The 57,671-nt window shown below is 62.1% G+C and carries 50 protein-coding genes, 2 tRNA genes and 1 rRNA gene (1 of these 53 running past the window's edge); 27 read left to right on the top strand and 26 right to left on the bottom strand.

The genetic code is table 11. The annotated features are described in order from the left end of the window. Both C483_RS00745 and C483_RS00740 read right to left on the bottom strand, forming a co-directional pair. A protein-coding gene (locus C483_RS00745) for a hypothetical protein (RefSeq protein ID WP_049912354.1) crosses the window boundary here: on the bottom strand, positions 1 to 220 show its beginning. It extends 632 nt beyond the left edge of the window; 220 of the gene's 852 nt are visible here — the first part of the coding sequence; its start codon is at positions 218 to 220; the stop codon falls past the left edge of the window. Positions 221 to 354: 134 nt separating this feature from the next. Beyond that, the gene (locus C483_RS00740; RefSeq protein ID WP_006651429.1) at positions 355 to 1,491 is read right to left on the bottom strand and encodes a histone deacetylase; all 1,137 of its coding nucleotides are present in this window, start codon (positions 1,489 to 1,491) and stop codon (positions 355 to 357) included. Positions 1,492 to 1,668: 177 nt separating this feature from the next. Between C483_RS00740 and C483_RS00735 the strand changes: the two genes are divergently transcribed. After that, on the top strand, positions 1,669 to 2,922 hold the full coding sequence (locus C483_RS00735) for an ArgE/DapE family deacylase (protein ID WP_006651428.1): 1,254 nt from the start codon (positions 1,669 to 1,671) through the stop codon (positions 2,920 to 2,922). A 150-nt stretch (positions 2,923 to 3,072) separates the two neighbouring features. After that, positions 3,073 to 3,777, top strand: a complete 705-nt coding sequence (locus C483_RS00730) for a phosphatase PAP2 family protein (RefSeq protein ID WP_006651427.1) — start codon at positions 3,073 to 3,075, stop codon at positions 3,775 to 3,777. A gap of 20 nt (positions 3,778 to 3,797) precedes the next feature. Here C483_RS00730 and C483_RS00725 read toward each other — a convergent pair whose 3' ends face one another. Beyond that, the gene (locus C483_RS00725; protein ID WP_006651426.1) at positions 3,798 to 4,649 is read right to left on the bottom strand and encodes a hypothetical protein; all 852 of its coding nucleotides are present in this window, start codon (positions 4,647 to 4,649) and stop codon (positions 3,798 to 3,800) included. 116 nt (positions 4,650 to 4,765) lie between these two features. Between C483_RS00725 and C483_RS00720 the strand changes: the two genes are divergently transcribed. Together C483_RS00720 and C483_RS00715 are read left to right on the top strand one after the other, a co-directional pair. Next, positions 4,766 to 5,611, top strand: coding sequence for an AAA family ATPase (locus C483_RS00720; RefSeq protein WP_006651425.1), 846 nt, complete (start codon positions 4,766 to 4,768; stop codon positions 5,609 to 5,611). Positions 5,612 to 5,795: 184 nt separating this feature from the next. Further along, positions 5,796 to 7,046, top strand: coding sequence for a DUF418 domain-containing protein (locus tag C483_RS00715; protein ID WP_006651424.1), 1,251 nt, complete (start codon positions 5,796 to 5,798; stop codon positions 7,044 to 7,046). Positions 7,047 to 7,072: 26 nt separating this feature from the next. Here the strand turns inward: C483_RS00715 and C483_RS00710 are convergent, their stop codons facing one another. The 4 genes from C483_RS00710 to C483_RS00695 all read right to left on the bottom strand — a co-directional run bounded on the left by C483_RS00710 (position 7,073) and on the right by C483_RS00695 (position 11,644). Continuing rightward, positions 7,073 to 7,924: an ABC transporter permease subunit gene (locus C483_RS00710; protein ID WP_006651423.1), complete on the bottom strand. Its 852-nt coding sequence runs from the start codon at positions 7,922 to 7,924 to the stop codon at positions 7,073 to 7,075. Next, entirely contained in the window at positions 7,921 to 8,850 is a 930-nt protein-coding gene (locus tag C483_RS00705; protein WP_006651422.1) for an ABC transporter ATP-binding protein, read from the bottom strand. The genes C483_RS00710 and C483_RS00705 overlap by 4 nt, the downstream gene beginning before the upstream one ends. A gap of 258 nt (positions 8,851 to 9,108) precedes the next feature. Then, complete coding sequence (locus tag C483_RS00700) at positions 9,109 to 10,317, bottom strand: S8 family peptidase (protein WP_006651421.1); 1,209 nt, start codon at positions 10,315 to 10,317, stop codon at positions 9,109 to 9,111. A 169-nt stretch (positions 10,318 to 10,486) separates the two neighbouring features. Beyond that, the gene (locus C483_RS00695; protein WP_006651420.1) at positions 10,487 to 11,644 is read right to left on the bottom strand and encodes a CBS domain-containing protein; all 1,158 of its coding nucleotides are present in this window, start codon (positions 11,642 to 11,644) and stop codon (positions 10,487 to 10,489) included. A gap of 104 nt (positions 11,645 to 11,748) precedes the next feature. On the opposite strand from C483_RS00695, the gene C483_RS00690 reads away from it, so the two are divergent. From C483_RS00690 to C483_RS00680, 3 genes are all read left to right on the top strand, one after another. Further along, positions 11,749 to 12,075, top strand: coding sequence for a lycopene cyclase domain-containing protein (locus C483_RS00690; protein ID WP_006651419.1), 327 nt, complete (start codon positions 11,749 to 11,751; stop codon positions 12,073 to 12,075). A gap of 109 nt (positions 12,076 to 12,184) precedes the next feature. Further along, entirely contained in the window at positions 12,185 to 13,060 is an 876-nt protein-coding gene (locus C483_RS00685) for a CAP domain-containing protein (RefSeq protein WP_006651418.1), read from the top strand. Between the two features lie 47 nt (positions 13,061 to 13,107). Further along, positions 13,108 to 14,040 (top strand): hypothetical protein, encoded by a 933-nt coding sequence (locus C483_RS00680; RefSeq protein ID WP_006651417.1) that lies wholly within the window; start codon positions 13,108 to 13,110, stop codon positions 14,038 to 14,040. A gap of 33 nt (positions 14,041 to 14,073) precedes the next feature. On the opposite strand, the gene C483_RS00675 is transcribed toward C483_RS00680, so the two are convergent. Beyond that, positions 14,074 to 14,982 (bottom strand): AEC family transporter, encoded by a 909-nt coding sequence (locus C483_RS00675; RefSeq protein WP_006651416.1) that lies wholly within the window; start codon positions 14,980 to 14,982, stop codon positions 14,074 to 14,076. Between the two features lie 172 nt (positions 14,983 to 15,154). On the opposite strand from C483_RS00675, the gene C483_RS00670 reads away from it, so the two are divergent. Further along, entirely contained in the window at positions 15,155 to 15,589 is a 435-nt protein-coding gene (locus C483_RS00670; protein ID WP_006651415.1) for a universal stress protein, read from the top strand. A gap of 66 nt (positions 15,590 to 15,655) precedes the next feature. Here C483_RS00670 and C483_RS00665 read toward each other — a convergent pair whose 3' ends face one another. Together C483_RS00665 and C483_RS00660 are read right to left on the bottom strand one after the other, a co-directional pair. Next, positions 15,656 to 17,407 carry a BCCT family transporter gene (locus C483_RS00665; protein WP_006651414.1) on the bottom strand — a complete coding sequence of 584 codons (1,752 nt, stop codon included), beginning with the start codon at positions 17,405 to 17,407 and terminating at the stop codon, positions 15,656 to 15,658. A gap of 608 nt (positions 17,408 to 18,015) precedes the next feature. Beyond that, positions 18,016 to 18,090, bottom strand: a tRNA-Val gene (locus C483_RS00660). Positions 18,091 to 18,269: 179 nt separating this feature from the next. Between C483_RS00660 and trpD the strand changes: the two genes are divergently transcribed. From trpD to trpG, 4 genes are read left to right on the top strand one after another with little or no spacing between them, the layout of a single operon-like run. After that, positions 18,270 to 19,310: an anthranilate phosphoribosyltransferase gene (gene trpD, locus C483_RS00655; protein ID WP_006651413.1), complete on the top strand. Its 1,041-nt coding sequence runs from the start codon at positions 18,270 to 18,272 to the stop codon at positions 19,308 to 19,310. Then, positions 19,307 to 19,975, top strand: a complete 669-nt coding sequence (locus C483_RS00650) for a phosphoribosylanthranilate isomerase (protein ID WP_006651412.1) — start codon at positions 19,307 to 19,309, stop codon at positions 19,973 to 19,975. Before trpD ends, C483_RS00650 begins: the two co-directional genes overlap by 4 nt. Positions 19,976 to 19,983: 8 nt before the next feature. After that, positions 19,984 to 21,834, top strand: coding sequence for an anthranilate synthase component I (gene trpE, locus C483_RS00645; protein WP_006651411.1), 1,851 nt, complete (start codon positions 19,984 to 19,986; stop codon positions 21,832 to 21,834). Next, complete coding sequence (trpG, locus tag C483_RS00640; RefSeq protein ID WP_006651410.1) at positions 21,831 to 22,484, top strand: anthranilate synthase component II; 654 nt, start codon at positions 21,831 to 21,833, stop codon at positions 22,482 to 22,484. Before trpE ends, trpG begins: the two co-directional genes overlap by 4 nt. 137 nt (positions 22,485 to 22,621) lie before the next feature. Here trpG and C483_RS20305 read toward each other — a convergent pair whose 3' ends face one another. Beyond that, entirely contained in the window at positions 22,622 to 22,789 is a 168-nt protein-coding gene (locus tag C483_RS20305) for a hypothetical protein (RefSeq protein ID WP_004267052.1), read from the bottom strand. A 447-nt stretch (positions 22,790 to 23,236) separates the two neighbouring features. On the opposite strand from C483_RS20305, the gene C483_RS00635 reads away from it, so the two are divergent. Further along, positions 23,237 to 26,371, top strand: coding sequence for an adenosylcobalamin-dependent ribonucleoside-diphosphate reductase (locus C483_RS00635; protein WP_006651409.1), 3,135 nt, complete (start codon positions 23,237 to 23,239; stop codon positions 26,369 to 26,371). Positions 26,372 to 26,552: 181 nt separating this feature from the next. Here C483_RS00635 and C483_RS00630 read toward each other — a convergent pair whose 3' ends face one another. Continuing rightward, complete coding sequence (locus tag C483_RS00630; RefSeq protein WP_006651408.1) at positions 26,553 to 27,467, bottom strand: formyltransferase family protein; 915 nt, start codon at positions 27,465 to 27,467, stop codon at positions 26,553 to 26,555. Between the two features lie 251 nt (positions 27,468 to 27,718). On the opposite strand from C483_RS00630, the gene C483_RS21115 reads away from it, so the two are divergent. Continuing rightward, entirely contained in the window at positions 27,719 to 27,868 is a 150-nt protein-coding gene (locus tag C483_RS21115) for an HVO_2523 family zinc finger protein (protein ID WP_006651407.1), read from the top strand. A 176-nt stretch (positions 27,869 to 28,044) separates the two neighbouring features. Here the strand turns inward: C483_RS21115 and C483_RS00625 are convergent, their stop codons facing one another. Then, positions 28,045 to 28,758, bottom strand: coding sequence for a TVP38/TMEM64 family protein (locus tag C483_RS00625; RefSeq protein WP_006651406.1), 714 nt, complete (start codon positions 28,756 to 28,758; stop codon positions 28,045 to 28,047). 259 nt (positions 28,759 to 29,017) lie between these two features. Here C483_RS00625 and C483_RS00620 point away from each other — a divergent pair, with 259 nt between their 5' ends. Beyond that, the gene (locus tag C483_RS00620) at positions 29,018 to 29,515 is read left to right on the top strand and encodes a DUF5830 family protein (RefSeq protein ID WP_241431455.1); all 498 of its coding nucleotides are present in this window, start codon (positions 29,018 to 29,020) and stop codon (positions 29,513 to 29,515) included. 11 nt (positions 29,516 to 29,526) lie between these two features. Then, positions 29,527 to 30,822: a DUF6498-containing protein gene (locus C483_RS00615; RefSeq protein WP_006651404.1), complete on the top strand. Its 1,296-nt coding sequence runs from the start codon at positions 29,527 to 29,529 to the stop codon at positions 30,820 to 30,822. 99 nt (positions 30,823 to 30,921) lie between these two features. Here the strand turns inward: C483_RS00615 and C483_RS00610 are convergent, their stop codons facing one another. Then, positions 30,922 to 32,199, bottom strand: coding sequence for a DUF7115 domain-containing protein (locus tag C483_RS00610; protein WP_006651403.1), 1,278 nt, complete (start codon positions 32,197 to 32,199; stop codon positions 30,922 to 30,924). Between the two features lie 102 nt (positions 32,200 to 32,301). Between C483_RS00610 and C483_RS00605 the strand changes: the two genes are divergently transcribed. Together C483_RS00605 and C483_RS00600 are read left to right on the top strand one after the other, a co-directional pair. Then, positions 32,302 to 32,455, top strand: a tRNA-Met gene (locus C483_RS00605). Positions 32,456 to 32,666: 211 nt separating this feature from the next. Beyond that, the gene (locus C483_RS00600; protein WP_006651402.1) at positions 32,667 to 33,212 is read left to right on the top strand and encodes a HalOD1 output domain-containing protein; all 546 of its coding nucleotides are present in this window, start codon (positions 32,667 to 32,669) and stop codon (positions 33,210 to 33,212) included. Between the two features lie 219 nt (positions 33,213 to 33,431). On the opposite strand, the gene C483_RS00595 is transcribed toward C483_RS00600, so the two are convergent. The 5 genes from C483_RS00595 to C483_RS00575 form a co-directional block, all read right to left on the bottom strand. After that, positions 33,432 to 33,734 (bottom strand): HalOD1 output domain-containing protein, encoded by a 303-nt coding sequence (locus C483_RS00595; RefSeq protein WP_006651401.1) that lies wholly within the window; start codon positions 33,732 to 33,734, stop codon positions 33,432 to 33,434. Between the two features lie 107 nt (positions 33,735 to 33,841). Further along, positions 33,842 to 37,513 carry a GAF domain-containing protein gene (locus C483_RS00590; RefSeq protein WP_006651400.1) on the bottom strand — a complete coding sequence of 1,224 codons (3,672 nt, stop codon included), beginning with the start codon at positions 37,511 to 37,513 and terminating at the stop codon, positions 33,842 to 33,844. A gap of 91 nt (positions 37,514 to 37,604) precedes the next feature. Then, a complete protein-coding gene (locus C483_RS00585) occupies positions 37,605 to 39,290 on the bottom strand; it encodes a gamma-glutamyltransferase family protein (RefSeq protein WP_394295573.1) in 1,686 nt (561 codons plus the stop codon). Positions 39,291 to 39,395: 105 nt separating this feature from the next. Continuing rightward, positions 39,396 to 40,475 (bottom strand): DNA-methyltransferase, encoded by a 1,080-nt coding sequence (locus C483_RS00580; RefSeq protein WP_006651398.1) that lies wholly within the window; start codon positions 40,473 to 40,475, stop codon positions 39,396 to 39,398. A 180-nt stretch (positions 40,476 to 40,655) separates the two neighbouring features. Then, positions 40,656 to 41,336: a hypothetical protein gene (locus tag C483_RS00575; RefSeq protein ID WP_006651397.1), complete on the bottom strand. Its 681-nt coding sequence runs from the start codon at positions 41,334 to 41,336 to the stop codon at positions 40,656 to 40,658. Between the two features lie 320 nt (positions 41,337 to 41,656). Here C483_RS00575 and C483_RS00570 point away from each other — a divergent pair, with 320 nt between their 5' ends. Further along, complete coding sequence (locus C483_RS00570; protein WP_049912349.1) at positions 41,657 to 42,307, top strand: hypothetical protein; 651 nt, start codon at positions 41,657 to 41,659, stop codon at positions 42,305 to 42,307. A gap of 13 nt (positions 42,308 to 42,320) precedes the next feature. On the opposite strand, the gene C483_RS00565 is transcribed toward C483_RS00570, so the two are convergent. Together C483_RS00565 and C483_RS00560 are read right to left on the bottom strand one after the other, a co-directional pair. Continuing rightward, positions 42,321 to 45,071: a hypothetical protein gene (locus tag C483_RS00565; protein WP_006651395.1), complete on the bottom strand. Its 2,751-nt coding sequence runs from the start codon at positions 45,069 to 45,071 to the stop codon at positions 42,321 to 42,323. Between the two features lie 141 nt (positions 45,072 to 45,212). After that, on the bottom strand, positions 45,213 to 46,154 hold the full coding sequence (locus C483_RS00560) for an A/G-specific adenine glycosylase (RefSeq protein ID WP_006651394.1): 942 nt from the start codon (positions 46,152 to 46,154) through the stop codon (positions 45,213 to 45,215). Positions 46,155 to 47,202: 1,048 nt separating this feature from the next. Here C483_RS00560 and C483_RS00555 point away from each other — a divergent pair. The 3 genes from C483_RS00555 (at position 47,203) to C483_RS00545 (ending at position 49,193) form a co-directional block, all read left to right on the top strand. Beyond that, positions 47,203 to 48,054 carry a triphosphoribosyl-dephospho-CoA synthase gene (locus C483_RS00555; protein WP_006651393.1) on the top strand — a complete coding sequence of 284 codons (852 nt, stop codon included), beginning with the start codon at positions 47,203 to 47,205 and terminating at the stop codon, positions 48,052 to 48,054. Further along, complete coding sequence (locus C483_RS00550) at positions 48,051 to 48,830, top strand: DUF447 domain-containing protein (protein ID WP_006651392.1); 780 nt, start codon at positions 48,051 to 48,053, stop codon at positions 48,828 to 48,830. Before C483_RS00555 ends, C483_RS00550 begins: the two co-directional genes overlap by 4 nt. 171 nt (positions 48,831 to 49,001) lie before the next feature. Beyond that, on the top strand, positions 49,002 to 49,193 hold the full coding sequence (locus C483_RS00545; protein WP_004267024.1) for a 30S ribosomal protein S17e: 192 nt from the start codon (positions 49,002 to 49,004) through the stop codon (positions 49,191 to 49,193). A 140-nt stretch (positions 49,194 to 49,333) separates the two neighbouring features. On the opposite strand, the gene C483_RS00540 is transcribed toward C483_RS00545, so the two are convergent. Beyond that, entirely contained in the window at positions 49,334 to 49,609 is a 276-nt protein-coding gene (locus C483_RS00540) for a hypothetical protein (protein WP_049912352.1), read from the bottom strand. A 252-nt stretch (positions 49,610 to 49,861) separates the two neighbouring features. On the opposite strand from C483_RS00540, the gene asd reads away from it, so the two are divergent. Both asd and C483_RS00530 read left to right on the top strand, forming a co-directional pair. After that, entirely contained in the window at positions 49,862 to 50,896 is a 1,035-nt protein-coding gene (asd, locus tag C483_RS00535; RefSeq protein WP_006651390.1) for an aspartate-semialdehyde dehydrogenase, read from the top strand. 102 nt (positions 50,897 to 50,998) lie between these two features. After that, the gene (locus C483_RS00530; RefSeq protein WP_006651389.1) at positions 50,999 to 51,457 is read left to right on the top strand and encodes a DUF7344 domain-containing protein; all 459 of its coding nucleotides are present in this window, start codon (positions 50,999 to 51,001) and stop codon (positions 51,455 to 51,457) included. A 132-nt stretch (positions 51,458 to 51,589) separates the two neighbouring features. On the opposite strand, the gene C483_RS00525 is transcribed toward C483_RS00530, so the two are convergent. Both C483_RS00525 and C483_RS00520 read right to left on the bottom strand, forming a co-directional pair. Further along, positions 51,590 to 52,024, bottom strand: coding sequence for a universal stress protein (locus C483_RS00525; RefSeq protein WP_049912351.1), 435 nt, complete (start codon positions 52,022 to 52,024; stop codon positions 51,590 to 51,592). 223 nt (positions 52,025 to 52,247) lie between these two features. Beyond that, on the bottom strand, positions 52,248 to 53,279 hold the full coding sequence (locus tag C483_RS00520; RefSeq protein ID WP_006651387.1) for a D-2-hydroxyacid dehydrogenase: 1,032 nt from the start codon (positions 53,277 to 53,279) through the stop codon (positions 52,248 to 52,250). Between the two features lie 162 nt (positions 53,280 to 53,441). Between C483_RS00520 and C483_RS00515 the strand changes: the two genes are divergently transcribed. From C483_RS00515 to C483_RS00505, 3 genes are all read left to right on the top strand, one after another. Beyond that, positions 53,442 to 54,833 carry an NAD(P)/FAD-dependent oxidoreductase gene (locus C483_RS00515; RefSeq protein ID WP_006651386.1) on the top strand — a complete coding sequence of 464 codons (1,392 nt, stop codon included), beginning with the start codon at positions 53,442 to 53,444 and terminating at the stop codon, positions 54,831 to 54,833. 176 nt (positions 54,834 to 55,009) lie between these two features. Then, positions 55,010 to 55,216, top strand: a complete 207-nt coding sequence (locus tag C483_RS19760) for a manganese catalase family protein (protein WP_006651385.1) — start codon at positions 55,010 to 55,012, stop codon at positions 55,214 to 55,216. A gap of 364 nt (positions 55,217 to 55,580) precedes the next feature. Next, positions 55,581 to 56,705 carry an NAD(P)/FAD-dependent oxidoreductase gene (locus C483_RS00505; RefSeq protein WP_006651384.1) on the top strand — a complete coding sequence of 375 codons (1,125 nt, stop codon included), beginning with the start codon at positions 55,581 to 55,583 and terminating at the stop codon, positions 56,703 to 56,705. A gap of 51 nt (positions 56,706 to 56,756) precedes the next feature. Here C483_RS00505 and C483_RS21305 read toward each other — a convergent pair whose 3' ends face one another. Together C483_RS21305 and rrf are read right to left on the bottom strand one after the other, a co-directional pair. Then, entirely contained in the window at positions 56,757 to 57,092 is a 336-nt protein-coding gene (locus tag C483_RS21305; protein WP_449289178.1) for a DUF7344 domain-containing protein, read from the bottom strand. A gap of 280 nt (positions 57,093 to 57,372) precedes the next feature. Beyond that, positions 57,373 to 57,494 (bottom strand): 5S ribosomal RNA (gene rrf / locus C483_RS00500). Positions 57,495 to 57,671: the final 177 nt, after the last annotated feature.

Below are 57,671 nucleotides of genomic sequence, written 5' to 3'. Positions count from 1 at the left end.
CCCAGCGCGAGCTGTGCATGGCCGTTAGTTCGGACTGGAGTACGGGAGTTACGTAGTGAACGTCCGGGAACAGCCCCCAGAGCCCGCCGAGGACGACTAGCCAGAGGTGGCGACGTGTAAGGTAGCCACGAAGCGCAAGCGGTCCCGCTGCGAGGAGGACGAGCGTCGCGCCGGCGAGAAAGTGAGTCAGTGCGGGTGCCATGTCACGCGATACCTTCATCGCTGTCTCCATCCGGACAGCATAGACGACCGCCGAATGGACAGTCCAGAATCAGCCGAACGTACCGCCGCCGGCACGATAAACGGCAGGGACGCCTGTCACGCTCGCAGAACCGTTGTCACAGCCGCCGCGCCTCAGACGGACCAGTACTTCCCGTGTGCCTCACGGATCTTCTCGAGTGCATCGACGAGCGGCCCCGTGTCCTCGTCGAGCCACGCGTAGGGATCACCCTCACCGTACTCGGGCAGGTCATGTGTCTCGCCGGTCGCGCCCTCGAGTACCCCCAGCGTCGCAAACGCCAGGTGGCTGATCTGGTAGCCGCCCTCCTGCAGAATGAGATACTGGCCGTCAGTCACCGTCGAGGCGAGTTCCGCGGCGCGCGAGCCGAGCATCCGGAAGCCATCACGCGAGACGAGGTTTCGGCCGAGGGGATCGGATGGGCCGGGGTCTTGCCCGGCGCTGTAGATGAGCAGGTCTGGATCGTACTCGGTGACGATGGGATCGACGAGGCGGTCGAACACGCGCTCGTAGCCCTCGTCGCCGGTGCCCGGCGGAACCGGTGCGTTGACCGTGTATCCCTCGCCGTCGCCGACGCCGACCTCCTCGAGGCCGCCGGTCTGGGGATGATACGTCGGGTCCCAGGCGCCGTGGTCGTTGTGAATGCTCAGAAAGAGCACGTCGTCGCGGTCCTCGAAGATTTCCTGCGTACCGTTGCCGTGGTGGACGTCCCAGTCGACGATCGCGACCCGGTCGACAGCCGAGTCGGTGTCGAGTGCGTGCTGGGCTGCAATTGCAGCGTGGTTCAGGAAACAAAAGCCGTCGGCGCGGTCGCTCTGGGCGTGGTGGCCGCTGGGTCTGGCGAGCGCGTACGGGACCGACTGGGAGTCCTCAGCAAGCGCGTCGTCCGTTGCGGCGAGGGCTGCACCGGCGGCATGCTGTGCTGCTTCGAACGTGGCATCATTCATGGCGGTGGTGGTGCCGTCGATATACCCGCCGCCGTCATCGGCGAACGCCTTGAGCCAGGAGACGTACTCCGGATCGTGGACGCGCTCGATCGCATCCTCCGGTGCAGGGTCCGCGGTCGTGAACACTCCATCCCCAAACGTGGAGGCGATGATCTTCCTGATGTTCTTGGCCCGTTCAGGCTGGTCCGGATGCGGTTCATCGGACGCGAGAAACGGCATCGACGGGAGTTTGAAGGCACCATCCGGTGGGGCGTGATCGAACGTTCGCGGGTGCCAGTAGACTGACAGCGACGTATCGTTGCTCATAGAGAGTATAGTACGAGTGAGAATAGCAACCACTATCACGATACCGATCAGTCCCAGAACGGTTTGGAAATCCGACTCCTGTTCGGCTCTCCGGGCAATTAGTGAATGAAAGTCCAGAGTGATAGGCAGGTTATAAGAGGGTTAATAACTACCCACACATAGAATGGCAAACAAACTATGGTATGCCAATTCAAATCATTCACCGAAAAACTCCTGTCATTCCGTACAGAGTCCGGGAACGAGCAATCAGCACAGCAGTGGATTCGTGGCCAGCTAGATGCATGTGGGTTTGAAACCTATGAGTGGACGGCAGATCCAGACCTCCTTGCGAGCCATCCATCGTTTCCATCAGATCCAGCCACACTAGACACCGCGAAACGGCCATCCGTCGCTGGCGTCGTCGAGTTTGGGGATCCCGAGGAGGGAGAGACGATCGTTCTCAACGGCCACGTAGATGTCGTCCCCGCCGAGAACGACCAGTGGGACACTGACCCGTTCACACCAACGTGGGACGGCGAGAATCTGATTGCGCGTGGCGCTGCAGACATGAAATCTGGCCTGAGTGCCTGTCTCTTCGCTGCAAAGGAACTTGTTGAGCGGAACACAGCCGAAGAGGAACTGAATGGGCGTCTTGTCGTCGAAAGTGTCGTTGGCGAAGAGGAGGGTGGGATTGGTGCAGCAATGGCCGCACTATCGAACCCCTATCCATTTGAGCGAGATGCAGCAATCGTCGCTGAACCAACAGAGCTAGAACTGGTCACAGCAGTCGAGGGCTCGGTGATGCTTCGCCTGGAACTCGAGGGGAAATCTGCCCATGCGGCGACACGGTGGCGGGGGGAATCAGTACTGCCGCACTTCGAGCGGATTCGAACAGCGCTCCGAGAACTGGAGACAGAACGGTCACTCACCGTCACACACCCGCTCTACGAGCAGTTTGAGACACCGTGGCCGATCTCAGTTGGAACCGTCCAGGCCGGGTCGTGGGCGTCCTCAGTGCCGTCAACACTCACCGCTGAGATCCGAGTCGGTGTTGCACCCGGTGAAACAGTCTCGGAGGTGGAATCGATCGTACGTGATCGAATCGACACTGTGGTTGACGGTGACGACTGGCTTGAAGCACATCCGCCATCGCTCGAACGGTTTTCAGTCCAGTTTGAACCGGCGTCTGTTTCCCACGATGAGCCCATCGTCCAACACTTGCAAGCGGGGATGGAACAGAACGAGCTCGCAGATACCACACCGAAAGGCGCAACGTACGGAGCGGATTCAAGACACTATCAGGCCGCAGGGATACCAACTGTTCTCTTTGGGCCCGCCTCAATTGACAATGCACACTTCCCGAACGAGTACGTTCACTGGGATGCTGTCGAACAGAGCAAGGATGTCCTTGTCGACACGCTTGCGGCTCTCTTCGGGGGAGAACACGCCTAACAATACGACGCAACCAGCCACGAACCAGCCACGAATCAGACCAACAGTTCGAAGAATTAACGTCACGGCGCTCGTATCGACTCGCACGACGATGGTCCAGCGCTACCAGCGAGACGAGATGCAGGCAGTTCGAGTACCCATCCGCCACCCATGAGTCGGAACCTTGGCGTCACCGAACTCGTCCGAAACACCCTCCCGGAGTGGACGGTTCCGATCTTCGAGGTGACGGCACTGTTCGGTGACGAGTTCCTCGTCGTCGGCGTGCTCGGCCTGTTCGCGATTGCGGGAGCTTACCAGGCCGCCAGTACCAGCGACACTCACAGACTGGTCCCGGATCGAACCGCGTTCGTCCTGGCGGTTGTGCTCGGCGGCCTTGCACTCACGCTAGTGCTGAAGACCGCGTTTGGTTCCCCGCGCCCGCCGGAGTCGCTTCAGGCGGTCCCTCGCGAGAGCGATGGGTTTCCGAGCGGACACACGATGGCCGCGACAGTTCTCTGGGGCGCACTCGCGACCTGGAGTCTCTGGTCGACGGCCCGGCGACGAACAATCGTCGCAGCCAGCATCATCGGGCTCGTCGCGTTCTCGCGGCTCGCGCTCGGCGTTCACTTCCTCGTCGACGTACTGGCCTCGGTCGCGTTCGGACTCGGCTATCTCTACCTCGCCGCTCGGCTTACAAATGAACAGCCTGCGCCCATGTTCGCCGGGGCGGTCGGTCTCGGTACGATCGCACTCCTCATCACCAGCGGCGAGACGGACGGCTGGCTCGCCTTCGCGGGTTGTGTCGGCGGCGCTGCTGCTTGGTGGGTGAGCATGCAGCCACGTGTCCAAGACGTCTGGACCTCGATTACGCAGTGATCCCGAGCGAACCGTCTCTGTTACTCCTGTTCTCGAGTACCGTCCGCTGGTCCTGACGAAGCCACATTCTCATCGGTTTTCGACTCCTTCATAGTTGCTTCCTCTGTTGACCCGTCTGAACCGTCTGAACAACCCGAATCCAGATCCCCACTCCGGTGCTCGGCCAGCGCCTCCGAAATTGTCAACTCACCTGCTGCAACCCGGCGTGCGAGTACCTCGTCGATCGCCCGATTCGTCCGACTCTGTTCGCGCGAGCGATCCTTGATGACCTGTAACTCCCCAGCCGTCGGCTCGATATCCCGCGCGTCGACCACCTCGCCCTCGAGTCGGGCAATGTTCACCGCGGCCAGCACGTCCTCCATGCCGCGGCCGCCGGTGCCGAGGTACGGCGTCGTTCCCGTTTCGTCGACGAGTTCGACTCGGATGTCCTCCAGTTCGTTGACGAGTTTCGAGCTCTGGAGGCGTGCGCCGTCACCGATCCGGACGACTGGGTCGGGCGCGTCGCTCACCTCACGCTGAATGACGTCGACGGCGTCGGTGAGTGGGACCTGAAAGGCGGCGACAACCATCTGGCCGGCGAGGACGGCGATACCCGGTTTCCGGCCTGGGTCGACGCCGACGATGGTTCGGCCACCCGACCCGCGCACTGCAGTCAGCGCCTGATCGACTGCCCGGCGAGGATCCTCGGGATCGTCGACGATGGTCTGATGGCCCTCGAACGTGCCAGCAGAGGCTGCGTCCGTGATGAGGACGGCCGTCCGCTCCGGTAACTCGGCGTCCGGTTCGACGGTCGTGAACTCCGTGCCACGGTCCCGTAGCTCGTTGACGACGCCGTGGTACACTTCGAAATCCGCTGTCGCGACGACGATCACACGCAGTCTTCGCCGCGGATATGAATAAACGTGTTCGACGGCACCGTCGGCCAGCCACGCACCCCACGACGGTCGGCTTTCGGGGGCTTTTTGCCCGGACAGACCCAACTACGGCCGTGAACGACGCGGCACTTCCGATCGGTTGTGGGCCGGTCGACGAGCTACTCGGTGGGGGTTTCGAACGCGGGACCGTGACACAACTGTACGGTCCGCCAGCCGCGGGCAAGACGAATCTCGCGCTCTCGGCTGCCGTCGAAACGGCCGCGAACGGCGGCACCGTCGTCTATATCGACACCGAGGGGGTCTCCGTCGACCGATTCGATCAGCTGCTCCGCGCACGCGTCGGCAACGCTGAGGCCGGCACTACCACTGCCACCGACAGTGACGCCCCCGTCGCGAGAGACGGTGGGGCTGGGGCCGGGAACGAGTCCGGATCTGGGCCCGGGGCACTCGAGTCCGACTCAGAATCGAACGATCCAGCGTCCACGCCGGATGTCGAAACCGTCGCCTCGCGAATCGTCATCGAGGACGCACTCGATTTCGAAGAGCAGGCAGAGGCCGTCCGCGACGCCGAGGAGTTCGCCGAGCGCGCGGATCTGATCGTCCTCGACAGCGCGACCGGTTTCTACCGACTCGAGCGGACCGGTGAGGGAAGCGACGGTGAGGCGCTGCGAAGCGTTACCCGGCAGGTGACACACCTGCTCTCGCTTGCGCGCAAGTACAATCTCGCGGTCGTCCTCACGAATCAGGTGTTCTCGGACCCGGAATCGGATCGCACGCGCGCACTCGGTGGCAACACCCTCGAACACTGGACCGGTGTCGTGCTCCGACTGGATCGCTTCCGGGGTGGCAAGCGCCGGGCGACACTCGAGAAGCACCGCTCGAAGCCGGTGGGTGAGAGTTCGCAGTTCCAGATTACGGATTCGGGCGTCGACGGTGGGGCGGAGTCGATGTCGCGGTAGCGGTAGTGGTGTTGGTGTTGGTGTTGGTACTGGTGCTGATGCTGGTTCTGATGCTGATGTTGGGGGACGGAACCGTGACCGGAATCAGAACCAAAGAGAGACACAACGGAGCCAACGGCCCGATAGCGAGTCGTCCTGACGCGAAGACACACCGCTTTTGTCGTGAGACGAGAAGAAGTGAGCGATGAGTGAACGCACCGAGGACGGACCGACGCCGCCCTCGGAACGGATCGTCGCCCTCGATGCGCTGCGTGGAGTTGCCCTGCTCGGCATCTTGCTCGTCAACATCTGGCTGTTTTCGATGCCGGAGACGACCCTGTCGAACCCGACAGTGCACGGCGATTTCACCGGTGCGAACTACTGGGCCTGGTTCGGCACGCACGTCTTCGCCCAGCAGAAGTTCATCACCCTGTTTACGCTGTTGTTCGGGGCCGGCATCATCCTGTTCACGCAGAGTGTGCGGTCGAAATCGACGGAACACGCTGCGACCGTGCTGTCGGCGCGCCGCTTCGGCTGGCTCGTGCTGTTCGGGCTCGCCCACGCCTATCTGCTGTGGTACGGCGATATTCTCGTCGCGTACGGTGCCTGCGCGTTTGGCGTTCTCGTCCTTCGAGACCTGCCCGCACGAACGCTCTCAGCGATCGGAATCGGGCTCATCGCAGTGCCGTCGCTCCTCGAGATACTGGCGGCGCTGACGGCAGACCCCAGTGTAGTCGCGGACACGTGGCGGCCAGCCGAGTCGGTCCTCCGCGCCGAAATCGAGACGTACAGAAGCGGCTGGCTCGAGCAGTTCGACCACCGCGCGTCGACCTCGTTCCGACGCCAGACGACTGACTTTGTCGGCTACACCGCCTGGCGCGTCGGTGGCGTGATGCTCCTCGGAATGGCGCTGTTCAAGTGGGGCGTGATGACGAACGAGCGCTCCGCACGATTCTACGCTCGGCTGGCAGCCGTCGGCGCGGTCAGCGGTCTCGCCGTGATTCTGTCCGGCGTCGCCTACATCCACGTCCACGACTGGGGCGTCGAGGGCGCGCTCCTCTGGCGGCAGTTCAACTACTGGGGCAGCCTCCCGCTCGCCGCCGCCTACCTCGCGCTCGTGATGTGGTACTGCCAGTGGCGACCCGACGGCCTCGCGACCCGGTCGTTCGCCGCCGTCGGCCGCACCGCGTTCAGTAACTACCTCCTGCAGACGGTGCTCGCCACGTCCATCTTCTACGGCCACGGCCTCGGACTGTTCGGCGCGGTTACGCGGGTCGAACTGCTCGCCATCGTGGTCGCCATCTGGGCGGTGCAGGTACCGCTGTCGGTGCTGTGGCTGCGGTACTTCCGGTACGGGCCGATGGAGTGGCTGTGGCGGTCGCTGACGTATCAGTCGATGCCGCCGCTTCGGGAGCCCCGTGCTGAGTCGGACACAGCGGAGCGAAGCGACGGGTAGTGCAGAAACCGGTCGATCCCGGCCGATCAGAGGTCCGCCGTCCGGAATCGCAGGTAACTCGCACCGATCGGAACCGCGATCCATGCGAGCAGGATCACGAGTGCGACAGCCGGCTGCTCGTAGACCGCCGGGTTCTCTGCGGTTCCGTGAATGCCGATATCGGCCAGTTCCGGAATCGCCGCGAGCAAGTTACTGAACGCGGCCATCGGGTTCAATGCGGCGAGAACCTCACCCCAGGCGGGTGTCGTTTCCGGCATCTCGAAGCCTGAGAGAACGTAAATCGGGATGATCGACCAGAGCTGGAATACGAAGAGGACGTATGCAAAGATGGCGGCGAACGACGCCCGCGTCGACGTTTGCGAGACTGCCGAGATCGACACTGCGATTGCGGTAAACGTCACCGTGAGAAGCACGACCGCGAAGACCCCTGCAGCCACCTGCGCGGGGTCGACCGAGACGCCGAACAGGGCAGCGATCGGAATTGCGATCGCGATCGCGGCGAGTGCCGCCGTCGTGATGACGACCAGCCGACCGATGAGCGTGCCCAGCACGACCACCCACCGCGAGAACGGCAGGCTGAGTAACACCGTCAGCGCTCCCGTCGAGCGCTTCTCGACGATTGCCGGCGCAACCACACCGAGTGCGACCAGTGGCACGAGGAACATGAGCGGACCGAGCAGCTGTGGCATCAGTTCGACGACGAAATCGCCCTCTCGGTTCGCCCAGCGTTGGACCTGCTGCCCCGCGGCGTAGGCGAGTCCACCACCGACGAGCGCGAACATGGCGATCAGAAGGTGGGCCTGACGCTCGCGAACCGAGTCCTGAATGTCCTCACGAGCGAACAACAGTAATCGCTCGACGAATCCCGGCTGACTCATGCGCCACCTCCAGTCACCGTCGCGAAAAGATCCTCTAACGACGGATCCGTCGTCGAGACGTTCGTCACCGTCGCGGAGTCGTGACACGCCGCGATGACGGGTGCCTTCGCACGATTCTCGCAGGCCACCTGAATCTTCGTCCCGTTCGTCTCCACCGAGGCGACGCCGTCGATCGCAGCAATGCGATCAGGAGCCCCGTTCGGAACCTGCGAGCACTCGAGTGTCACCCGCGCAGTCCCGCCGATGGTTTCGCGCAGGCGGTCGATGCTGTCGACGGTGACGAGTTCGCCGCCGTCGAGGATGCCGACGCGGTCGCAGACGGCCTCGACCTGCTCCAGAATGTGACTCGAGAAGAAGACGGTCGCGCCGCGGTCGTTCTCCTCGCGGACGATGCGGCGCATGGTGCGTGCGCCGTTGGGGTCGAGGCCGGTCGAGGGCTCGTCTAAGATCAGCAGGTCGGGTTCGCCGACGAGGGCCATCGCGAGCATGAGTCGCTGGGCCATCCCCTTCGAGTACTGCTCGACGGGATAGCTGTCGGGGCCGAGCATGTCGACGCGCTCTAAGAGGGCATCGGGGTTGTCGTTAGTTCCCTTGGCCTCGATGGCGAGTTCGACGTGTTCGCGGCCGGTGCGCTCGCCGACGGCGTCGTAGCCGTCGGGGAGGACGCCGGTCCGTTCCCGGATGGCGACGCTGTTGGTCTGGACGTCGTGGCCGAGCACGCGGACGGCGCCGCTGGTCGGCTGGACGTAGTCGAGCATGATGTCGATTGCAGTCGACTTGCCGGCCCCGTTGGGGCCGAGAAAGCCGAATACCTCACCGTCTTCGACGGCAAGATCGACGTCGTGGAGGGCGGTCACGACGTTGCTACGGCGGAGCCCGCGTCGCTCGTAGCGTTTCGTGACGCCGCGCAGTTCGATGGCGGCCATACAGCAGAGGCCACAGCCATCGCTAATAGACTTTGTGCTTGGCTGTCAGGTCCGTTCGCCTGTCGTTGTCAGTGCTGTAGGGGTACTGGTAGACTGCTCGCGATTGTTGGTGAGTGAACGACGCGCTAAGAGTGGTACAGGATACAGCGTAGAGAACCAGACTGCAAAAAGGTAGTTCTGGCGTTACAGTGGTCCACGGGATGGTTCTGTAGTAACTTCGGTGTTGCAGCGGTTCCGATGGTTCAGCGGTTTCAGACGTTACAGACTCGTCACCGTCTCGAGTGCATCGATGCGGCCGGCACCCGTCTCAGGGTCGCCGCGACCGTTGCCTGTCGCACCGCGTTCGATCGCGTTTTCGACCTGATTTGCGTTGGCACTCGGATCGAGTTCGCGGACGAGTCCGACGAGGCCGGCGACCTGTGGGGCGGACATGGAGGTCCCGGATACGCTCGCGTACTCGGCACCGGGAAGCGCCTCGTTGTTCGGGTCGAACGTAGAGAGGATCCCCTCTCCAGGCGCACCAACCGAGATTTCGTTCGCGCCGTAGTTCGAAAAGTCTGCGAGTTCGTCGGCTTCCGTGGTCGCGCTGATCGACGACGCACGGGGTATACTTCCCCAGAGACTGATCCAGCCGCCCTGCTGGAGGTTCTGACTGTCATTGCCCGCGCTCACGACGACGGACGTGCCCCGCTGGGCAACGCTTCGAACGACACGCTGGCGAGCGATACGATACCCCTCCTGGTTCTCCTCGGGTGGCTGTGGCGGGCTACCGATGCTCATGTTCACGACGTCGAGGCCCTGTTTTGCGGCGTGATCGAGCGCGAGGAAGGTGTCACCGACGCTGGCGAGGAGTGGACCCTCCGACGGGAAGACCCGAAGCGAGACGATCTCTGCCTCGGGGGCAACGCCAGTCACGCCTTCGGCGCCGGTCGCCGCGGCGATGCCGGCGACGTGGGTACCGTGGTACTGCACATCGCCTGTGTGGTCAGACTCGTCCCAATCGATGAACACCCGACTGGCATCGGTGTCGACGTTCCCCAGATCGGGGTGACCGTCGTAGACGCCGGTGTCGATGATGCCGATCCGAGTCCCGGCACCCGTCGCGTACTCGTGCGCGTCGAACGCGTTGATCAGGTCTTTGTCCCACTGTTCGTCCTCGAGTTCACCCGTCGGTGCTTCGGTCGGTTCGTCGGCAACGTCGAGTTCGTATTTGAAGTCCTCAAAGGCGCTGTTGACGCCGTTGACGGTCGCTGGGTCTGCCCCCTCGGGACCGAGTGCGAGATAGACGTTCGCGTCCGAAATTTCGTGGACGACCGTGAACCCCTCGCGCTCGAGTTGCTGTGGATTCCCACCGGTGACGACGTACCGCACCTGGTCTTCGTCCGCGCTCACCGTCCCGACCGTCAGCAGGCCAAGTCCTGCCGCTGTTCCAGCCAGTACCGTTCGACGTGTGGTGTTGTCTGCCATGACACACCACACTTACCATCGGCTATCGGTATAACCACCTGAAGAGTTCAGATGATGAGAAAATAAGGAACAATTATAGTGATCGCCCTTCGGCCGTGACTCGTCACTCACGCAGTTGAACCCGCCACCAGTACGTAAAAACCGAGACGGTGAAGCCGCTATTGGAGACTCAGAGTTCGTTCAGTTTCCGAAGCAGCTGCCCGCGGTACTCCTCGTCGCTCGTCACACCCTTGACCTCGAGGACGTTGCGCTCGAGTTTGTCGAGTGCGACACGGAAGGCGTTCTCCGCGCCGTACCCCTCGCCCGTGCCGGCGACCTGGCCCTTGTTCGTCCGGAGGCGAATCTGACAGTGCACCAGCGACGTCCCTCGGAGCTTCTCCTTGTGCTCCTTGAAACGGACGTGAGCGTGGACAACCTGCATGTCCGCGTACTTGTCCGTGACATCCTGAATGCTCTCAACGATACTCTCTCGAGTGATCGTGTCGAGCATCGAAATGTTGGTGATCTGAACGTCCATGCGCTCTTCTTCGGTGAACGTGAGCGCGCGGAGGACGTCCGTCTTGGTGATGACGCCGATGACGACCCGGTCGTCGTCAGCCGGCGTGACCATCAGTCCTGCGTAATCCTGGTCGAGCATCCGTTCGACAGCCCCCTTTGCGGTGGCGTCGAGCGTCGTCGTCTCGACCGGGCTGTTCATAATGTCGTAGATCGGCACGTCGAGCAGGCGCTGCGAGTCGCCACCCCGATCACCCGTCGTCATCGTGTGGTTCTCCCGGATGACGAAGTCCGCGATATCGTGGGTCGTGACGACGCCGGTGAGGTAGCCGCTGTCGTTCAACACCGGAATTCGGGAGATCCCGTGCTCACGGAGGTGGTTGATTGCCTTGCCGATGCCGTCGCCCTCTTCGAGCGTCACCGGGTCGGAGGTGTAGATGTCCTCGACGGTCAGCGTGTCGAGGTTCTCGAGTACTGCCTCGAGAATCGCGTCGTCGGTGATGACACCCCAGAGTTCGTCGTTCTCGAACACCGGTGCGACCTTCGAGTTGCTCTCGATGAGTACACGTGCGGTTTCGCGGACGTCCTCCTGGCGGTCGACCTTGGGTGCCGGCGAGTTCCGGCTTGGCTTCGTCAGTGCTGCGACCTTCGCGTCGTCCTCGACGTGAGATTGGAGGACCTCCCGCTCGCTGATGACGCCCTCGTACTCCCCGTCGTTCGTGACGATAATTCCCTTGGGGTTGCCGTCCTCGAACGTCGAACGGACTTTCCCCATTCGCGTTCCGACATCAACCTCGATGTAGTCCTGGGTGGCGATATCAGCGATATTCATCCTTACGAATGGGTGTACTGCGTCAAGGGTTTTGAACATACCGCACGTTTTGGCCGGGTGGGGACACGAGCAACCGTTTTGTCCCATCGTGGTGTCGGACGTCTATGGTGCCAAATATCGGCGTCCTCGGCCGCTACACCTACCTCGCGACCGAACTGTTCTGGGGAGCCATTGCCGCCGCCTTGCTCTACCGAGCCAACGCGCTCCGGAAAGCCGCAGTGACGATCCTCGCACTGTACCCGATCGCCTATCTCTGGGATCGCTACACCCTCGCTGTCGACGTCTTCGACATCAAACTCCGAACGGGAATCGACATCGCCGGCATCCCACTCGAGGAACACCTGTTCATGGCGGTCGTTCCCGGGCTGGTGATTGGCTTTCACGAGACGATCTTCGGCGACGGATCCGACGAATCCGATGAGTCCGACTAGTCCAACGAAGAGACGCCGAACACGACGGACGTGGGCGAAACGAGCACAGGTATCACCGGGTGAGACCAATCAGGGCTGTCTTATTACTCGCTCCCGATAGTCGAGATGAATGGATCGACGGGACGAGCAACCGAGCGAGTGGGAGCCATCCAGTGATTCGTCCTCGGCCGACACGCGGCCCACGACCTCGGCAACTGGCCCGCCTCACTCCGACACACCGTCCGCTACCTCGCCGAACGCCCCACCACACTCCGACGAATCGAACGGCGGTTCCATCCTCGGAACTCTCGCCCGGCTCTTCGTCACCGCCCTCCTCATCACCGCGCTCCTCACCGGTGGAGCCATCCTCGCACCCGTCGTCATCGACGACCTCGACTCCATCGACTCTATCGGCGACCTCCCGCTCGACGACCGGCCTGCACCAAGCTCGGAGCCGCCACCAGCAGGTGAGCGCAACCCCGCCGTCACCGATCCCGACGACCCCGGCCCGTCGAGCTACGACACCGACGTCGAGACCATCACCTCCGACGACGTCGAGGACTTCGTCCACGCCGAGGTCAACGAACGTCGAGCCGATCACGGCATCGGGCCACTCGAGTGGGACGGCACTGTCGCCTCGGTGTCGCGCGCCCACAGCGTGGACATGAACGAACGGGACTACTTCGCGCATACGAACCCGGACGGCGAGGGGCCGTACGATCGATTTTCCGAGGTAGATAACTACTGTCGGGCCTACGGTGAGAACATCGCGATGACGTGGGTGGATCGGCCCGTCGAGTCGAGCGGGCAGGACGAGGTCGTCGAGTACCAGACGGCGGAGGGGCTCGCGACCGGGCTGGTCAATCAGTGGATGAACTCGACCGAGCACCGTGAGGCGATCCTCGAAGAGCACAGCGATTTCGGCTGGGACCGCGGCGGTGTGGGCGTCTACATCGCGGAGGACGGTGCAGTGTACGCGTCGCACAATTTCTGTCTGGAATGGTGACACCGGCAGGGGAACGATTATGGTCACGGCATTAGCAGAGTCGGTCAATGAGCGACGACCGAGTGCAGCCCGGCTCGGCTGGCGAGGACGAGTCGGCCGCTGGTGACTCCGAGGCCGATACCGGCGACAGTCCCGACGACGACACCAGCGCCGACGACCCGCTCCAGCCGAGCGGCGGTCCCCAGCGTGTCGTCTCAGAGGAGAGCGTCGACGACATCCTCGACTCCCTCGGCGAGACGACGAACGCCGGCATAGAGATCAGTGGTGGATCCGACTCCGACACCCCTGACGACAGCGAGAAACCGCCCTCCGAGACTTCGGGCAAGCAACCGTCCAGTAGCAGTAGCGAACAAACCGACACTCCCGACGACGACCCGACGACAGCTCGCACCGACGGACACGCAGACACAGCCGACGAACGTGAGCCGGACACTGACTCTCCTGACACAGCCCTAGACGACTCGGCGGATACACCCGCCGACACCACCACCAGTGCCACAGACTCCGAACCAGGACACAGCGTCGACGACGCCGCCACCGAACTCGCCGCACGAATCGACAGTGGCGACGTCACCGGCGCAGACGTCCGCGCCGCCGAATCCGGCACCGGTCGCGAGTCGACGCCCGAGATCGACGACGTCGACCTCTCGTTGGACGACCTGGAGACGGGTGTCGGTGAGGGTGAGAACTCGAGTACGGACAGCCAGAGAGCACCTGTCGACTCACTCCCCGACGATGCTGGGCCGCTCGCTGGCGCGATCGACGTGACAGAGTCCTCGGGCGGGGGCGAGACCGGGACCGGAACTGGAACTGGAACTGGGACTGGGACTGGAACAGTCGACGGCGCGACGGAAACAGGGAGTGAGAGCGGAGAGCACTCGAGTGCAGGTGCGACTGCGGAAACGAGTGCGAGCGAAACTGCCGACGACTCGGAGTCGGACGGGTTCCTCGCTCGACTGAAGCAGTTCTTCTCACGGTAGGCCTCGGTTGTTCGGTGCCTCGGGCCGGCGATCTCAGCCAACGAGCGTGATCAACACGAACAACGTGGCGACGGAGGCGAGGGTCGTGACGAACACGTTGAGCGAGGCGAACTCCTCGTCGCCGCCGAGCGAACTCGCAAAGACGAACGTCGAGACGGCGGTGGGAGTACCGAGCATCACGACGGTCGCGGTGAGCGTCGCGGCGTCGACGGCGAGTGCGGAGAAAACAGCCCAGGCGAGCACCGGCATACAGCAGATTTTGAGCGCGACGACGGTTCCAGTCGCCTCGAAGTCGATAGTAGGTGTCTCAAGCTGGAGCGACGCACCGACACACAACAGTGCGAGCGGGAGCGCCAGCGCGCCGAGCACGTCGACTCCGGTTGCCGCTCCCGACGGTACCGTGACGCCGAGCGATCCGACGCCGAGGCCGATGAGCAGCGAGAGCAAAACGGGATTCGTCGCGAGACCGCGCAGTTCGACACCGATGTTGGCGCTGGCGCCGTTGATCGTCGAGAGAAGGACGACCGTGAGCGGGAGTTGCATCAGTGTGACGAAGCCGAGCACGACGCTTGCGATGGCCGTCACATCCCCTCCAAAGGTCGCCGCGACGAGCGGCAGGCCGAGATAGCCGAGGTTCGAGTGGTACGACTGGACGATGGCGACGCTCCGACGCGCGGGCGAGGATCGGTGTCGGTGGACGAGCCAGGCGAGCCCCGCCGTCGAGAACAGGACGACGGTTACGCCCACGGCGAGTTCGACCGAGAGAAGCGATCCGATCGCCTGGTCGTACGTCGAGACGAAGATGAGTGCGGGGAGGGCGACGTAGTACGCCGCGGCATTGAGCCGGTCGGTTCGGCGCTCGTCGAGGACGCCGCTCATCCGAAGCCCCGCACCGAGGAGCAACACGACGAGAAGCGCCAGCAGCCGACCGAGGACCTCCATACGTCGCCTCAGTCGATTTGGGTGTTTGTAGCGTTCGGTTCCGGTCGATACTGCGACAGGTTGGGAATCGGTAGCAGCGGCCATCGGTTCACAACTGACCATAACAGAGCGGACGACAGCCACCACAGCCCCGCTTATTTGCGCCTGGCCGTCGTACACCGAACGAGAAAGCGTGTACGACTCGATACTCATTCCGACCGATGGGAGCGAGCAGGCGAGACGAGCGATGTACCACGGAATTGGCCTGGCAAACGCGTTCGACGCGACCGTGCACGCACTCTACGTCATCGAAACCAAAGCCCACTACATCTTCACCAGCGCCGGCCACGATCCGGGAGAACTCGAAGAGTACCGCGAGTACGGCGAACGGGTCGTCACGGAGGTCGTCGACGAAGCGGCAGGAGAGGGCCTCTCCGCCGTCGGTTCAGTCCGAACTGGGAGTGTGGCACAGGAAATCACGGACTACACCGACGAGAAAGACCTCGATGGGGTCGTCATGGCGACGAGAGGGCGGACTGGACTCGACGACTACATTACTGGGACGACGACCGAGAAGGTCGTTCGAACGACGGACGTGCCTGTAACGACGATTCGTCATCGAGGGTGAAGAGCCACGGCGGACTCGTCCTCGATTTCGGCCGCAGTCCCACGCTCACAGCACAGCACTCCCCGATCACTCCCGCTCATCCACAGCCGGCTCCTCATCCGTCGCGTCCTGTATGTCCGTCACCCCCCCCGTTCCCGTTCGCTCGACCACCACATCCCGGTTTTCGACCAACTCGTCGACCGCCTCTGCGAACTCCTCGGACTCGAGTGTCTCGTACTCCTCGCCGAGCCCCTTCCAGAGACTGTAACACAGCACCAGCAGGACGAACGCAAACGGTAACCCGGCAGTGATCGACGCGGTCTGGAGTGCGGAGAGGCCGCCGCCGATGAGGAGGACGGCAGCGATGATGCCCTCAGTGAGCGCCCAGCCGAGACGCTGCGTTCGCGGTGCTCGGTGAAGTCCGCCAGAGGTGATGTGGGCGAGTACGAGCGAGCCGGAGTCGGAGGATGTGACGAAGAACGTCGTCACCAGCAAAACGGTAACACCGGAGAGGATAGCCGTCAGCGGCAACAGCATGTAGAGTTCGAACATCGCGACTTCCTCGCCGACCTCGAGAACGGTCCCGACGATCGTCTGGTCGGTAAACAGCTCGAAATGAAGCGCGGTGCCGCCGAAGATGGCCATCCAGAGGAACGAAAATAGCGATGGCAAGAAAAGCACGGCCAACACGAACTCGCGGACCGTTCGACCCCGCGAGATTCGGGCGATGAACATGCCAACGAACGGCGACCAGGCGATCCACCAGCCCCAATAGAAGATGGTCCACTCGCCCTGCCACCCCTCGTAGGGGATCCCGCCGAAAGAGCCGGTCCACAGCGACATTCCAGGCAAGTTCGAGAGGTAGTTTCCGATCGTCTGTGGGAACAGCCCCAGGACGAATAGCGTCGGGCCGACGAGCAACACGGTCACCATCAGGAACGCCATGAGGATGACGTTCAGGTTACTCAACCGGCGGATGCCCGCCTTCAGGCCGAGGCCGACTGAAATCAGCGCGAAGGTCGTGATGATGCCGATGATGACGACCTGTGGGCCTGTTCCTTCAGGTATCGCCGTTCCGAGAACGCCATCGCCGAGAAACGACAGTCCCGCGTTGATCTGTAGCGCGCCGAGACCGAGCGAGGTCGCGATACCGAACAACGTAGCGAACACGGTCAGGATGTCGATGACGTGGCCCCCCCAGCCGTAGATACGATCGCCGAGAATTGGCCAGAACGCCGACCGAAACGTCAGCGGCAGCCCTCGGTTGAACGTGAAGAACGCGAGCCCCAACCCGACGAGCCCGTAGACTGCCCACGGATGAATCCCCCAGTGGAAGTACGTAAGCGCCATCGCTGACTCCGCGCCGGCCGTCGACTCCGGCTCGGTCCCGAACAGCGGATCGGCGAAATGAAAGAGCGGCTCGCCGACGCTCCAGAACATGAGGCCGATCCCCATCCCCGCACTGAACAGCATCGCGAACCACGACAGGTCGCTGAACTCCTTGTCGGCGTCGACGCCGCCGATTCTGATCTTTCCGTACTTGCTCAACGCGAAGTAGAGGACGACGAGAATGAACACGTTCATCGCGAGCACGTACACCCAGTCGAACGTCGTGTTGACGCCGTCTGAAACCCAGCTGAACAACTGCTCGGCGCGATCCGGTGCAAGAATCGTCCCGAACACGAACGCGAGGATCACAACCGACGAAATGAGGACGACGTGGGGCTGTACGCTCACACCAGCGATCTGAACGTTCGTCTCACCCGGCTCGATATCTGGATCCGCCTCGAACAACCCGTCCGCCACCCACTCGTCGTCGCCAGACTCATCATCAGACATAGATTACACGAGTGTGGTCTCAGTCACACCAGCGATACCAGCGATACCAGCGACAGCCACGAGCACGACCATGGCCACGGACGCACCCACAGTCAATCCACGGCTCACGCTCATCCGACCCGGGGTACACATACATCCCCACCACACTCGCTGCCGTTATGAGGTCACTGCTTGCCAAACCGTGTTCTCCCCGCTGCAGGCAAACGCTCGCCCCCACGTGCTCGATTATGTGGTCCGGATCCAGAGCGCAGGGACGAGAACGAGACTCGGCTGTACCCAGCCCTGTACTCGAGTCCGTCAACCACGTCGAGTAGCCACTGCTGCGGACGTTGCTTGTTGAGAGAAGAGACGGCAGATCCGAATGATCGAGGATGGATCTGTAACGTCACGAGGTACCCAAAATGTCGTCGGTTGGGAACTCGTGGCACTACCGCACTACGCGTTAGTCGGGTATTTGTTCAGGAACAGCGGTTGGGGCAGATTTGAACCACGCCGAGACGGTCGCTCTCGCGGTGCTCGAGCGCTGCGACTCGTCTGGTTCAAATCTCCCGTAACAATTTTTGACGACACAGATCCTCGCTACGCTCGTCGTATTGTGTCGTCAAAAATGGGTTGGGGCAGATTTGAACTGCCGGCCTCCTCCATGTCAAGGAGGTGTCATAACCAGACTAGACCACCAACCCGTCCGGTTTTGCGTGCATCGTGGCGCGACGCCACCTTGTCTGCACTCGTTGGTTGCCGGCCACCCTAGTTGAAGGTTTCGAATCGGACGCCGTACGCGAGTCGACCCCACGCTCCGACAGGCTTAATATGATGTACGGATTTGGACATCGTAAGACAACTACGTACATTGGTGTCCACTATGCAGGAGTACGTCGAACGAGTGACCGAGGGACAGAACCTAACACAAGCGGAGGCTCGAGCGGCGTCGACAGCCGTCTTCGAGGACGCGACGGACGCACAGATTGGCGCACTGCTGACCGCGCTGCGTGCGAAAGGCGAGACGGAAGCCGAAATCGCCGGCTTCGCACAGGGGATGCGCGAGGCCGCGCGAACGATCACACCGGACCGCGAACCGCTGGTCGACACCTGCGGCACCGGTGGTGACGACTACAACACGATCAACGTCTCCACCACGAGCGCGATCGTCGCCGCCGGCGCAGGCGTCCCGATCGCGAAGCACGGCAACTACTCCGTTTCCTCCTCCTCGGGCAGCGCGGACGTCCTCGAGGTCGCCGGCGTCGACGTGGAAGCCGAGCCGCCAGCTGTCGAAGACGCGATCGAGGACGACGGGATTGGCTTCATGCTCGCACCGGTGTTCCACCCGGCGATGAAGGCCGTTATCGGCCCGCGAAAGGAGCTCGGGATGCGGACGATTTTCAACGTCCTCGGGCCGCTGACGAACCCCGCAGGTGCGGACGCGCAGGTGATCGGCGTCTACGATCCCGAACTCGTGCCGATCCTCGCGAGCGCACTCGCTCGGATGGACGTCGAGCACGCGCTGGTCGTCCACGGTGCCGGCACCGACGAAATCGCGATCCACGGCGAGACGACCGTCGCCGAGGTCGAAGGCGATCAGGTCGAGGAATTCACCGTCGAGCCCGCGGATCTCGGGCTCTCCGAACACGCAATCGACGACATCGCGGGCGGAACTCCAGAGGAGAACGCGACCGATCTCCGTGGGATTGTTGCGGGCGACGTGACGGGAGCCAAGCGCGACGTGATCCTCGCCAACGCCGGCGCGGCGATCTACGTCGCGGGCGAGGCTGACTCCCTGGCGGAGGGTGCAACCATCGCACGCGAGGCGATCGAGTCCGGCGCGGCGGCGACGAAGCTCGAACACCTGTGTGACGGCGCAGTTGACGCCGAGACAGCGGCCGAGGCGGAGCCGAGTGCCCAATGACGCGGGTCAAAATCTGCGGCCTGACAAACGAAGACGACCTACAGACCGCCGTCGACGCGGGTGCGTCCGCCGTCGGCGTCATCTGCGACGTTCCGGTCGACTCGCCTCGTGAGGTCTCAGTTCAGCAGGCGCGCGACCTCCTCGCGAGCGTTCCGCCGTTCGTGACATCAGTTCTCGTCACGATGCCTGAAACGCCCGCTGCGGCCGCCGAACTGGCCGCAAGCGTCGAACCCGACGCGCTCCAGATCCACGGCGGTCTCGAGGCGGCGGCACTCGAGTCCGTCCGCGCACAGATCGACGCGGAGCTCATCTACGCGGTGGATAGTCAGGCAGTTTCGGCAGGCAACGCTGCCGCTGTGACCGAAGCGGTTGACGCGCTCCTCGTCGACAGCACCGACGAAGACGGCGGCGGAGGCACAGGTGAGACTCACGACTGGGAGCGGACCCGTGATCTCGTGGCAGCACTCGAGACGCCCGTGATTCTCGCGGGCGGATTGACCCCCGAGAACGTCGCGGAAGCAGTACAGACCGTCGAACCGTTCGCAGTCGACGTTGCGAGCGGTGTCGAAGCGACTGGCGGCGTGAAGGACACCGACGCCGTCCGGTCGTTCGTCGAGCGAGCGAGTCGTGCCGACGGGGAAGCACCGGTCCGGCCACAACCATAACACCACACATGACCGATCTGACGCAGACGCACGACGACAGCCAGCCTGTCCAGTTCGACATCGACCGCGCAGAATTCTGTGCCCTCGCGGCCGGCGAGGCGGAGACGACGGCGACGGGCCCCAACGGCGAGAGCGACGGTGCCGACGAGCGTCCCGTCGTCGTCCGAGCCGTCGCAACGCTCGACGTCGAGACGACACCACTCACCGCGTACGCAGCCCTGACCGGCCGTTCAAGCGGCAGCAACTGCACGCGCTCGCCGTACGCCTTCCTGCTCGAGAGCGCCGACAAGACGCCCTCGAGCGATCCCGACGGCGCGTTCCGCCCACGATCCGACGGCACCGACCGCCACGCGCGCTTTTCGTACGTCGGCTACGACCCCGACGCCGTCGTCACGGTCGACCCCAATGGAACACACGTCGAGGCGCTCAGCGACCGAGCGCCGCAGGCGGTACTCGAGTCGGCTACTACCACCAACGGGGAGAAAGCTGGAGACGGGGACACCGTTGACAGTCTCCGACACGTCATGCCGGACGTCCGACTCGAGAACGTCCCAGACGATGACCGCAACCGCCAGCACCTCGACGGCGGCCTCGTCGGCTTTCTCGCCTACGACGCGGTCTACGATCTCTGGCTCGAGGAGGTCGGCTGCGAACGACCCGACTCGCGGTTTCCCGACGCCCAGTTCGTCCTGACGACGAAGACGCTCGCGTTCGACGAGCACGACGGGACCGTCTCACTCATCTTCACGCCGGTACTCGAGTCCGGCGACGACCCGGATGCGGTCTACGACGAACTCTGCGAGGAAGCCGCGGCAGTCGCGTCGACACTTCGAGACGCCGAGCGGCCCGAAACGGGAGGATTCGTCCGCGAGGACGAAGTTGCCGGCTCGCAGGCGACCTACGAGGAGAGTGTCGAACGCGCAAAAGAGCACGTCCTCGACGGCGACATCTACCAGGGCGTCATCTCCCGAACCCGAGAACTCACCGGCGAGATCGATACGCTGGGCTTCTACGAGGCGATGCGCGACGTGAACCCCTCGCCGTACATGTACCTCCTCGAGCACGACGATCTGACCGTCGTCGGCGCGAGTCCCGAGACCCTGATCTCGGTTCGCGGCACGGAGATCATGTCGAACCCGATCGCGGGCACCTGCGCTCGCGGGACGAGCCCCGTCGAGGACCGCCGACTCGCGGGCGAAATGCTCGCAGACGAAAAGGAGCGCGCCGAGCACACCATGCTGGTCGATCTCGCGCGAAACGACGTGCGCCGTGTCGCAGACGCCGGCTCCGTCCGCGTCGACGAGTTCATGAACGTCCTGAAGTACAGCCACGTCCAGCACATCGAGTCGACGGTCACCGGCGACCTGGCCGCCGAGGCCGACGCGTTCGACGCGACGCGAGCCTCGTTCCCCGCCGGGACGCTCTCAGGTGCGCCGAAGATCCGTGCGATGGAGATCATCGACGATCTCGAGACCGAACCCCGCGGTCTGTACGGCGGCGGTGTCGGCTACTACTCCTGGACCGGCGACGCCGATTTCGCGATCGTGATCCGGACGGCGACGGTCGAACACGAGTCCGGAGATGAAGACGGAGACGGGAATGGAAACGGGGACGGAAACGGAAACAGGGACGAAGACGGGAACGGGAACACCCAGGACCGAATCCGCGTCCAGGCCGGTGCCGGACTGGTCGCCGACAGCGACCCCGAAGCCGAGTTCGAGGAAACCGAGAAGAAGATGGGCGGCGTGCTCGCAGCACTCGAGTCCATCGAAGGAGAGCCTGCTGAAGTGGACACACAGACGGAATCCGAGGCGGACGGTCCACAGGACGAGGCCGAACCGCAGGAGGTGCGCCGATGAGCGAGCAGCTCGGTACTCGAGACGCAGGGACACAGTGCGGAGACGGCCAGCACCAGCGCATCCTCTTCATCGACAACTACGACTCCTTCACCTACAACCTCGTCGAGTACGTCAGCCAGCAGGAGGGCACCGAAACCGAGGTTCTGAAAAATACTGCCACACTCGAGGAGGTGCGAGCCGTCGACCCGGACGCAATCATCATCAGCCCCGGACCAGGTCACCCGAAAAACGACCGCGATGTCGGCGTCTCGATGGACGTCCTCCGCGAATGTAGTCCGGAGATTCCCACCCTGGGCGTCTGTCTCGGCCTCGAAGCCGCCGTCTACGAGTACGGCGGCAGCGTCGGCCGGGCACCAGACCCGATTCACGGCAAGGCCTCGAGCGTCGACCACGACGGGACGGGCGTCTTCGCTGGTCTCGAACAGGGCTTTCAGGCCGGGCGCTATCACTCACTGGTCGCGACCGAAGTTCCCGACTGCTTCGAGGTTACTGCAACGGCGGTTCACGGTGACGGTAGCGATGATAGTCACGAACTCGTCATGGGGATCCGTCATCGAGAGTACCCACTCGAGTGCGTGCAGTTCCATCCGGAGAGTGTGCTGACTGCTGTGGGCCACGACGTTATCGAGAACTTTCTCGAGCAGGTGTGAGTAACGGTAATCGAGTCCCAAGCGGAAAGGCGAAGAGTCGGACGAGTTGGACCGAACGACAGTGTGGTAGAACTGACCGCTTGTGGCGTCGAGTATCTGTAGCCAGAATAGCGTGGTGAGCGTGTCGGTCGTTGCTTTCAACCGAGGTAGCCAACCGTATAGAGGCCGGCGAGGACGACTGCGGCGATGAGTCCGAGGCGGATGGCGAGTTTGATTGCGATGCGAATCGCGACGATGGCGACTGCGACGGCGGCGAGTCCCGCCAGGACGAGCAGCACCGTCGACCCCGTTAGTGGTTCGAGCATAGTCGAATCCCCGTACCCCAGTGCCGTAATCTTTCCGGATATCGTGACAACAGAGAATCACTGAGTGTTCATCGCCGGTGACTCGTTCTCAGGAGGCTCACTCCCAGGGGAGTAACGCGTCAATTTCGCCGCTTTTTGTTCTACCAAGATTCTGGCATATGAGCGCTCTCGGCTTCACTTTCAGGATGCTCTAACAATGATTAAGGCACTTGACTACGTAGTTGTGAACACGACCAACGAGGGCTCTCCACGGCCCTCTCACGACAGACAGGAGAGAGGCATCACTCCAACTAAATTTGTGTTACTCCAACACAGGTAGGATAACAACACCACATTTTATAGGGAATGCATGAATACCAGACCTTCGTCACGAATGATGAGAGCCAGGACTCCACAAGACCCACGAATCGACACAGCGCGACGTAACACCTGCGAGGTGACGCGCGCGTGAGCGAACACGACATCTCCGCGGCCGACCTCACCCTCCCGATCAAGCGCACCGAGGGGGAGACACTCGAGCAGCGGATGACGGACAACGCCTATCACAACATCCTGCCAGCCCGCTATCTGCGCAAGGACGCCAACGGCGACCTCATCGAAGAGCAAGAGGACCTCTTCGACCGCGTTGGCAAGAACATCGCGCTGGCCGAAGCCGTCTACGAGGCCGACAAGCACGACCTCGAGATCACCGTCACACCGGACCAGCTAAAGCCCGACCACCCGCGCCGAGACGAACTCGCCGCGGAAGTCTTCGGCGAGGGAACGACCACAGACGACGACGTGGAGACGGCCCTGACGGAACACAACGTCAACAAGTTCGCCTACGAAACCATCGTTCCGGAGCTGCCAGACGAGGTCCGCGAACACGTCGAGAACGTCGCAGACACGTTCACCGAGGGCATGGAAACGCTCTCGTTCATGCCGAACTCGCCGACCCTGATGAACGCCGGCGACGAACTCCAGCAGCTCTCGGCCTGTTTCGTCATGTCTCCGGACGACGACCTCTCTGACATCCACGAGACGGCCAAGAAGGCCGCAGAGGTCTTCCAGTCCGGCGGCGGCGTCGGTTACGGCTTCTGGCAGCTGCGACCCTACGGTGACTCAGTCGGCTCGACCGGCGGCATTGCCTCCGGCCCGATCACTTTCATGCGGACCTACGACCAGCTCTGTGAGACGATTGCCCAGGGCGGCACCCGCCGCGGTGCCCAGATGGGCATCATGCGCGTCTCCCACCCCGACGTCATCGAGTTCATCCACGCGAAGAACAAGGACGTCTCCCTGGCCCACACGCTGCGACTCAACGACCCCGACGACTACACCTACACTACCTTCTCGGAGGCACTCGAGGAGGCCCGTGATCTCATCGACGAGGACGGGCGCGTTCCAAAGCACCTCCGCAACGCTGTCGAGGGGCATCTCTCTAACTTCAACATCTCCGTCGGCGTCACCGACGGGTTCATGGAAGCGCTGCAGAACGACGAGGAGTACACCTTCACCAACCCACGGACCGAGGAACCCCACATCGCGACCGAGGAGACCAAGGAGATGTACAGCCGCTACGACCTCGGTGAGCACGTCGAGGTCGGCGAGCCGCTGTCGATCCCCGCGGAACTCATCTGGGAGCGAATCGTCGAGGGCGCTCACGAGAACGGCGAGCCTGGCGTGATCTATCTCGAGCGAGTCAACAAGGAACACTCCTTCGACACCGAGGAACACGAAGATCACCGCATCCTTGCGACGAACCCCTGTGGCGAACAGCCACTCGAGGAGAACGAAGCCTGCAACCTCGGTCACATCAACCTCTCGACGCTCGCAGATACGGACGCTCCCGACTGGCGCGTCTGGTCCGAGGCGCACGCAGACGAGTACGACTCGCAGGCCGAGGCTGTCGACGCCTTCCTTGCGGAGGCCATCGACTACGAGGAGTTCGACGAGCGCATCGAGTACGGCACTCGATTCCTCGAGAACGTCGTGACGATGTCCGACTTCCCGGTCGAGGATATCGAGCAGACCGTCCGCGACATGCGCAAGATCGGCCTGGGCATCATGGGGCTCGCACAGCTCTACATCCAGCTTGGCATCCGCTACGGCAGCGAGGAGGGCAACGAGGTCGCCCGCCAGCTGATGACCCACATCAACCACGGCGCGAAGGCGACGAGCCACGAACTCGCGACCGAGCGCGGCTCGTTCAACGACTGGGACGAATCCAAGTACGCGAACCCAACCGAGTACCGTGAGTGGTTCGAACACCAGACGGGCGAGGACGCCGACGACTGGGAGGATGGCTTCCCAATTCGGAACCACAACGTCACGACCATCGCCCCGACCGGAACGACGAGCATGGTCGGCAACACCACCGGTGGCTGTGAGCCGATCTACAACGTCGCCTACTACAAGAACGTCACCGACGACGTTCAGGGCGACGAGATGTTAGTCGAGTTCGACGACTACTTCCTCCGAACCCTCGAGGCGAACGACATCGATGTCGACGCCGTCAAGGAAGAGGCCCAGGAGCAGATGGCGACCAATCAGTTCGAGGGCGTCGAAGGACTCTCGACGGTGCCGGACGCGATCGGCGAACTGTTCGTCATCACCTCGGACCTCTCGGCAAAACAGCACGCTGCAGTCCAGTGTGCCTGCCAGAAGGGAGTCGACTCCGCCATCTCGAAGACCGTCAACGCGCCGAACGACTCCTCGCTCGCAGACGCCAAGGACGTCTTCGAGTGGGTCTACGAGAACGGTGGCAAGGGCGTCACCTACTACCGCGACGGCACCCGTTCGAAGCAGGTGCTCACCACGCGCGCGGACAACGCCGACTTCGCCGACGAAACCGAAGCCGCGGAAGCGCTCGTCGACCAGATCGACGAGATCTTCGGCGGACTCGAGGCCTTCATCGAGAGCGACGACGTACAGGCGGTCCTCGACGAGGACATCGACGCACTTGCTCGCGAGACCGGCCAGTCCAACGACTCCGACATCGAACCGGTCCACGTCGACTTCACCGAAAAGCGCGAACGACCCGACGCACTTCAAGGCGTCAGCCAGCGCATTGACACCGGCTACGGTAAGGTCTACGTGACGATCAACGAAGATCCAGAAACCGGCCAGCCGTTCGAACTGTTCGCGAACATCGGCCACTCGGGTGGCTTTACGAACTCCTTCACCGAGGCACTCGCGAAGGTCATCTCGACCTCGCTGCGCTCGGGTGTCGACCCAGAGGAGATCGTCGACGAACTCTGTGGTACCCGCTCGCCGAAGATCGCCTGGGACAAGGGCGAACAGATTCAGTCGATCCCGGACGCCATCGGCACCGCGATGCGCCGATACTTAGAGAACGAGATCGACAAGCCGTACCCGACCCAACAGACGCTCGAGGACGCGGCTGAAGCCGAGACCGAAGCCGAGTTCAACGAGCCAGAGACCGACGGCGGAGCCGGTGTCGCCGACCGTGACACCGAAGACGCAACACAGGACCTTATCGACGCCGGCGAGTCGCCGGAGTGTCCGTCCTGTGGCGCGCTCTCGCTGTACTTCTCCGAAGGCTGCAAGACCTGCGAGTCCTGTGGCTGGAGCGAGTGCTGACGGGGAACAGTAACCCGACCGTCTGACGTCTCGATTACGAGCGACGCTCGCTCACTCTCACTCACCCTCAGCCTCACTCTTTCTCTCTCTCGCTCTCACTCTCTCCGTTCTCGTTGCATCCCACCGATCAGCCTCTGCTCTCGGCTTGGTCGGCGTATCGCGCTCGCGGCTCGAACCCTGATCACGAAAACTCGTTTACCTGGTAGCGTCGCGTCTCGCGTTCCGAATCCGAATGTGAATCAGAATCAGAATCAGAATCAGAACCAGAATCAGGATGGCTGGCAACTACCCGTCGAACCACGTTCGCCCCATTCTTTCGCAAAAAGCGACCAAGCTCACGAACCGTCGGCGACGACCGATACGGACCCAGCGTCTCCGGAACCTTCGGCTCAAAATCGGGGTCGTTCAGGTTCTGTACACCCTCGACCAGCAACGCCCCCAGTATCGACCGCTGTCGTCGCTTGACGGCACCGTACGTATCTCGGCGCGCGATCGGAACATCATCAACAGCTACGATCCGCCCACCGTCGACCCGCTGTGTGAGCTGTTGTAGCGTCACGCCCGCCGCCGGTTCATCTTCGAGATACTCCCAGAGCGCCCCGATTCGGCCACGATACTCACGGATGTCTCCCAGATGAAACGAGAGCACGCCGTACTCGAGTGCCCCCAGAATACGACCGGTTAGAAGCCCGAAGCCGAATCGGATCGCGACGTCGCTTTCGGCTGCGATGGTGTCGACAACTGGGTCGGGAAGTGATTGCCAGCGGTCGTCCTGCCAGATCGGGGAACAGCGGACAACGGCTGCGTCGTCGAGCGCGTCGACCGTCGTATAATGGTGGCGTTCGTCGTACGCCGGTGGGCCACGTATCGCTCGCGAGACGGTGGTAGCCCCACAGACTGGAGCCCACGTTCCCCAACTGCGGAGCCGACGGGCAAGGTATGCCGGGGACTGCTCTCGAAGTCGGAACGTTTCGTCGTTGAGAACGACAAGTGGGATTTCAACCGCGGTGTGAGCGGCGAGTTCTTGCACGGCCGCCAGCTGATACGCAGGACACCACTCATCGTCGAGGAGCAGACAAACGCGCTCACAGTCCATCGCCAGTACGTACACGAATTGGGGGTTTCAACGCTGGTTCGCGGTTACGTAGCTGCAACTGATGCGAACTGTTAAGTAGGTGAGGGGAACGCTGGACCAGGTCTCCGCTGCGTTCATGCGACTGGAACTCGTCGGTCGAACTGAATGGTCTGCCTCTCGAGTACAGCGACGGGGACAAGCGAGAACCGACGGCTGGCAGCGAATCACGGCCAGCCGTTCGATCCAACCACTGTGCCGACTCACAACCTGCGATGACTGATTCGAACGACGCGAACCGACAACCTCGGCAGAACGGTCGCCCCTGTCCGCAGTGTGAGACACCGATGTACAAGCGCCACTGCAAGTACGTCTGCCCGCAACACGGCGTCGTATTCGACTGTGCGGATACGTTCTGGGTGTAACTGTCACGCAGACCACTGGCTTGCCTCGCGAACGGACGATTGCTGTGGAGGCTAACTCGAGTGCCTGTTCCTGCAATTGCTCGCGATCTGCTCCGATTCGACTTTGATTCGACTCTGACTCGACTCTGATTCGTCCGTAATTCGGCCGTAATTCGACCGAGCGGTGAGCAAACCAATCAGCCGTCGAGTGGAGAGCGGTCCTCGGATTGGTCCCAGAACAAGCGATATGCAGGCCCAGCGAGCAGGACCAGTGCTGCCAGACAACACGCGAGCGTCAGCGCGAGCCCCAGTTCGCCGAACCCGCCAGCGGTGACGGTTCCCGCGGAGGCACCGACGACGACAGCTGCGATCGTCCACGGCAGTTCACCAAGGACGGTACCGATCAAGAAGTGACGGTAGCTGACGCCGCTTGCGGCCGCAGCACAAGTCGAGAGATCCGAGGGGATCGGTGCCAGTCGCGACGCGGCAACGCCACGAGTTGGGCCGGCGGTGGTGAAGTACCGCTCGACGACGGCGTGTGTTCGCCCGAGAGCAGAGTCGAACCACGTGTTCGTCGCTGCTGGGTTGGGAGAGGCTGAACCGAGCGTTCTGCGAGCAACAAAAAAGACCGGCGTCACCGTAACGGCCACACCGGCGAGAGCGACCGGGATACCCACCGTCACGCCGAAGCCGTAGCCGACGACCGCGGCCAGCGGCGTCGTCGGCCAGGCAAACAACGGCCGGACGAGATACAACCCGACGATTGCAGCCCCGAAGAGTGTTGGATCCGCCGTCACCGACTCCATCGCCGACACAGTCGCAGTCGGGGAAACGAGCAGCCCCGCGGTGACCGCTGCGCTGACGAGCAGTACGCCAGCGAGCACGCGGGTAGACACCGAGGGAACCGACATCGGTCGAGATTTTGGATCGGGTGTTGAAGCTTTTGTGCTCTAGTGGTGCGCTGAGTCAGCGGAACCGACACCGACCACTCACCAGTCGCTCAGGACGGCTCCGCCGGCCGAAACGTCACAACGTTTATTCGCGCTGCTCTGTGAGCACTCATCGATGGTGCGCGACGGGGCCGATTCCGACGGTGAGCCAACTGACGACGCCAGCGGAGACACTGATTCGACTCCTGAAGCGGGTCGGAAGCCTGCCGACGGCGAGCGACTGACGGACTGGCAGGATCGACGTGACGAAGACGAACACCAAACGACAGCAGCCCCGTCGGAGGCTGGCGAACGAGAGCGGCCGGACACCGAGACGGATGCAACCGGCGAAAAGAGCACACCCGCACGCTATACACACGACGACGAGCGCGTCGAACTCGGACTCGCACTGCTGGAACGACTCGAGCACGACTCGCTCTCACTCGCCGACGTCGTCGACCGCATCGAGACGGTGACGAGCGATCCGACCGTCACGCGGACGATCCTCGACGAGGCGGAACTCCGCGGGATCATCGACCGCGAAGACGGCATCGTTCGCCCGAAGAGCCGCCAGTACGTCCGCTTCGAGCAGGATGTCGTCCAGCGAGAGGGTGAGTTCGACTGCCAACGCTGTGGCTGTGGCCTCTCGACCGGCCACTTCATCACACTCGAGGCGGGCGAGCTCGGTCCCTTCGGCTCCTCGTGTATTCGGAAGGTTACGGGTCGGGAGACAGACTGAAAGAGACGACGATGAACGGGCCAGGTTTTGAATCGACACGATCTGCATCTGCAGACTCGATACCACACTGGCTCTGGAACGCACTCCCGCTGGTCGGCATCGTCCTCCTCGGGTGGGATCCGCTGGTCGTCGTCCTTCTCTACTGGCTCGAGTTCGGCGTGCGCCTGTTGCTGAACGCGCCAAAAATCATGCTGGCAAGCGGCGACCGGACGGGACGACTGCCGGACGATGTCGGCTGCTGGCCCGACGGCCCAACAATTCGCCTCGGAACGGCCTGGCTTGCCATCCTCTCGGTCGTCGTCTACGGACTTGCGTACCTCGTCGTGACGAGCGGGTCGCCGCTCTGGTCCGTATTCGGCGAGATAACGCTCTCGAGAAGCGGTGCAGGTGAGATCGCAGCCGGAACCATGGTGCTCACGGTCGGAGCGATGCTCGGCTCACAGTTGCTCGCATTTAGAACTGAATTTCTCGGCAAGTGCGAATACGAACGCGTCACACCCGCGATTCAGTTCGTCCGACCGATCGGACACCTCTGGCTGTTCTTCCTCGTGCTCCTCTTTGCGAGCGGCCACACTGTCTTCGACGGGAATCCGATGATGCTCGCGACGGTGTTGATCCTGTTCAAGACCGCAGGTGACGTGCTGGCGAGGCGTGGACTTCGCATTCAGCCACCGTCCGAAGCCGCCAGATCACGAACCGAATCGTTTACACCGACCGCACCGCCCAACTGGACCGGCGAGCCTTCGGTACGCGCCCTCACTCTCGTCTGGACCCCGGTCATCGCTGCCGGCTCGGTGCTCGCAGTTTCTCTTACACTCGGCCTTTACGGACTCCTCATCCTGGACGTGGCCGGCCAGCCCTACACCGGCGTGCTCGCTCTCGGCGGTATGTTCCTCGTTGCAACAATCGGTCTCACCGCGTTCGGTGTTGTCGTTCTCCGCCGACGATACGGAGGACTCGAGTACCACATCTATCCGACCGGGATTGCGATCTACAACACGCGACACGAGACGGTTGTCCGGTTCGTTCCGTACCACACTATCGAGGACTGCACGTGCTACCGCGGCGTGCTGCCCAGAGCGCTCGGCCTGAGTTCGGTCTGTCTTCGACTCGAGGAGCCGCCAAGCGGAGCGCGGGACGGGCGCTTTCGAACGGTGTTCTCGAGCCGCGAGAGCGCTTCGTTCGGGGCCGACGATGACGACGTGGATGTCATGTTGCGGGCGCTCCCAGTGACAGAGGCACAACGTGCCAGGGAGTTGATCGACAATCATCATCGACAGCGCCAAACAGAAGCGAAGACTGCGTGATGAGAATAACAGATACCGACGGTATCAAGGGATATCGACGGCGTTAATCGAAACCAGAAACCAAAACCCAGAAGCCAAAACCCAGAAGCCAGAACGTGACTACCGACCCTGCCGAAGCTCGGTGATCAACTGCTCGATCGTCTCCTGTTGTCGCTCGATGAGTTCGTTCTGCTCATCGACAGCCGTCTCGAGTGCATCGAGTCGATCGAGCACCTCTGGTGCGGGGGTGGGGTCAGTATCGAGGTCGCCGTCGCTCTCGTTCGTACTCGAGTCGGCTGGCTCTTCGAAGATCGGATCGGTGTCCACGATGCCGGCCTCGTGTGTGGCCTCCTCGGGAGTACCAGCAGCAACATCGCTGTCGGACGGTGTGGACTGTGGCGAGTCGGCTGAGCCAGCATCGGCCGACGACTGTTGACCCTGCTGTCCCCACTCTTCGACACTGGCGGGTTCGCTCGACGCGTTGGACTGTGTCTGTGTCTGTGTTTGCGTTTGCGTCTCCTGGTCCTGCTGGGCGAGCGGGTCCGAAGAAGCCGCCTGGCCCGTCTGTGCCTCGGAGTCGACGGTCGGCTGGTCCTGTGGCTGGGACTGCGTCTGTTCCTGTGGCTGTGCCTGTGTCTGCTCCCGAGCACGCCCACCATCCTCCCGATCCGTCAACTCCGGTGGGTTCGCATCGAGTGGATCGACACCGTCACCGAAATCCATCGACGAACCGGACTCCTCGGGTTCGTCGTCTTCTTCGACGCCAACGACGTCATTGAGTTCGGCAAGCGAACTCACGTCGTGGTACTCGAACAGCGCACGCTGGAGGCGTTCCCGGAGATCGTTCGCCTCATCGTTCGGCGCTTTGATCCGCTGTGGTCGCCCATCGACCGAGAGAACGATCTGCGTCGCAACGCTCCCATCCTCGAAAGCGAGGTTCGTCACGTCCTCAAAGGCATACTCCTCGTAATCCTCGTCCCAGACTGCCCCGCCGATGTGCTTGACCAGTCGGTCACTCGTGATGATCAGAGTCAACTCGCTGAAGCGGTAGGTCTGGACGACCGTCTCGCCGGCGTTCGTAATGCCGTTACCGTTCAACACACCCGCGATAACCGGGTGTAACACGTCGTCCGTCGCCTTCGCTGGCACGGTGAACTGTTTGTCGTCCTCGAGTGGGTACTCGAGTGTGAACTTGGTTTTGCGTCGGCCTTCCGAGAGAGTGAGGCGGTCGGCGTCGTGGGGATAGTCGTCGACTGATTCGTCGCTCAAGAGACCCTCGGAGCGATAGAGGAGTGTTCTCGAAGACGTGACGAAGAGTTCGTCCTCGCCCCCGAGCGAGACTCGTGCGGCGATCTCCTCGCCATCGAGAGTAGATTGAACGATGCCGGGAACGTTCATGCGTCGCAGTTCGTAATAACGTGTGATAAATCCGTGGGTCCAGATTGCACGACGAACGGGAATGAGAAGCTTAAAGAAAGGCAGGCGACTACCGGAGAGTGAGCCCGGGTGGCTTAGCTGGACATAGCGCCGCACTCATAGGGTTCAGAGATTCGGTGCGGTTTCGCCTTGGAAGCCTCCGTGTCCCCACGAGGACTCTGCCGAGCCTCGGACCTGGGACATGCGGAGATCGAGGGTTCGGAGCCCTCCCCGGGCATATTTTGGACGGTGATTACAACTCGAAGAGCGGAGCGGCTATGAGAGAGGACTGTTCGTCCAGACGCTGTTGGGACTCGAAACTGAGTTGAGCGAGCGGGGGAGTGATGACTCACGTGCCTGGGAACCGTCTGCCATGCGTCAGACACACGGCAGCCGAGCGTCAGCAAACCATCATCGGATTTATGTGTCGTGATGTGGCAGAGGGGAGCATGGGGACGGGGATCGACCCGAGTCAAAACGTTATCCAGCAGATCGCAGCGATCGAGGGGCTCGAACCGGCAGAACTCGAGCCGCCGCTGTATGAAGTCATAGATCCGCATGCACTCGATGCGCTGGTTCAGACACAGTCACGAACCAGGACGGTCGGTGTAGTGCGTGAACCAGGGGTTGGTGGTACCGACAGTGAAAGTGAACCTGATACTGATACTAATACCGATACCGATACTGAGACAGGTATTGAGACGGGAACTGAAACAGAAACAGGCGTTGAGACGGGAACTGAGGCAGGAACAGGGATTGGGACAGAACCGGAGCCAGAGACAGACACAGGGGACGGCGGTGGTATCAGTCCGGAAACAGACCCTGAAACGGGAACTGGACCAACGTACACGCCTCCCGCAGGACTCTCGCAGATCGTGTTTACGTACCGCGGACACCGGATTCAGGTCGACGGCACTGGAGCCGTCAAGATCCCCCCACACCAGCCGCCAGAATCGGGGCCGACCGGCTCAACGGAGGACGTCCAAAGCGATTGAGACCGCCACGCCGATGCTGTGAGTCGGGTAGCACCAGACTGATAGCGGCAGCGAGAGACTGGGAGTGACCAGTCTCGGCTCACACGGTGATGAGTCGCCAGCGGCTACCGTGTTGTGAGTGGAGATGCTGGATAGCTCGACGGAACGAATCGACTCGGCAGGCAAAAACAGCCATCAGGGTACGTGCCCGAGGAAGAATTAGGTGTCAGATTCAACCAATTAGGTATCAGATTCAACCCGGATCGTTCCGTCCGCCGTGACAGTGACGAGACAGTCGTTGTATTCGAACGTCACCGAGCCCTCGTTTCTGAGGCCGTTCGCTCGTGGCTCGAACAACCGTTCGAGCGCATCGGCGTTGATGGCGTAGTGCAGCGGTTCGAGTTCGGTCGCGTCTGCGTTGCAAACGGTGGCAACAGCGGTTGCGATCGTGACGCTTAACGGCTCGTCGTCGAGTCGATCGTACTGTACAGTATACTCCCCTTTCGCAACTGGTGATTGTGAAGTCATTTCGATCTCAGTCATTGCTGTCGACCCCCGCTTTCCGTGGAAGGCATCCCTACCTTCACGATTGGTTGCAAAGAGCCTGATCGTTAACTGTGTAACTACGCCGGCCGAGGGCGGTTAAACAGTTAACCATCACTCGTTGAGAACGCATCGTCGAACAGTGTATCGAAGAGTTTCGCCTCCGAGGCGCGGACGTGCTTGTGAAACGCTGGAGAGGAAATGTCGAGCGAGTCCGCGATTTCCTCACCGGTCGTCTCGCGTGGCCAGTCGAAGAATCCGCCGTGGTAGGCGGTCTGGACGACCTCGCGCTGGCGCTCGGTCAACTGGCCCAACAGCGCACTCCGACCGGCCGCATCGAGAGCCAGCGGCGTTTCTGCTGGCTGGTCACGACGTGCGACCATTGTAGCTTCGACACCGTTTCGATCGAGTGCCGAGAGAATATCTCTGATTTCGACAACATCTGGGACGTCGAGTCGGGCGCGAGTCGGTTCGCCTGCTGCGGCGGAGACCGATCGGAGCGTTCCACCCTGTGAACCGACGATAGAGCCGAGGAAGGAGCCGGCAATCCGTAGTTGGAGGAGCGTTTGCCCATTGGAGTTCGCGATGACCGAGCTGTCGACGATCCCCGTGAGTTCGTTCAGTTTGGCCGTCTGGAGCGGTTCTGACACCTTCTCGGAGTCGTTATCGTTGCTGTCTCCCTCGCCTTTACCCTCATTTTCACCTTTACCTTCATCTTCATTTTCACCTTCATCTTCGTCTTCAAACCCGTCTATGGAAACGAAGACAACCGTCTCGTCTGCACCAGCCGTCGCACCCTCGAGTTCAACCGTTGCACCGAGGTGGGTTGCAAGGTCGCCAAGAATCGAGCCGCGTTCGATCTCGAGTTCGACCTCGGTTCGGTCGTCGTCGGTGGCTGCCCGTCTGCGTTTGACGGCGTCGATCGAGTAGGCGATGGTCTCACCGAGTTCGACGAGCACCTCACGGAACCGGTCGTCGAAGGCGTTCCGGTCGTCGCCGTAGAGCGTGAGCACGCCGTAGAGGAAGTCGTCGTAGACGAGCGGAACGGCGTACACGGACTGGAACGTCTGGGAGAGCGCTTCGGCGCGCCAATCGCCGTCGTGGACGGCGTCTGCAACGTTGTCGACGGCGGTCGGTGTTCGCGTCCGCGCCGTTCTCCCCGCTGGTTCGGCCGCCGAGTCCTCGACGGTCGTGACGGCGACAGTATCGAGGTAGCCGTGATCACGGCCGGCCTGAGCCCGCATGCGGAGTTCGTTCCCGCCCGGGTCCGGTGCACCGATCCAGGCCATCGAGCAGGCGTCGAGGTCGGTGAGTTTGGCACAGATTCCCTGTTCGATTTCAGCGCGTGAGTCGGCCATCAACAACAGCTGTTCTATCTCCTGTCGAACACGGTTGGCCGCGTTCAGACGTTCGAGTCGGTCGTTCTGTTGTTTGAGTTCGCGCTCGCGTTCGTGCAGTCTGCGGGTTCGTCCGATCCGGTCAAGCGCTGCCTCTGCCGTACGGGCGAACAACTGGGCCAACTCCGCCGTTTCGTCGTCGTACGTGTTCCGTTCCGGCGAAACGGCAACGAGGACGCCGTGCTCGCCGAGCGGAACGAAGAGCGCACTGCGGGCATCCGTCTCCGGGTCGTACACTTTCTCTTCTTGAGATACATCGTCGAAAACCGATGGCGACCCGGCGACGAACGTTTCCCAGGCCAGACACTCACCCGGCTGGAGCCGCGGCGGTGACCCAACCAGGGACTCGAGTGCGGTCGAGTACGCAGCAGGGACGAGTTCGTTCTGCTGGTCGTCGAACCGGTAGACACAGGCGTCGAGATCGAGGAGGTCAGCGGCGACGTCGACGATATACTCGCAGGCAGCCTGCTTCGATTCGACGGTGAGCAGGTGGCTTGTGGCGTCGTGCAGGCCGTTGAGCGTCTCCTGGTACTGGACGCGTTCGGTGACGTCGACGGCGGTCCCGATGATGCGCTCGATGTCGGATTGCTCGCCAGTGGCTGGGCCGGAGACGGACTCTCCGCTGTGTCTGTCTCCGTCTCTATCTCTATCTCTGTCTCTATCTCTGTCGACTGTCACTGGGCGACACCAGGCGTCGAGTATCCGCCCGTCGACTTCGTTCTGGACGTGAATCGGGTAGCCCTCGAGTGCGGCACGGAAATCGGAGCGGACCTTGGGGTCGTCGTCGAAGAGGTCGAGGACGGATCTGCCGACGACTTCCTCGGGAACCGTATCGAGTCGTTCGAGGCCCTGCCCTTCGGCCAGCGTCACCGTGCCGTCTGGGTCGAGCGTAAAGAGGATGAGCGGCGCGTTGTTGACGATTGCCTGCAGTCGTTCAGTCCGGACCTCAAGTTCGCGTTCGCGTTCGATGCGGTCGGTTATGTCCCGGAAGTAGACCGAGACACCGGTTGCGGAGGGATAGATTCGGGCCTCGATCCAGCGGTCATACGGCCCGTAGTAGCGCTCGAGTGACTGGAGTGTCTGTTCTTCCATCGCTTCGATCGCTGCCTGCTGGAAGTCCGTACCGGCCATCTCCGGGAAGACATCGAGGATTGATTCACCGAGCAGGTCCTCCTTGTCAGCGTCGAGCGTGGCTGCGGCCTGTTCGTTAACGTAGGAGAACCGCCAGTCCGCATCGAGCGCGAAGAACGCATCCGTCACGCGGCGGAACGATTCGTCCAGTTCCCGTTCGACGCGGTGATACTCCGTGACGTCCCTGACTGAGGCGACGATACCGTCGACCGGTTCGTCGTCGAGTCGGTTCGTCAGTGTTGCCTCGTAGACGCCCCAGGTTTCGGTCTCTTCGCTGGTTCGACACTGGTACTCGACCGCTTCCGTCGAACCAACGTCGGCCGATCTAACGGACGCGATCGCCGCACGGACGCCGTCGGTATCGTCGGGATGAATCCGGTCGAGAAAGTGAGTGCCACAGAGCGTCTGCAGGTCGTCCGCCGTCGCACCCGTTGGCTCCGCCGCACTCGAGTCGTCCTGGGCTGACGGGCTGACGTAGGTGATCTCTCCCGTCTCATCGAGGACGAACAGCAGGTCAGCGGAGCGCTCGAGCAACGAGCGGTACCACTTGCGCTGGGCGGTGACTGTCTCGGTCAGTGTGGCGAACTGGATCGTCCGTTGTAATCGGTGTTCGAGTTGGTGGCGGGACTCGAGTGTCGCGTACGGAACGATTTCGGTGGGTTCCGGTTCCGGTCCCGGTTCCGCTGTTGCTGCTGGCGCTGGCGGTGACGCTGAGTCTGGTCTACATGTACTCGGTGCATTTGCGTCGGTATCAGTGGTGAGGGGGACGCTACTCTCAGTACTCTTCTCGCTCCCCACACTCTCATCTCTCTCATCGAACGAAACCGCCATGCGCCCGGACTCGTCGGCCGTCTGCTCGGCCCCGTCGGGCGGCGCGTAGAGAACAGGACAGTCGGACTCGAGTAGGTCGTGGGTATCGACCGCGTGGAGTGAGTCGAGGTCATCGGTGAGGATGCAGTGTGGCGGTGGCTGTGGAGTGGCTGTGTCCGGGTTCGTGTTGGTGTTGGTGTTAGTGTTGGTGTTGGTGGTGTTCCTGTTGTTGCCGATGTTGCCGTTACTGTGGCTATCTCCATCCACCTCCGGAGAAACCGTCACGACAGAAACGACATCACTCTCCGCGAGCGTCTCGGAGACGGTGTCGCGGACGGAGGCCGAACCAGTGACGAGAACGCGAACGGGGGAGGGAACGGAAAGAGCGGTCGACGACGCGGGGGGCTCGGGGTGAGAGACAGTCTCGAGCCAGTCGTTCATACAGCCACTGTGTCTAGCAGCAATAAAAACTTCGCGCAGGATTATTTCCAGACCTCCTCCGGGAGAATTGGAGTCGGTCCGAGAGCGATGGTCAGTAGCCGATCGCTGCCCCGTCCTTGCGCGGTTCTGTTGCGCCGGAGAGTGTGTCGCCGTTCTGGCGGACGATCTGTGCACCACCGAACATCACCGGCGGGAGGACGCCGACGTCGTGGCCCGTTCGAGCGAGTTTCGCCAGTGCGGGGAGTCGCTCCTCGACGCCCAGGGTGCCGTCCTCGCGGTAGCGCCAGCGCGGTGCGTCGAGAGCGTCCTGCAGCGACATATCGTAGTCGATCAGGTTCGAGAGGACCTGGACGTGACCCTGTGGCTGCATGTAGCCGCCCATCACGCCGAAGGCGAGCCAGTCGTCCTCGTCGAGTTGCGCGATGGCGGGAACGAGCGTGTGGAACGGCCGTTTGCCGGCTGCCAGACTGTTCGGATGATCCGGATCGAGCGAGAACGACGCGCCGCGGTTCTGGAGCGCGATGCCCGTTTCGCCCGCGACGAGACCGCTACCGAAGCCGGCGAATCGGGAGTTGATGTAGGAGACGAGATTCCCTTCGTCGTCCGCGACCGTAAGGAGGACCGTGTCAGCGTCCTCGGCGTTCGCGTTCGGGACGCCGACTTCGGGGTCCTGAATCGGGGCGTCACCGATCGCGTTCGCCCGCTCGCGTGCGTAGGACTTGGCGGCAAGCGGCGGAACCGTCTCGTACTCGGGGTCCGTGATGTAGTGGTGGCCGTCGACGAACGCCAGTTTCATCGCCTCTGTAAAGGCGTGGATGCGCTCTGGCGAGTCGTACTCGTGTTCACCCGCACCGATCTCCTCCGCGATGTTGAGCGCCTCGAGCGCGATGAGTCCCTGATTGTTCGGCGGGAGTTCGTACACCGTCGCACCGTTGTAGGTCGTCTCGACGGGATCGATGAACTCGGGTTCGAACGAAGCGAGGTCGTCGTGGCTCATGACCCCGCCAGCGTCCTGGATCTCCTCGACGATGGCGTCCGCGATTTCGCCCTCGTAGAAGGCATCCGCGCCCTCGTCAGCAATCTGTTGCATCGACTTGCCGAGTTTCGGCAGGGTGACGACCTGTCCTGGATCCGGGCTCTCGCCGTCGAAGAGGTACGCCTCGCGGGCGTTCTCGTCCGTGAACAGGTCCTCGGCACCCGACCAGTGGTGAGCGATAATTGGCGAAACCGGATACCCCTCCGTTGCGTAGTGAATCGCCGGCTCGAGAACGTCACCGAGCGTCTTTCGGCCGAGTTCCTGTACCGTTGCTTCCCAGCCACGGGCCGTGCCGGGTACCGTGACCGCGTGCGGGCCGAGGAAGGGCATCTCGAGTTCGTCTTCGTCAGCGTCACCGTCGACTGCGTAGCCACGGGACTCGGGATAGTACTGTCCCGGGTCGTCGGAGTCGCGGAGGAACTCCTGCACGGTCTCGATCGACGTCTCGGCCGGTGCGCCGCCACAGGAACGCATCGCGCCGACCTCGCCGTCTGCGGTGCGATAGAGTGCAAAAACGTCACCGCCAAGGCCCGTCGAGGTCGGCTCGACGACGTTGAGCGCGGCCGCCGTCGCAACGGCCGCGTCGAACGCGTTTCCGCCGTCTTGCAGGATCGAGACACCCGCTTGGGATGCAAGCGGCTGGCTGGTCGCAACCATCCCTCGTTTCGCATATGCTGTCGATCGTTTCGAATCGAAGCGATCGAGATCGATTGAGTCGTTCACAGTGGTCACACCTGACATACTGGCGTGAACCACCAAAAGTACCGGTGTCCGTGTCAAACGACGTACTGTCAGCTGTTGAATGAAACCTGTATTAGTATGGATAGTGTCCGTAAGTTAGTGGATCTACTCGAACAACGGTTCGTGAACGGCGCGATAGCCGTCCGTGACGGTGTCCGTCTCAACTACCTCTCTGAGCAGGAGTTCCCGCTCCATCTTGGTGACGACTGACGTGTCGTAGTGGACCGCATCGTAGGACAGATCCTTTCCGTCTGCGCGACGCTGCTCGACGAACTCGCGATGGCGCTCGAGTCGCGCTCGCCCAACTGATCGAGAAAGCGATGGCACCCGCTCGACTCGCTCGTCGAAGACCTCGCGAAAGCCCGACTCGAGTTCCTGCCCGATCGAGTGCCGGCCAGCACACATCGCGGCTAGCGTCGTCGTGCCGGTCCCCCAGAACGGGTCGAGTACTGTATCGCCGTAGGCGGAGTACATCGTGATGAGCCGGTAGGGAATCTCGAACGGATAGGCGGCAGAGCGGTCACGCAAGTCTGTGTCCTGATCACTGGGCTCGATATCGGTATCGTCGGGGCGCTCGAGGTGCTGTAACTCACCCTGTACGTCCGTCCAGACGTCCGAGAACCAACTGTTTCGCTCCTCCCAGAAGTACGCCGCCTCGTATCGCCGGTCCGCACCGGGCTCGAAGGAGCGGCTGTCGCCACCGTTGCGAAAGAGCAGCACGTACTCGTGTTCGAGGGTCACGTACGCGTTCGGCGGCAGCGTCCCGCTTCCCATGAATTTCGCGGCGCTGTTCGTCGGCTTGCGCCAGAGCACGTCCGGTAACGGATCGAATCCGCGCGACTCGAACGCCTCGAGTACCCGCGCGTGATTCGAGAAGACGCGAAAGCTCCCGTCGACCGATCGGGTCGCGTCGCCGACGTTGATACAGGCGATGCCACCATCGACGAGCACTCGCTCGACCTCGTCCCAGACGCGATCGAGTTGGGCGTGCATCGCCTCGAACGCCCGGCGACCCGCGCCGGACTCGAGTGCGTCGCCGATCGCAGGGTCGAGTTCGGTAAAGAGGTCGTCCCACATTTCGATCATGGGGTACGGCGGGGACGTGACGACGAGTTCGACGGTATCGTCGTCGACTGCGGCGAGATCACGAGAGTCACCGACGAAAACGCGGTGGGTCGTCTCCATTGGCTTCACACTGTCGGCGTCGGCCCCTTAGCTCCTTCGTCAGCGCGCGACTGTAACCGTGTGCCGACATGTGAGGACTGGGTGTGGAAGGGCGCCACCGGGACCGAAATGGGAACTGCAACGACAGAGACGGTCAGTTGCCGAAAAGGGAGCGTGAGCGACGTAGATCGGATACCCCGGTTATTCGTCGTCTTCGTCTTCGTCCTCGCCCTCGTCTTCAGCGTCCGCCTCCTCATCGCCGTCATCACCGACACCATCGGAGTCCGACGCAGTATCTTCGTCCGCGCCCTCGTCCCCACCTTCGTCTTCGATACCCATCTCACTCTCCGCAACGTCCTCGAGTCCCTCCTCTGCTTTCTCCGCCAGGTCGCTCGCCGGCTCGAACTCCTCGATCGGCTCCCACTCCTCTTCCTCGCCCGAGAAGCGCCGTCGGAGATACGCGATGCCGACAATTGCTCCGACCAGCAGGACGAGCCGCATGAATCCGCTCCCTCCCTCATCCGTAGCTGCGGCCTCGTCGCCAGTCACCTCTTCAACTGCCTCCGTCGTCTCCTCGACCGCCGACTCCGTCTCCGTCTCTGTGTCCGACCCCATCACATCCTCGATCACGTCCGGCTCATCGACGTCCGAGAGCGGCGTCTCCTCGAGTGTCGGTGACTCGCGACCGGCGAGAAATCCGAGGGCGGCACCGAGGCCGAACGCGCCGGCAGCGAGTCCGAGCGACCGCTGTTCGTGTGAGCCGTCGGCCTCTTCGACGGCTTCGAGGATCGACTCACGCATCGACGAGTCGAGCCCCTTCCCGACGGCTTCCTTGACGACGAGTTCGGAGAGTGTCCTGTCCTGTTGCTCTGATTCGGGCATAATCCGCCACGACAACACCCCCGTACATAATTCTGTGGACTGTTTTTCAGCGCCCGTGTGCGGGGAAACTGGGTAAGAGCCTCCTACCCGGACGGTAGCTGCTAGTATGAGTGTGCTACTGGAGGTACCAGACGTGACGCCGATCGACACACGCGGCGCTAATACGGGTGTTTGCGCGTTCACGACCGCCTGAGTGTGTGAGGGAGAGACACAGGGAGTCACTGTCGATCGTGTGGGGTCTCCTACTCGGACGCGTCCGGCATGCAGTAATCATCGGATAACGAAACCCACTGGGACAAAAGACGGCGGGTGTGAGTACTGTGAGCGTGATTCGACACCCCGGTGTTCTCGGCCGCACAACTCGGCAACGGCTCGTCGGGATGACCGCAGCGCTCACGATCGCCGTCGTCGAAGCGCTCGCAGTCGGACTCTGGTTCGGACTCATCATCGGCTCCGGGACGACGTCGGCAGCCCTGCTCGGACTCGGAATCCTTCTCGCTGGGACGTTTCTCAGGGCCGGCATCGTCGATTCAACGGTAAGCGACATCCGCTCGGCGGTCTTCCTTCGGCGTGGCACCACTGCCCTGACGCTCGCCGCAGGCTGGGTTGTCTGGTTACTCATCGCCGAGTACGTCACCGGGCTGACCGGCCTCATCGTTGCTACCGTCTTCCTGACTGGTCTCCTCACCGCCCAGTTCTGTTTCGAACGACGACTGTTTCAACCACACTCGACGAACCTCTCCTCGTTCGGTCCCGTTATCTCCGCAGCCCTGCTCGCAATCGGTGCCGCGACGCTCCTCGCGACCGCCTGGTTCGCCGACTGGACGAACGGCTCGCCACTGGTCGAACTCGAGATCGCCTCCACTGTCATCCTGGTCGAAGCAGTACAGGTTGCAGCGCTCGCGTTCGTTTGTTGTGCCTTCCTTGCACACCAGTACAGAGTACAGCGGTTACTCGATTCGACCGTGTGAGCGACGCGAGCAGTCAGTCGTCGAGTCGCTCGTACGTGAGCTGGTTGTCCTCCTTGTACACGACCACCGCCACGATCGGGTCCTGGTCGCCGTGTGGACTGGATTCGTCGACCGCGTCGATCGTCGTGGTATCGCCCTCGGAGACAGTCTCATGTTCGTCCCAGCCAGTGGGGTCCATCTGTGTCGGTTCGACGATCACGCCCAGGTCGTCAGCGCCGATTTCGTCGCCGCCGACGTGTTCGACGGTTACCTCCTCGGCGTCCGTCTCGTATTCGATATCGAACTCGACAGTCGGGGCAACGACGTGACTCCGGACCGATCGCGGTTCGTCAGGCACGATCCACTGGACGGTAAGCTCAGTGCCGGCATCGAACGTACCGAGCTCGAGTTCATCACCGACAGTCAGCGTCTCGTGGCGATCCGCGGGCTGGACCGCGGCTGGCTCGCCGTCGACGAGAAGGTTGAAGGACTCGGCGTCTCGACTCGTCCGCTCTCGGTAGGCGGCAACGAGTCCGTCTTCGCGTTCGTCGAAGCGGAACGACCGATTCGGCTCCGGTGTGAAGTGGAAAAGAGAGCGGCGTGAGACGTAGTTCTCGCCCTCCTGAACCACCATGACGGTGATCCGGTCCTCAACGCCGACGTCCTCGAGCACGATGCTGTCGCCGTTGGTCAACGTCTCGTGGGCCTGCTCGAATAGATCACCGCCCAGATCGTCGTCTGCGCCGGCGGGACCGTCGCGTCTGTAGTTGAGAGAGAGGAACGACGGGTCAGCAGGCTGGCTACCAGTGTAGACAATCTCGACCTCGCGCGCGTCGTGGTCGTACTCTGCGTCGAGCAGGTCTCGGCCAGCAGTTGTGTGGCCGATACTGTATTCGGTGTCCTCAGGACCCTCCCAGACGAGTTCGACTCTCGCGAACGGCTCGGCCTCGGCCGTGAGGCTGTCGCCGGGTTCGAACGTGTCGTACTCGTCGGCCGGCTGTACGGCCATCAGGTCGTCACCTGCCCGTAACTCGAGATCGTCGGTATCGACCGCAGAGCCTTCGACGTGGTCGACCGTGACCGTTCCCTCGCTGTCGTCGTAGGTGATATCTACACGGGCGTGCGGTCGAACGACCTCCTCCGCGAGGACCGCAGGCTCGTCGGGTTCGTGCCACTCGATGGCGACGTGCGTGCCGTGGTCTACCTCGCCGAGTTCGATGCTGTCGCCCTCCGACAGGGTAGCAGTCACGTCGGTAAACTGGGTCGCTGCTGGCTCGTCGTCGGTCAGTACGCGGAACGCATCGGCGTCGCGGGTCTGCTCATCGTGGTACCTGGCAGTGATGGTTTCTTCGTGACTGGAGAGGAACATCCGAGGCGGCCGAACCCGGTAGGAGACGAGCGACCGTTGTGCCCTGTTCGGATTGGCTGGCACCGCCAGGTCGAGCGAGACCCGGTCACCCAGCGTGACGTCCTCGACTGTAATCGTCTCGCCGGTCGTCAGCGAGCGTCGGCCGTCGATCGCCGATCGCTCGGTCCCCGAAGCACCGTCGGCCCGCCGAACCAGTTCGAGGAGATCGGAGTCTACCTCGCGCTCACCAGTGTACGTGATTTCGACGGTCTCGGTATCGTAGTCGTAGCTCGCCTCGAACGACTCCCTGCCGACCGTGGTCGTCCCGTAGTAGTAATAGACGCCTTCGTCCTCGTCGAACCAGCGCAGTCCGACGTCGGCGATTGGCCCCGTCTCGAGTTCGAAGGTATCTCCCTCCGAGAACGTCGCATACTCGTCGGAAAGCTGGTCGTCGGCGAGGTCGCCGTTCTGCCACACGTCGAGCATGTCGGCGTCGATCGAGTCGCCGTCGACGTGTTCGAACGTCGCGACACCCTCGTCGGCGTTCGGTCGGGCGCGAACGGTGGCGTCAGGTGCGGCGTCACGGTCCCGCTCTGGCGGTTGTTCGACGACTGCGTCCACGTGGATGACTGCCCCCGAACGGTCGATCGACGCCTCGAGAACATCCCCCTCCTCAAGTCGCCGGAGTTGTTCGTGGACCCACTCGTCGTCGACATCGGCCGCACTCGAGGACAGCTGGAACACGTAGCTGTTTTCGAGCGTGTCGTCGTCGCTGTGTGTTCCAAGTGGGTGTTCGAGTCCGATGCCGATCGCGTCGACCAGCTCAGTGTCGAACCCGGGGGACGGAACCGCAGACACGTCCGGAACGATCGTGACGTACGACATCGAATCGAGGTGGTCGACTATCGTCTCGGTCACCTCGGGATCGGTGAGGATGGACGGCTCGTCTCCGTTTGCCGCCGCAATGGCTGCGTCGATGGTGTCCTCGCCGTCGTCACCGAGTGCGATGACCAGTTTTCCATCGGCGGCTGCGAGCGGATCGTCATTGACCTCGCCGACAGCCCAGCCGTCAGTGTCGTCGTCACCGATATCTGGCTGCTCGAACGAGCCAGTGATCGCGGCGAGTTGCATGTCGTCGCCGATAACCAGGACGGTTTCAGCAATCTCGTCGGCGTCGATGTCGTCGAACTCGTCGACGATGCCGTGGATTCCAGGGTAGCCAGGCTGGTGTTCCTGACCGTCAACACGCGAGTAGATGAGGTGTTGAACGGTCGTCTCGAGGGTCGATTCTGCGGGGACCAGCTCAAAAACGGACTCGATGTCAGACGGGAGGGAGGCCTGACTGCCGAGAGCGCCGTCCGTCGCTGCACCGGTGTACCCGGAGAGGGCGATGGCTGCGACGGTACCGCTTCCGGCAAGTAGTTCACGTCTTCGCATACTCGAACCGTTTCTAATCTTTATCCTTTAATCTATTGGAAACATAAACTGTATTCGAGCCTAATAGTACGTGAGTCACACAGACTGGCCACTCGTGTCCTGTATCGGTCGAAAAACGGCAGAAGCCGAGTTCGGTCGGCGTTACCGCCGGAGTCGTGCAACAGGGTCGTCTCCGTCTCCATCCCCGTCTCCGTCGAACTCGACCAACTCATCGTCTGCGAGGTCCGAAAGGAGCCCGCTGAGCCACTCCCGACCGTACTCTCCGTCTGGCGTGTAGTCGATGCGGATCCGGTGACCGAGGGTGTCGAGTTCGAGTTCGTCGTACTCTTTGAGTGTCGAGATGATTCGGCCACGAAACTGGCGACGGCTCCCCTCGAAGCTGGGCTGCGTCGGCACGTCCGGAGCGGTAAAATCGCCGCTAGCGTAGGCCGAACACCACTCACGCCATGGACAGCCAGCCTCGTCGCACGAAGGCGTCTGCTCGCAGGCGACGCCGCCCAGTTCCATGATCGCGTTGTTCCAGACTCGCGAGCGGTCGTCGGGCATCAGGTCGTTTGCCGCCTCCTCGAACGCCGCGTCGTCGTCCGGTACGTCGAACGCGCGATAGAGGACGCGCTTGACGTTCGTATCGACGACGGCGTCTCCGTTGTTGAACGCGAAGCTGGCGACGGCGTTGGCGGTGTAGGGACCGACGCCCATCAGCTCCTGGAGCTCGTCGGGCGTTTCGGGAAACGTTCCGTCGTACTCCGTTTCGACCTGCGCTGCGGCCTCGTGGAGGTACTTCGCTCGGTTGTTGTAACCGAGGCTGTGGCCCGTCCAGAAGCCGACGACATCGGCCCGGTCGGCGGCCGCGAGATCGGCCGTCGACGGCCAGCGCTCAAGGAACTCCTCCCAGGCCTCGACGACGCGACCGAGCTGGGTCTGTTGGCTCATCACCTCACTGACGAGGATTTCGTACGGGTCCGCAGTCCGACGCCAGGGAAAGTCGCGGTGGTCATCCTCGTACCACGTGATCAACGCGTCGCGAACGGGCTCACAGTCGTCGGGAAGGCGCGAGGACTGTGGTGCCTCCGTATCAGTCATCGGTCAGAGTTGACCGCTTGCGGGTTTAGGGCTAGTGGTCTCTCCCCGGCAGCGAATACACGTTAGACCAGTTCACAGTCAGACAGACGACGGGTACCCAAATAGCCAAGGGCAAATCTTTAGGATAGATAGTGGTGAATGCTCACGTGCACCAGGGCAAGGTTGCCGGCACCGGATACAGGAACAGTCTCCGGCGAACGTTTCCAACCAGTACTGACTCCTGGTGCAGTGACGCTTCGCACAGCGATACTGGGCACACCCGCGCCACAGCGACTCGCGGACGCGATTCAACGGCGGGAACGATCACGAGTTCAGGTCGGCTGTCACCACCGATGTGGACGGACCACCAGTAGGATCCACCCGTGATCACAACCGAGCGGAGAGCAGACGAACGTCACGTCGATGCTGACTGGTCAGGATGTTCCTGACCAGTCCGCGTTTTCCTCGGCAGTTGAACGACAAATCGGGCAGACGAGACTCATCTCGATTACACTGACCACCAAGCATCACCAAACCGGACAGTCGGAAGAACGCCAGCAAACGCTTATGCTCATCGGTAGCATACAACATGCTGTGGCAGCGTCGCGGGGACACACCAGCCGATCGGGACGAACCAGTGTGAAACCGGTCGTCTCGAGTCGGGAGAAATCAAGTGTCACGTAAGACGGACACGAGATGCAGTCCTCGACGGAGGCCCCAGACGATCCAGTACAGATCTCTGTCATCGATGGAGATCTGCGAGAAGATCAAGTATCGGATCGCGGGTGACCGTGATTCGAGAACCTGTGCTCCAATCGGATCACAGCAGGGTCGTACGGATCGCAAACGGACCTTCCGGCTGGGTCCAAACCGCGCCTGTCAGCAGTTTCTCAGCGGTGTCTTTCACAGCAGTGTAGACGGTTACGAGAACGAGCAGCGAGCGACGGGACTACCGGCAGTACGGGCGTTCCGAACGCCCGCAAAACGGACGGCACGCTGTACAACCACAGCCACACACCGAAACCACATAACCCACACGCCTAAACCACCGCACCGACTCGCACAACACATGCGAACGCCAGCACAGAACGCACACCTGGCGCTACTACTCGAAGTCGCGAGCACGCCGAAACCTGGCAACGTCGATCGGCATCGCGACCTCGCAGACCTCCGGTTCGAACACTTCCTCGCTGGCGCAGTCGGCGCACAACGTGGCCTCGAGATGGCCGCAGACGGCGCAGCCATCGGCCCTGCCTTCGAGCGAGCCGTCGCCGGTATGGCCGAACAGGAGGGTGACAACACCCAGTTTGGTGCACTCCTCCTGCTCACGCCGCTGGTCCGCGCTGCAGCGACTGACCTCTCCCAACCCGTCGTCGAGTCGCTCGTCGAAGAGACCACCGTCGCGGACGCCGCAGCGTTCTACCGCGCGTTCGAACATGTCGATGTCCATGTTGCCGACCCACCCGCAGACATGGCTCCACTCGACGTCCGTCGCGGGAGTGACGCAATCCCGGCACTCGAAAAGCGCGGGCTGACGCTGGTCGACGTGATGGAGCAAAGTGTGCCCGGTGACGACGTCGCCCGCGAGTGGGTGACCGGCTTCGAGCGGTCGTTCGCCGCGGCGGAGCAGCTCGCGGACGCCGACGGGCCGCTACCCGACCGCGCCGCAACGGTGTTTCTCTCGTTGCTTGCAGACCGGCCCGACACGCTGGTGGCAACTCGGCGCGGCGAGGACGTTGCACGGGAGGTCACCGACCGGGCAGCCGAGTTGGCAGCGCAGGATGCGATCAGCACGGACCGGGACGCAGTCGAGGCGTTCGCCGACGAGCTCGTCGAACGGGGGATCAACCCGGGGACTACGGCGGACATCACCGCGGCCGCACTGTTCATCGCACTCGAGTCCGAACTGGTTTCAATATGAGTGGTGAGCGCGGCAGTCACGAGAATGGAGGTGCAAGCGAGAATGAGAGCAAGAGCGATCGGGCGGACGAAGCGGCTGCTGACCCAGAGACGACAGAGTGGCCAGTCGAACTCACCGGCGTCACTGAGTCTGTGGTCACCACGCTCGGACCGAACGGATTGTGGAACGCAGCGGCGCTTGGGTTGTTCGCGGACGGTGGCGAGGGCGATGGAGATGGAGATAGCGAGGCCGATAAGGAGTCGACGACAGAGGTCGACGCGGCCAGCACGGACCCCAAAACTTCGAAGGCCACTAAGACTACTACGGCCCCCAAGCCCCCCACGATCACCGCCCGAACCTGGGGCAATACCCGCACCCGACGCAACTTCCACCGCCAGGGCGAGGGCTACGTCCAGTTCGTCGACGACCCCGTCGCGTTCACCAACGCCGCGCTCACCATCGACGAACACGAGGAGCCAGTCCTCGACGCAGCCGCCGCCTGGGTCCGCGTCGAAGTCACCCAGTTCGACTCTGGCACCGAGAACGGAACCGACTGGGAGGCATGGACGCTCGAACCCGTCGACGCCGCCGTCGTGCGCGAAACCGTTCCCACCATCAACCGCGGCTTCGGCGCCGTCGTCGAGGCCACCGTCGCAGCCTCACGACTCGGCGTCCCCGGCTACGACGACACCGAACTCCGGGAGCGACTCGCGTTCTTCGCGGACATCGTCGACCGCGCCGGTGACTCCCGAGATCGGCAGGCACTCGAGTTGGTCCGAGAGTATTCAGAGTGGTGAGCTGGTGGGCGTACGAGGTGGCGGATCGATCGGTTTGTGCAAGGAAGAGGACTGAACAGCTCAAATCAGTTAATCCGCCCTAACCTAATCGAGAGCCTGAGAGATGAGGACTCTATACTCTTCATCAGCGGAAATGGTGCGTTATAAGAGTCTCTAGAAAGAATCCCCTCTATGGCAATCAAACCGGCCTACGTCAAGAAGACCGGGAACCTCCTCCTGGAGCGGTACCCGGACGCGTTCACGACCGACTTCGAACAGAACAAAGACAGCGTCGACAAACTCACGAACGTCGAGTCCAAGGGCGTTCGCAACCGCATTGCGGGCTACGTGACGCGGAAGAAGGGCGCGCAGGTTCCTGCGTAATCCGTCGCATTCTTGCGTTCGATTCGAGTTCGGTGAGCGGTAGTGCTCAACTGAGGAAAACTGGTGTCGCTGTCAGTTGTACTGCTAGGGACTGCGAAGAACAGAATCGCTGCCGTGCGATCGTGTCGGACCGTGCGACGTTACTGATCGAAGCCGGGTTCCATGTAGAACGCGGCGACGAACGCGACGAGCGCGATGAACAGCACGAACATGCCCCCGGCGGTGGCCGTCACGAGGTCGAGTTCGGTACCGATGATCATGAGTTCGGCCGGTTCCTCTGCACTGGCCGCCTGATAGCCTGTCCAGAGCAACACAAGGCCGATCAGCGCAGCGATGGCCGCAACGACCGTCGCGCCGATACTGAACGGTGTCTTCTGCAGCCCTGGCTCACGCGGTGTGTTCGTCGCCTCGGTCATCGTGACCACTCCGATTGTGCGACACGCCCAACGGATCGGGTCTGTCGAAGGTTCATCGGTCGTTCAATGCAGCCCCGTTTTCTTAATTTCTTCTATGGGCGCGCGACGACCCCACAGTTCGTGGCTGCAGACACACAATCCATGCTACCAGTCAGCACGTGAGAATTGAACAGATGTCAACAAATACTGCCGTTATCGGCTGTGCGATGAAAATCCAAACGGTTTTGCGGCCACGACACTCAGTGACACAAAATGGCAGTACGAGTAGGCGTACTCGGCGCAACTGGCGCCGTTGGACAACGACTGATTCAGCTTCTTGAGCCGCATCCTGACTTCGATATCGCCGCCCTGACTGCAAGCGACTCGAGTGCCGGAAAAACATACCGACAGGCTGCAAAGTGGCGCGTCGACAGCCCCATCCCCAACGATATCGGGGAGATGACCGTCACCGCGACCGAGCCTGGGGAAGTTCCCGACGATATCGACCTCCTCTTTTCCTCGCTCCCCTCGAGTATCGGGGCGGAGGTCGAACCGGCGTTCTGTGAGGCGGGCTACGTCGTCTCCTCGAACTCCTCGAACAGCCGGATGGCCGAGGACGTGCCGCTTGTCATCCCGGAGATCAACGCCGACCACCTCGACCTGCTCGAGGTCCAGCGCGACGAACGCGGCTGGGACGGCGCGCTGGTCAAGAACCCGAACTGCTCGACGATTACGTTCGTCCCGACGCTCGCCGCGATCGCGGAGTACGGCCTCGAGAAGGTCCACGTCTCGACCCTGCAGGCCGTCTCCGGCGCGGGCTACGACGGTGTCTCCTCGATGGAGATCATCGACAACGCCATCCCCTACATCGGCAGCGAGGAAGACAAACTCGAGACGGAGTCGCGCAAACTGCTCGGCGAGTTCGACGGCGCGGAACTCTCGCACAACGAGATGGCGGTCTCGGCGTCGTGTAACCGCATCCCGACGATCGACGGCCACCTCGAGAACGTCTGGGTGGAAACCGAAGACGAACTCACGCCGGCCGACGCCGCCGAGGCAATGCGTGCGTTCCCGTCGCTCGACCTGCGCTCCTCGCCGGAACCACTCATTCACGTCTTCGACGAACCAGATCGCCCACAGCCGCGGATGGACCGCACCGTCGGCGACGGCATGGCGATTGCCGCGGGCGGTCTACAGGAAACGCCGTTCGGCCTCCAGTACAACTGCCTCGCACACAACACGATCCGCGGCGCTGCGGGCGCGAGTGTGCTGAACGGTGAACTGTTACTCGAGAACGGCTACCTGTAGCGGTCCCGAGCCCTATCGACTGGTTTTTACTCTATTTGTAGTTGTAGTTTACCTCGTTATTTTGGCGCGCGACACAAGGGGGTGGCACCCAGAGTAGTGAGTATGCTTCCAGTGATCTCCGATCCTGAATCGCTCTCGACGCCTGCCGGCGCTGCCGACGCTGCGGCCACTGACGCCGCCTTCGAGCTGCTCGCAGACTGGCGCCGCCGTGCCGTACTCCAGTATCTCGACGGACTCGAGGAAACGGACCCAGTCCCACTGTCGGACGTCGCCGATCACGTCGTTCTCGCCGCCGACGAGCAGGGCACCGGCGCTCTCGCTGCGACCGGCGACGCCCTGCTCGGAACGCGCAAGCGGATCCACATCTCACTTCGTCACACGCACGTTCCGAAGCTAGCTGACGCCGGTGTACTCGAGTTCGATCCGGAGACGAACACCGTAGCACTTTGCGAGGCGGGTGACGAACTCGCCGCGCAGCTACGCGATGAGACGAGTGAGCGAAACGGTGACAGCGACACCGACGGTGACGGACCCCTCGTTCCCGAGGTAAGTGCCGACTGAAACGGCCGGAAATACCACACTGACTGAAATCAATTCTCTGTGGGCCGGCCCGTTGTCAGTTTGCTTCCAGGCCGCTAACAAGCCGCTAGCAAGCCACCGGCGGGCCACTAGCAGGCCACGATCAATCTAGCGTCACTCCGCTGTCGACTGTGGCAAGGCAACCGCCGGAACAGTTCCCTCTTTGACTAACCGGCGGGCAACGTCGCCCGTCAGCAGTTCTGCGATCCGGTTTCCTTCCCGAGCAGTGAAGACAACAGCGTCCGCATCGTACTCGTCCGCTGCGTCGAAGATCGTTTCGACAATGTCGGTTCCAAACAGCGTCTCGGATTCGATCGCTGCCGGGGCGTCGACGAGCGGTTTGCGCGCCTCCGAGAAGATTTCGTCGGCGTACTCCTTTCGCTGCTCCATCGGTGCCTTGTCGATCGTGCCCCCTCCCTTCTCGATGACGTTCACCAGGACAACCCGGCTGTCCGTATCGAGATGTGGGGCGAGCGCTTCGGCCGTACGCTTGCCATCCTTGGGATCGGCCGCTGGGACGATTACCGTTCCGTCGAACGTGAGCGTCATCGCAATCCCTCCGGTACCGACTGTAAACTCCTCGTCGCACACATCGTCTCTCCGACACCCGATTCGAATACCATGCCGGGACTTCGGGATAGAGTGCTAAAAAAGTGTACGCGTCCACTGAGTTCACGGGAAGACGAACGCATCTCTCGCCTGACTCTCAAACGCCGCAGTCGAAGAACAGATCCCGAACTGCTGGCAACGACTCGAGTACCAGACTGCCAGTTCAGGGACGAACCTGATTGACGAGTTCGGGTCCCGACTTGTCCTCACCGTTCTCGTTCGAAAGCCGCTCGACGTTTTCCGCGACGATATCGGCCAGCCGGTCGTAGTACTGCGGCGTGTGCCCCGCGTTGTGCGGCGTGATCTGAACGTTGTCGAACGTCCAGAGCGGGTGGTCCTCCGGAAGCGGTTCAGGATCGGTGACGTCGAGCGATGCGCCACGGATGCGACCGCCCCGCAGCGCACTGACGAGCGCGTCCGTGTCGACGACGGGGCCGCGCGCGATATTGATCAGCACGGCCTCGGGATCGAGCGTCGTCAACGCCTCGCGGTCGATCAGCCCGCGCGTCGTCTCCGTGAGCGGACACGCCAGCACGAGGTAGTCCGTTCTGGCGAGTGCGTCCTGAAACGCCTCTCCCTCGAAGCTGATAACCTCGTCCGTCGGCCCACCCTTCTCCGGCGAGTATCGGACACCGATCGTCTTCACACCGAACGGCTCCAGTCGCTCACAGACCGCCTGTCCGATGGCACCGAGGCCGACGACCGTCACCGTCGATCCCTGCAGTTCGTACGCCTTGTAGTGGCGCCACTCCCGCCGGCGCTGTCGCCGATTTCCCACGTGGAACCGGCGAGTAAACCGGAGGATCGCACCCAGCACGTGCTCGCCGATGTTCGGACCGTGGACACCTGACGCGTTCGTCACCGTCACACCGCGGGCTTCGAGTTCGTCGAGCGGCAGATGCCCCGTCCCCGCGTACGCGCAGGCGAACGTCTCTAGCTTTTCGGCGGACTCGAGTAGCTCCTCGTCGAGCGTCATGCCGGTGACGAAGCTAGCGGATTTGATCGCTTCACGTTCCGCAGCAGGGGTGCGCGCGAGAGCAACCGTGTGCTCCGGGAGCCGATCACGGATGGCGTCGACGTACTGTTCGACCGGCGTTCCGTGGGTTCCCTTCCGGAGGACGAGAACGTCTGGGTCTGCCACTGGCGGTTCTGTAGCAGACTCGGCATACTCGTCGTGTGCGTCATTCGATGGCATGTACGTGGCCTCACGCGGTGCGGGCAAAAACGTTGGTCTCACGGTGAGATAGGCAGGGATCGGGCAGGACCCAACCGATCGCGGCCGCCAGGTACGCTGTGGACTCCCTTCCAGGGAGGAAATACAGGTACTTTAATACGGGCCACTGACTCCACACGGAGTATGGAACGCGTTGAGGTCGCGGTCGTCGGTGGCGGACCCGCGGGTGCCACCGCGGCCGAACGGGCCGCTACACACGGAGCCGAGACGGTCCTCTTCGAGCAGGGAGTCCCCCGCGAGGACCGGGAGGAACTCGGGCCGGACTCGACGGACGCCGCCGGCATGCTCGACTACTGGATCGACATTATGGACTTCGAGTTCGAGGAGATCCCCGACGAGGTCGTCCTCCGCGAACTCGAGGGTACCGAGTTCGTCGGACCGAACAGCGCCGTCGAACTCACCACGACGGGGATGGACGCCAGCTATCCGAAGTTCGGCTACACATTCCACCGCGCACGGATGGACGACTGGCTCTACGAGCGCGCGACCGACGCCGGCGCGGACCTGCGCGTCGGCACCGGCGTCTCGAATCTGGAAACCGACCTCCGATCCGAGAGTCCGAAAGGGCCAACCCACACCCTGACGCTCTCGAACGGCGACCAGCTCGAGGCCCAGTACGTCATCCTCGCCGACGGCCCACAGCGCCGGATCACACTCGAGGCACTCGACCAGTTCACCCCGCCAGGACGGAGCATCTCGGACCAGCTCTCCCCACCGGAAGCGAACCACATCGCCTATCAGGAGTACCGGGAGTTCCCCCCCGAACTGTTCGAGGAGTTCGAAGACACCCTCAAGTTCTGGTGGGGCTATATGCCAGGCGAAACTGCTTACCCCTGGGTCTTCCCCAACGACGGCACCGTCGCCCGCGTCGGCCTGACGATGCCCATCGGCATGCGCCTCGAGGACATCGACAACCCCGATGCCTACGCGCTGCTCGACCCCGAGGACGACCAACTTCCCTCCGGCTCCGAGTACATCACGCGACTGCTGGAACTCGAGTACGGTGACGAGTACGACATCGAGGAAGACATCCCGATCGTCAAGGACCGCGGGAAATCGAAGGGGACCGAGACGTACCCCATCTCCTCGACGCGGCCGATCGACTCACCCGTCGGCGCGAACATCGCCGTGGCTGGCGGTGCAATGGGGACAACCTCGGCCTTCCACGAGGGCGGCTACCACGTCGCCGTTCGTACCGGCAAGATTGCCGGCCGGCTCGCCGCCACCGACTCGCTTGAAAATTACAACGAGGTCTGGAAGCGCGCCATCGGCGACGAAATCCTGCGTAACGTCTCGTTCGCAGACATCGTCAAAGAGTACGAACCCGACGACTGGGACTGGGCCTTCGATGTCGTCACCGACATGCAGGGCGACAGTTCCGGAAACGCCCTGATTAACCGGACGTACTCCGCCGGTATCGGCGCAACGAAGATTCTCGCGGCATACAAGAAGCGAAAGTTCACCTACCGCAACGGGAAGTACGTCCAGTTTAACGAAGACGACTATATGTACTGACCACGCCGGTGCGGCTTCTTCTCAGACACCAACATCAGTGGGCCAGACGGGATTATTCTCCCGAGTCACTACCACAAGAACCACCAGCACTATCAGCACCACCAGCACCACCAGCACCACCAGCATCACCGACCGTTCAGTGGCACGTCTCCATCCTCCGCAATTCAATCGAGGACATGCTCTCGTACCTGATCGCCCGCGATACGATGTACCAGAATCAGTGGCTCACCGCCACCGACTCGCTCGACGAACCGATACCCGTTCCTGCGAATTGTCCACAGGAGGAAAACCAGGAGATGGTCCGGAAATTCCACCCGAACCGGGTCCAAGCACGTACAACCCGCCTGAAGACGAGCAAGCCCCGTCAGTCAGTCCGTGGATAAATTGAAATACCATCGGGACATCTGACGAAGTTCCTACCAACAGGAGTGAAACTGTTAAACACGCCACGCTCCTAAGTCAATTGCGTGCCTTTAGTCCCCGGCCGAGCGTACCCATTCGGGAGCGATGACAGCACGGCGAACCCAGGCACGCAACACGTGAACCACCCGGCACGAGGGTTAGCCAGCCGACGCGGCATGCCGCCACGGGATGAGGCTGGACGTTAGTGTTCCGGGGGACAATTTTACACGTCACACCGCCATCACCACTGTGAGCGAAGCGGTTGTCTACAATCACGCGAGAGAAATCGCTCAGCAGACCCAGACCCGCGGAGAGGTTTTTGGCTCTCCTCGGTGAACCAGCGATATGACAAGTGAGAATACATCGGCACGGTTCGACGTCGTTGTCGTTGGCGGCGGCCCTGCTGGCCTGAGTGCGGCACTGTACTGTACACGGCTCGGCAACAAGACTGCGCTCGTTGACCGCGGAGGTGGACGCGCTGCCATGATGCAGGACGTCCACAACGTCGTCGGTATCCCCGAGGAAACGAGTGGGGCTGAACTCCTTTCGATTGGCAAAGAACAGCTCGAAGCCTATGGGTGTACGGTCTTCCGGGACACCATTTCATCTTGTTCGCGCGCAGAACAGAGCACTCGTGATTCCTCCGAAGAAGAACAGGAACAGGAACAGGAACAGGAACAGGAACAGGAACAGAAACAGAATCACGATGAGCCAGCGACTACCGACAACGTCCCAGAAATCACCCTCTGTGGAACCGACACCGACTACGTCGCCGAGTACGTCGTGCTCGCAACCGGGTTCACCGACGAGAGACCAGACCCTCCCCTCCCACGTACTGGACGTGGCCTGCACTACTGTTTGCACTGTGATGCCTACATGTTCGTCGACGAGCCGGTCTATATCATGGGGACGTCCGAGAGTGCTGCGTACGTCGCTGCAATCATGCTCAATTTCACGTCAGATGTTGATCTCCTCACACGGGGAACAGAGCCAACCTGGAGTGACGAAACCGAATCGATGCTTTCGAACCACCCCATTGAGATTGTCCACGAAGAAATCACCAGCGTCCAGAACGGCGATGATGGCTGGCTCGAGTCACTGACCTTTGAGGATGGGACTGTTCGCGAATACACCGGCGGATTTGCATTGTACGGCTCGAGCTACAACAACGGCCTCGCGACAGAACTCGGCTGTGCGCTCAACGGTGATGGGACCGTCATTGTCGACGATCACGGTCGGACCTCCGTCGAAAACGTTTACGCAGTCGGCGACCTCACACCAGGCCACAATCAAGTTCCAATCGCACTCGGAGAAGGTGCACGGGCAGGTATCTCGATCCACTGGGATCGGCGTAAGTTCCCACGAGATCCGTCCCTTATCGACGAACTCGGGCCGGTCCGCAACGACGATGTCCCAGGAATTCCAGACGAATTACTCGAACAAGCAGTTGAGCACCACACCTACGACTGAGACAGGTACTGTCCCGATTCTCCTGCTCAGTTCCTGGTGAACGGCTGGACGCTAGTCCTCAGAAACCGGTTCCGAGACTGATTCGGATCCCCTCCTGAATACGGGGGGACGCTGACCATCCTGTGAATCCATTTCGACCGCACGCGCCTGAGCAACAGTTTCACGAAGAGTTCCAAACGTGGACGTGCTGTGGACATCACTGCTCCCATATTCTACGAGACCGTGTTCTGCAAGCCGCGGAAGATGATGATGATGGAGAGACACGCGAATCGAATCGGATACCACATCCGATTCCCACTCGGAGATCTGGCGGACGAGATCGTCAACGGTTGCTGCTTGGTTGTCTAAAAAGTAGTACAAAATGTACCGTCGCCGGGACGAAGACATCAATCCATAAACGGTATCGAGCCATGATCCACCGGAATCTGACATGATCTGGTCATACCAGAGACAGTTGAATAAGGTTCGCTCCAAAAGAATTTGGTACGAAGACCAACCAATCAGGTAAACGATAAAACGGGGACATACGACTACGTGGGAGTGGCAACGATGTGACTAAATTGATGTGTGGCATGAGCTATGTCTTTCTGGTTTCGGCACAGTATACATGCAAAACGCCCCACAGAGCAGGTGCTCTGCGGGGCGTGAGTATGAATTGTAGTATGAGTGAGGGCGGCGAATCGGCTCTCCCAGAGGGTCTCCCACTCCAGTACTCACCAATACGCAGGCGGGCTTATCTTCCGTGTTCGGGATGGGTACGGGAGGAACCCCGCCGCGATGGCCGCCTAAACGCTGATCCACGGAATCGAACCGTGACTCGCTGACACCAGTATCAGTGGTCTTCGATGACCGTGTCGTACGTGTAGTCCAGTTTACGTCCGGACCCGTTCTCGCGTCACGGATCCAATGCGATATGTATGAATGTGTGGCTTGGCCGATTAGTGCTCGCGGGCTCAACGCCTCGTT

Source organism: Natrialba hulunbeirensis JCM 10989, from assembly GCF_000337575.1.
Classification (GTDB): domain Archaea; phylum Halobacteriota; class Halobacteria; order Halobacteriales; family Natrialbaceae; genus Natrialba; species Natrialba hulunbeirensis.
This window is presented reverse-complemented; position numbering and strand designations above follow the sequence as displayed.

Excerpts from the sequence above, each read along its gene's own strand:
- C483_RS00740 (WP_006651429.1), bottom strand. The coding sequence starts at position 1,491 with ATGAGCAACGATACGTCGCTGTCAGTCTACTGGCACCCGCGAACGTTC.
- C483_RS00735 (WP_006651428.1), top strand. The coding sequence starts at position 1,669 with ATGGTATGCCAATTCAAATCATTCACCGAAAAACTCCTGTCATTCCGT.
- C483_RS00730 (WP_006651427.1), top strand. The coding sequence starts at position 3,073 with ATGAGTCGGAACCTTGGCGTCACCGAACTCGTCCGAAACACCCTCCCG.
- C483_RS00715 (WP_006651424.1), top strand. The coding sequence starts at position 5,796 with ATGAGTGAACGCACCGAGGACGGACCGACGCCGCCCTCGGAACGGATC.
- C483_RS00710 (WP_006651423.1), bottom strand. The coding sequence starts at position 7,924 with ATGAGTCAGCCGGGATTCGTCGAGCGATTACTGTTGTTCGCTCGTGAG.
- C483_RS00705 (WP_006651422.1), bottom strand. The coding sequence starts at position 8,850 with ATGGCCGCCATCGAACTGCGCGGCGTCACGAAACGCTACGAGCGACGC.
- C483_RS00700 (WP_006651421.1), bottom strand. The coding sequence starts at position 10,317 with ATGGCAGACAACACCACACGTCGAACGGTACTGGCTGGAACAGCGGCA.
- C483_RS00695 (WP_006651420.1), bottom strand. The coding sequence starts at position 11,644 with ATGAATATCGCTGATATCGCCACCCAGGACTACATCGAGGTTGATGTC.
- C483_RS00690 (WP_006651419.1), top strand. The coding sequence starts at position 11,749 with ATGGTGCCAAATATCGGCGTCCTCGGCCGCTACACCTACCTCGCGACC.
- C483_RS00685 (WP_006651418.1), top strand. The coding sequence starts at position 12,185 with ATGGATCGACGGGACGAGCAACCGAGCGAGTGGGAGCCATCCAGTGAT.
- C483_RS00680 (WP_006651417.1), top strand. The coding sequence starts at position 13,108 with ATGAGCGACGACCGAGTGCAGCCCGGCTCGGCTGGCGAGGACGAGTCG.
- C483_RS00675 (WP_006651416.1), bottom strand. The coding sequence starts at position 14,982 with ATGGAGGTCCTCGGTCGGCTGCTGGCGCTTCTCGTCGTGTTGCTCCTC.
- C483_RS00665 (WP_006651414.1), bottom strand. The coding sequence starts at position 17,407 with ATGTCTGATGATGAGTCTGGCGACGACGAGTGGGTGGCGGACGGGTTG.
- trpD (WP_006651413.1), top strand. The coding sequence starts at position 18,270 with ATGCAGGAGTACGTCGAACGAGTGACCGAGGGACAGAACCTAACACAA.
- C483_RS00650 (WP_006651412.1), top strand. The coding sequence starts at position 19,307 with ATGACGCGGGTCAAAATCTGCGGCCTGACAAACGAAGACGACCTACAG.
- trpE (WP_006651411.1), top strand. The coding sequence starts at position 19,984 with ATGACCGATCTGACGCAGACGCACGACGACAGCCAGCCTGTCCAGTTC.
- trpG (WP_006651410.1), top strand. The coding sequence starts at position 21,831 with ATGAGCGAGCAGCTCGGTACTCGAGACGCAGGGACACAGTGCGGAGAC.
- C483_RS20305 (WP_004267052.1), bottom strand. The coding sequence starts at position 22,789 with ATGCTCGAACCACTAACGGGGTCGACGGTGCTGCTCGTCCTGGCGGGA.
- C483_RS00630 (WP_006651408.1), bottom strand. The coding sequence starts at position 27,467 with ATGGACTGTGAGCGCGTTTGTCTGCTCCTCGACGATGAGTGGTGTCCT.
- C483_RS21115 (WP_006651407.1), top strand. The coding sequence starts at position 27,719 with ATGACTGATTCGAACGACGCGAACCGACAACCTCGGCAGAACGGTCGC.
- C483_RS00625 (WP_006651406.1), bottom strand. The coding sequence starts at position 28,758 with ATGTCGGTTCCCTCGGTGTCTACCCGCGTGCTCGCTGGCGTACTGCTC.
- C483_RS00615 (WP_006651404.1), top strand. The coding sequence starts at position 29,527 with ATGAACGGGCCAGGTTTTGAATCGACACGATCTGCATCTGCAGACTCG.
- C483_RS00610 (WP_006651403.1), bottom strand. The coding sequence starts at position 32,199 with ATGAACGTTCCCGGCATCGTTCAATCTACTCTCGATGGCGAGGAGATC.
- C483_RS00600 (WP_006651402.1), top strand. The coding sequence starts at position 32,667 with ATGGGGACGGGGATCGACCCGAGTCAAAACGTTATCCAGCAGATCGCA.
- C483_RS00595 (WP_006651401.1), bottom strand. The coding sequence starts at position 33,734 with ATGACTGAGATCGAAATGACTTCACAATCACCAGTTGCGAAAGGGGAG.
- C483_RS00590 (WP_006651400.1), bottom strand. The coding sequence starts at position 37,513 with ATGAACGACTGGCTCGAGACTGTCTCTCACCCCGAGCCCCCCGCGTCG.
- C483_RS00585 (WP_394295573.1), bottom strand. The coding sequence starts at position 39,290 with ATGTCAGGTGTGACCACTGTGAACGACTCAATCGATCTCGATCGCTTC.
- C483_RS00580 (WP_006651398.1), bottom strand. The coding sequence starts at position 40,475 with ATGGAGACGACCCACCGCGTTTTCGTCGGTGACTCTCGTGATCTCGCC.
- C483_RS00575 (WP_006651397.1), bottom strand. The coding sequence starts at position 41,336 with ATGCCCGAATCAGAGCAACAGGACAGGACACTCTCCGAACTCGTCGTC.
- C483_RS00565 (WP_006651395.1), bottom strand. The coding sequence starts at position 45,071 with ATGCGAAGACGTGAACTACTTGCCGGAAGCGGTACCGTCGCAGCCATC.
- C483_RS00560 (WP_006651394.1), bottom strand. The coding sequence starts at position 46,154 with ATGACTGATACGGAGGCACCACAGTCCTCGCGCCTTCCCGACGACTGT.
- C483_RS00555 (WP_006651393.1), top strand. The coding sequence starts at position 47,203 with ATGCGAACGCCAGCACAGAACGCACACCTGGCGCTACTACTCGAAGTC.
- C483_RS00550 (WP_006651392.1), top strand. The coding sequence starts at position 48,051 with ATGAGTGGTGAGCGCGGCAGTCACGAGAATGGAGGTGCAAGCGAGAAT.
- C483_RS00545 (WP_004267024.1), top strand. The coding sequence starts at position 49,002 with ATGGCAATCAAACCGGCCTACGTCAAGAAGACCGGGAACCTCCTCCTG.
- C483_RS00540 (WP_049912352.1), bottom strand. The coding sequence starts at position 49,609 with ATGACCGAGGCGACGAACACACCGCGTGAGCCAGGGCTGCAGAAGACA.
- asd (WP_006651390.1), top strand. The coding sequence starts at position 49,862 with ATGGCAGTACGAGTAGGCGTACTCGGCGCAACTGGCGCCGTTGGACAA.
- C483_RS00530 (WP_006651389.1), top strand. The coding sequence starts at position 50,999 with ATGCTTCCAGTGATCTCCGATCCTGAATCGCTCTCGACGCCTGCCGGC.
- C483_RS00525 (WP_049912351.1), bottom strand. The coding sequence starts at position 52,024 with ATGACGCTCACGTTCGACGGAACGGTAATCGTCCCAGCGGCCGATCCC.
- C483_RS00520 (WP_006651387.1), bottom strand. The coding sequence starts at position 53,279 with ATGCCATCGAATGACGCACACGACGAGTATGCCGAGTCTGCTACAGAA.
- C483_RS00515 (WP_006651386.1), top strand. The coding sequence starts at position 53,442 with ATGGAACGCGTTGAGGTCGCGGTCGTCGGTGGCGGACCCGCGGGTGCC.
- C483_RS19760 (WP_006651385.1), top strand. The coding sequence starts at position 55,010 with ATGCTCTCGTACCTGATCGCCCGCGATACGATGTACCAGAATCAGTGG.
- C483_RS00505 (WP_006651384.1), top strand. The coding sequence starts at position 55,581 with ATGACAAGTGAGAATACATCGGCACGGTTCGACGTCGTTGTCGTTGGC.
- C483_RS21305 (WP_449289178.1), bottom strand. The coding sequence starts at position 57,092 with ATGTCTTCGTCCCGGCGACGGTACATTTTGTACTACTTTTTAGACAAC.